50 protein-coding genes (1 of these 50 only partly in view) are annotated in these 53,545 nt (G+C 39.5%); 23 read left to right on the top strand and 27 right to left on the bottom strand.

Features of this window, described 5'->3' with window-relative positions:
• Positions 1-102: 102 nt before the first annotated feature.
• The 4 genes from MMO38_RS07925 to MMO38_RS07910 all read right to left on the bottom strand — a co-directional run bounded on the left by MMO38_RS07925 (position 103) and on the right by MMO38_RS07910 (position 4,404).
• The gene (locus MMO38_RS07925; RefSeq protein ID WP_241323180.1) at positions 103-1,548 is read right to left on the bottom strand and encodes a hypothetical protein; all 1,446 of its coding nucleotides are present in this window, start codon (positions 1,546-1,548) and stop codon (positions 103-105) included.
• Positions 1,549-1,683: 135 nt separating this feature from the next.
• Positions 1,684-2,307, bottom strand: a complete 624-nt coding sequence (locus MMO38_RS07920; RefSeq protein ID WP_241323179.1) for a sterol desaturase family protein — start codon at positions 2,305-2,307, stop codon at positions 1,684-1,686.
• Between the two features lie 95 nt (positions 2,308-2,402).
• Entirely contained in the window at positions 2,403-3,404 is a 1,002-nt protein-coding gene (locus MMO38_RS07915) for an AraC family transcriptional regulator (RefSeq protein WP_004670593.1), read from the bottom strand.
• A 115-nt stretch (positions 3,405-3,519) separates the two neighbouring features.
• Complete coding sequence (locus MMO38_RS07910; protein ID WP_004670594.1) at positions 3,520-4,404, bottom strand: DUF4198 domain-containing protein; 885 nt, start codon at positions 4,402-4,404, stop codon at positions 3,520-3,522.
• Between the two features lie 100 nt (positions 4,405-4,504).
• Here MMO38_RS07910 and MMO38_RS07905 point away from each other — a divergent pair, with 100 nt between their 5' ends.
• Genes MMO38_RS07905 through MMO38_RS07895 form a run of 3 tightly spaced genes read left to right on the top strand, consistent with a single transcriptional unit; the run spans position 4,505 to position 8,187 of the window.
• The gene (locus tag MMO38_RS07905) at positions 4,505-6,076 is read left to right on the top strand and encodes a DUF2271 domain-containing protein (RefSeq protein WP_241323178.1); all 1,572 of its coding nucleotides are present in this window, start codon (positions 4,505-4,507) and stop codon (positions 6,074-6,076) included.
• A gap of 34 nt (positions 6,077-6,110) precedes the next feature.
• Complete coding sequence (locus MMO38_RS07900; protein ID WP_004670596.1) at positions 6,111-6,701, top strand: PepSY-associated TM helix domain-containing protein; 591 nt, start codon at positions 6,111-6,113, stop codon at positions 6,699-6,701.
• A gap of 10 nt (positions 6,702-6,711) precedes the next feature.
• Positions 6,712-8,187 carry a sulfite reductase subunit alpha gene (locus tag MMO38_RS07895; protein WP_241323177.1) on the top strand — a complete coding sequence of 492 codons (1,476 nt, stop codon included), beginning with the start codon at positions 6,712-6,714 and terminating at the stop codon, positions 8,185-8,187.
• 17 nt (positions 8,188-8,204) lie between these two features.
• Here the strand turns inward: MMO38_RS07895 and MMO38_RS07890 are convergent, their stop codons facing one another.
• Entirely contained in the window at positions 8,205-8,426 is a 222-nt protein-coding gene (locus MMO38_RS07890) for a DUF6500 family protein (RefSeq protein ID WP_005197569.1), read from the bottom strand.
• Between the two features lie 218 nt (positions 8,427-8,644).
• Positions 8,645-10,705, bottom strand: coding sequence for a TonB-dependent receptor (locus tag MMO38_RS07885; protein ID WP_241323176.1), 2,061 nt, complete (start codon positions 10,703-10,705; stop codon positions 8,645-8,647).
• Positions 10,706-11,072: 367 nt separating this feature from the next.
• On the opposite strand from MMO38_RS07885, the gene MMO38_RS07880 reads away from it, so the two are divergent.
• The 4 genes from MMO38_RS07880 (at position 11,073) to MMO38_RS07865 (ending at position 16,553) form a co-directional block, all read left to right on the top strand.
• Positions 11,073-13,271, top strand: coding sequence for a TonB-dependent siderophore receptor (locus MMO38_RS07880; protein ID WP_241323175.1), 2,199 nt, complete (start codon positions 11,073-11,075; stop codon positions 13,269-13,271).
• Positions 13,272-13,598: 327 nt separating this feature from the next.
• Entirely contained in the window at positions 13,599-13,784 is a 186-nt protein-coding gene (locus tag MMO38_RS07875) for a hypothetical protein (protein ID WP_004670602.1), read from the top strand.
• A 325-nt stretch (positions 13,785-14,109) separates the two neighbouring features.
• On the top strand, positions 14,110-15,429 hold the full coding sequence (locus MMO38_RS07870) for an NCS2 family permease (RefSeq protein WP_004670603.1): 1,320 nt from the start codon (positions 14,110-14,112) through the stop codon (positions 15,427-15,429).
• Positions 15,430-15,554: 125 nt separating this feature from the next.
• A complete protein-coding gene (locus tag MMO38_RS07865) occupies positions 15,555-16,553 on the top strand; it encodes an adenosine deaminase (RefSeq protein ID WP_241323174.1) in 999 nt (332 codons plus the stop codon).
• Between the two features lie 41 nt (positions 16,554-16,594).
• Here MMO38_RS07865 and MMO38_RS07860 read toward each other — a convergent pair whose 3' ends face one another.
• Entirely contained in the window at positions 16,595-17,149 is a 555-nt protein-coding gene (locus tag MMO38_RS07860) for a cytochrome b (RefSeq protein ID WP_241323173.1), read from the bottom strand.
• Positions 17,150-17,370: 221 nt separating this feature from the next.
• Here MMO38_RS07860 and MMO38_RS07855 point away from each other — a divergent pair, with 221 nt between their 5' ends.
• Together MMO38_RS07855 and rnhB are read left to right on the top strand one after the other, a co-directional pair.
• Positions 17,371-17,751 carry a hypothetical protein gene (locus MMO38_RS07855; protein WP_241323172.1) on the top strand — a complete coding sequence of 127 codons (381 nt, stop codon included), beginning with the start codon at positions 17,371-17,373 and terminating at the stop codon, positions 17,749-17,751.
• A gap of 40 nt (positions 17,752-17,791) precedes the next feature.
• Positions 17,792-18,361, top strand: a complete 570-nt coding sequence (gene rnhB, locus MMO38_RS07850; protein ID WP_005197556.1) for a ribonuclease HII — start codon at positions 17,792-17,794, stop codon at positions 18,359-18,361.
• A gap of 76 nt (positions 18,362-18,437) precedes the next feature.
• On the opposite strand, the gene csrA is transcribed toward rnhB, so the two are convergent.
• The 3 genes from csrA to alaS form a co-directional block, all read right to left on the bottom strand.
• Positions 18,438-18,707: a carbon storage regulator CsrA gene (gene csrA, locus MMO38_RS07845; protein ID WP_005197554.1), complete on the bottom strand. Its 270-nt coding sequence runs from the start codon at positions 18,705-18,707 to the stop codon at positions 18,438-18,440.
• Between the two features lie 236 nt (positions 18,708-18,943).
• The gene (locus MMO38_RS07840; protein ID WP_004670609.1) at positions 18,944-20,224 is read right to left on the bottom strand and encodes an aspartate kinase; all 1,281 of its coding nucleotides are present in this window, start codon (positions 20,222-20,224) and stop codon (positions 18,944-18,946) included.
• 63 nt (positions 20,225-20,287) lie between these two features.
• Positions 20,288-22,975 carry an alanine--tRNA ligase gene (gene alaS / locus MMO38_RS07835; protein WP_241323171.1) on the bottom strand — a complete coding sequence of 896 codons (2,688 nt, stop codon included), beginning with the start codon at positions 22,973-22,975 and terminating at the stop codon, positions 20,288-20,290.
• Between the two features lie 223 nt (positions 22,976-23,198).
• Here alaS and MMO38_RS07830 point away from each other — a divergent pair, with 223 nt between their 5' ends.
• From MMO38_RS07830 to MMO38_RS07805, 6 genes are all read left to right on the top strand, one after another.
• Complete coding sequence (locus tag MMO38_RS07830; protein WP_241323170.1) at positions 23,199-24,221, top strand: glyceraldehyde-3-phosphate dehydrogenase; 1,023 nt, start codon at positions 23,199-23,201, stop codon at positions 24,219-24,221.
• A gap of 41 nt (positions 24,222-24,262) precedes the next feature.
• Positions 24,263-24,577 (top strand): hypothetical protein, encoded by a 315-nt coding sequence (locus MMO38_RS07825; protein ID WP_241323169.1) that lies wholly within the window; start codon positions 24,263-24,265, stop codon positions 24,575-24,577.
• 81 nt (positions 24,578-24,658) lie between these two features.
• Positions 24,659-25,027 carry a hypothetical protein gene (locus MMO38_RS07820; protein WP_241323168.1) on the top strand — a complete coding sequence of 123 codons (369 nt, stop codon included), beginning with the start codon at positions 24,659-24,661 and terminating at the stop codon, positions 25,025-25,027.
• Between the two features lie 353 nt (positions 25,028-25,380).
• Entirely contained in the window at positions 25,381-26,547 is a 1,167-nt protein-coding gene (locus MMO38_RS07815; protein ID WP_241323167.1) for an ATP phosphoribosyltransferase regulatory subunit, read from the top strand.
• A gap of 56 nt (positions 26,548-26,603) precedes the next feature.
• The gene (locus MMO38_RS07810) at positions 26,604-27,923 is read left to right on the top strand and encodes an adenylosuccinate synthase (RefSeq protein ID WP_241323166.1); all 1,320 of its coding nucleotides are present in this window, start codon (positions 26,604-26,606) and stop codon (positions 27,921-27,923) included.
• A gap of 81 nt (positions 27,924-28,004) precedes the next feature.
• The gene (locus MMO38_RS07805; protein ID WP_241323165.1) at positions 28,005-28,310 is read left to right on the top strand and encodes a putative quinol monooxygenase; all 306 of its coding nucleotides are present in this window, start codon (positions 28,005-28,007) and stop codon (positions 28,308-28,310) included.
• A gap of 427 nt (positions 28,311-28,737) precedes the next feature.
• Here MMO38_RS07805 and MMO38_RS07800 read toward each other — a convergent pair whose 3' ends face one another.
• Positions 28,738-29,733, bottom strand: coding sequence for a WYL domain-containing protein (locus tag MMO38_RS07800; RefSeq protein WP_004670621.1), 996 nt, complete (start codon positions 29,731-29,733; stop codon positions 28,738-28,740).
• 216 nt (positions 29,734-29,949) lie between these two features.
• Here MMO38_RS07800 and MMO38_RS07795 point away from each other — a divergent pair, with 216 nt between their 5' ends.
• The 4 genes from MMO38_RS07795 to MMO38_RS07780 all read left to right on the top strand — a co-directional run bounded on the left by MMO38_RS07795 (position 29,950) and on the right by MMO38_RS07780 (position 33,724).
• Positions 29,950-31,500 carry a circularly permuted type 2 ATP-grasp protein gene (locus tag MMO38_RS07795; protein WP_004670622.1) on the top strand — a complete coding sequence of 517 codons (1,551 nt, stop codon included), beginning with the start codon at positions 29,950-29,952 and terminating at the stop codon, positions 31,498-31,500.
• A 94-nt stretch (positions 31,501-31,594) separates the two neighbouring features.
• Positions 31,595-32,197, top strand: a complete 603-nt coding sequence (locus tag MMO38_RS07790; protein WP_241323164.1) for an alpha-E domain-containing protein — start codon at positions 31,595-31,597, stop codon at positions 32,195-32,197.
• A complete protein-coding gene (locus MMO38_RS07785) occupies positions 32,194-32,973 on the top strand; it encodes a transglutaminase family protein (RefSeq protein ID WP_241323163.1) in 780 nt (259 codons plus the stop codon). The genes MMO38_RS07790 and MMO38_RS07785 overlap by 4 nt, the downstream gene beginning before the upstream one ends.
• A 16-nt stretch (positions 32,974-32,989) precedes the next feature.
• Complete coding sequence (locus MMO38_RS07780) at positions 32,990-33,724, top strand: proteasome-type protease (protein ID WP_004670625.1); 735 nt, start codon at positions 32,990-32,992, stop codon at positions 33,722-33,724.
• A gap of 57 nt (positions 33,725-33,781) precedes the next feature.
• Here the strand turns inward: MMO38_RS07780 and MMO38_RS07775 are convergent, their stop codons facing one another.
• The 4 genes from MMO38_RS07775 to MMO38_RS07760 form a co-directional block, all read right to left on the bottom strand.
• The gene (locus MMO38_RS07775; RefSeq protein ID WP_241323162.1) at positions 33,782-34,249 is read right to left on the bottom strand and encodes a DoxX family protein; all 468 of its coding nucleotides are present in this window, start codon (positions 34,247-34,249) and stop codon (positions 33,782-33,784) included.
• A 69-nt stretch (positions 34,250-34,318) separates the two neighbouring features.
• Complete coding sequence (gene alr / locus MMO38_RS07770; RefSeq protein WP_241323161.1) at positions 34,319-35,392, bottom strand: alanine racemase; 1,074 nt, start codon at positions 35,390-35,392, stop codon at positions 34,319-34,321.
• A 58-nt stretch (positions 35,393-35,450) separates the two neighbouring features.
• Positions 35,451-36,896 carry a replicative DNA helicase gene (dnaB, locus tag MMO38_RS07765; protein ID WP_241323160.1) on the bottom strand — a complete coding sequence of 482 codons (1,446 nt, stop codon included), beginning with the start codon at positions 36,894-36,896 and terminating at the stop codon, positions 35,451-35,453.
• 119 nt (positions 36,897-37,015) lie between these two features.
• Positions 37,016-37,351: a helix-turn-helix domain-containing protein gene (locus tag MMO38_RS07760; RefSeq protein WP_241323159.1), complete on the bottom strand. Its 336-nt coding sequence runs from the start codon at positions 37,349-37,351 to the stop codon at positions 37,016-37,018.
• A gap of 134 nt (positions 37,352-37,485) precedes the next feature.
• Between MMO38_RS07760 and MMO38_RS07755 the strand changes: the two genes are divergently transcribed.
• On the top strand, positions 37,486-38,040 hold the full coding sequence (locus MMO38_RS07755) for an NAD(P)H-dependent oxidoreductase (protein WP_241323158.1): 555 nt from the start codon (positions 37,486-37,488) through the stop codon (positions 38,038-38,040).
• 86 nt (positions 38,041-38,126) lie between these two features.
• On the opposite strand, the gene rplI is transcribed toward MMO38_RS07755, so the two are convergent.
• The 10 genes from rplI to ppsA form a co-directional block, all read right to left on the bottom strand.
• A complete protein-coding gene (rplI, locus tag MMO38_RS07750; RefSeq protein WP_004670630.1) occupies positions 38,127-38,573 on the bottom strand; it encodes a 50S ribosomal protein L9 in 447 nt (148 codons plus the stop codon).
• Between the two features lie 12 nt (positions 38,574-38,585).
• Positions 38,586-38,813 (bottom strand): 30S ribosomal protein S18, encoded by a 228-nt coding sequence (rpsR, locus tag MMO38_RS07745; protein ID WP_004648825.1) that lies wholly within the window; start codon positions 38,811-38,813, stop codon positions 38,586-38,588.
• 11 nt (positions 38,814-38,824) lie between these two features.
• Positions 38,825-39,208, bottom strand: coding sequence for a 30S ribosomal protein S6 (rpsF, locus tag MMO38_RS07740; protein WP_004670631.1), 384 nt, complete (start codon positions 39,206-39,208; stop codon positions 38,825-38,827).
• Between the two features lie 203 nt (positions 39,209-39,411).
• On the bottom strand, positions 39,412-40,290 hold the full coding sequence (cyoE, locus tag MMO38_RS07735; protein WP_241323157.1) for a heme o synthase: 879 nt from the start codon (positions 40,288-40,290) through the stop codon (positions 39,412-39,414).
• Positions 40,291-40,300: 10 nt separating this feature from the next.
• On the bottom strand, positions 40,301-40,630 hold the full coding sequence (locus MMO38_RS07730; protein WP_004670633.1) for a cytochrome o ubiquinol oxidase subunit IV: 330 nt from the start codon (positions 40,628-40,630) through the stop codon (positions 40,301-40,303).
• On the bottom strand, positions 40,630-41,250 hold the full coding sequence (gene cyoC / locus MMO38_RS07725; RefSeq protein WP_004670634.1) for a cytochrome o ubiquinol oxidase subunit III: 621 nt from the start codon (positions 41,248-41,250) through the stop codon (positions 40,630-40,632). Before cyoC ends, MMO38_RS07730 begins: the two co-directional genes overlap by 1 nt.
• A gap of 4 nt (positions 41,251-41,254) precedes the next feature.
• Complete coding sequence (gene cyoB, locus MMO38_RS07720) at positions 41,255-43,237, bottom strand: cytochrome o ubiquinol oxidase subunit I (RefSeq protein WP_241323156.1); 1,983 nt, start codon at positions 43,235-43,237, stop codon at positions 41,255-41,257.
• A gap of 3 nt (positions 43,238-43,240) precedes the next feature.
• Positions 43,241-44,284 carry a ubiquinol oxidase subunit II gene (gene cyoA / locus MMO38_RS07715; RefSeq protein ID WP_005197514.1) on the bottom strand — a complete coding sequence of 348 codons (1,044 nt, stop codon included), beginning with the start codon at positions 44,282-44,284 and terminating at the stop codon, positions 43,241-43,243.
• Positions 44,285-44,583: 299 nt separating this feature from the next.
• Positions 44,584-45,360, bottom strand: a complete 777-nt coding sequence (locus MMO38_RS07710; RefSeq protein ID WP_241323155.1) for an RDD family protein — start codon at positions 45,358-45,360, stop codon at positions 44,584-44,586.
• Positions 45,361-45,426: 66 nt separating this feature from the next.
• Positions 45,427-47,805, bottom strand: coding sequence for a phosphoenolpyruvate synthase (ppsA, locus tag MMO38_RS07705; RefSeq protein ID WP_004670638.1), 2,379 nt, complete (start codon positions 47,803-47,805; stop codon positions 45,427-45,429).
• Positions 47,806-47,963: 158 nt separating this feature from the next.
• Between ppsA and MMO38_RS07700 the strand changes: the two genes are divergently transcribed.
• Together MMO38_RS07700 and MMO38_RS07695 are read left to right on the top strand one after the other, a co-directional pair.
• Positions 47,964-48,800 carry a pyruvate, water dikinase regulatory protein gene (locus MMO38_RS07700; protein ID WP_004670639.1) on the top strand — a complete coding sequence of 279 codons (837 nt, stop codon included), beginning with the start codon at positions 47,964-47,966 and terminating at the stop codon, positions 48,798-48,800.
• Between the two features lie 336 nt (positions 48,801-49,136).
• On the top strand, positions 49,137-51,188 hold the full coding sequence (locus tag MMO38_RS07695) for a bifunctional diguanylate cyclase/phosphodiesterase (RefSeq protein WP_241323154.1): 2,052 nt from the start codon (positions 49,137-49,139) through the stop codon (positions 51,186-51,188).
• Positions 51,189-51,252: 64 nt separating this feature from the next.
• Here the strand turns inward: MMO38_RS07695 and MMO38_RS07690 are convergent, their stop codons facing one another.
• Both MMO38_RS07690 and MMO38_RS07685 read right to left on the bottom strand, forming a co-directional pair.
• Positions 51,253-52,254: an LLM class flavin-dependent oxidoreductase gene (locus tag MMO38_RS07690; RefSeq protein WP_241323185.1), complete on the bottom strand. Its 1,002-nt coding sequence runs from the start codon at positions 52,252-52,254 to the stop codon at positions 51,253-51,255.
• A 140-nt stretch (positions 52,255-52,394) separates the two neighbouring features.
• A complete protein-coding gene (locus MMO38_RS07685; RefSeq protein ID WP_241323153.1) occupies positions 52,395-52,883 on the bottom strand; it encodes a glycine zipper 2TM domain-containing protein in 489 nt (162 codons plus the stop codon).
• 250 nt (positions 52,884-53,133) lie between these two features.
• On the opposite strand from MMO38_RS07685, the gene MMO38_RS07680 reads away from it, so the two are divergent.
• Positions 53,134-53,545, top strand: partial view of a 16S rRNA pseudouridine(516) synthase gene (locus MMO38_RS07680; RefSeq protein ID WP_241323152.1) — the 5' portion only. The gene runs 302 nt beyond the window's last position; 412 of the gene's 714 nt are visible here — the first part of the coding sequence; its start codon is at positions 53,134-53,136; the stop codon falls past the right edge of the window.

Here is a 53,545-nt window from a genome sequence, read left to right as displayed (position 1 = left end):
AACATGGTGGCTGAAGGCATAGGTTGTGTGGTAACTCCCTAATGGTTTTCAGCCACCTTTTTTTCAAGCTAATTTCTTATCCGCGATTCAGGTTAATATAAATTAACGCCCTGCAAAATCAAATACACCATTTAAAATAATGTTTTTATTCACTTCATCAGCAAGAGTTCCTTTAAGTGTTAGCATCGTATTTTTAAAGGTTACTTGGTTGTTTTTTGGGTCATAGCTTACCCCTTGGCATGATTGAGTTGCATTACATTCATAATTGTATTGTATTTCCTCTAACAATAATCCTGTACTAGGATTGGGATTATTTCTTGTTGCTTTGAAATCAATTTTCTTAATTTTATTATCAATGATGCTGACATCGATCGTATAATTTCCGAATTTTTGTATATTATGATTGCTAACGTCGAAATACAAAGCGGGCTGGACGGAGTGTAGAGTATCCTCATTTTTTAAAACAGGTGTTATTTGAAGTTGAGTGAATGGTTTGTTAACTTTTAATGAGCCATCAAGTTGTAAATTGGTCTTAGCGCATTCAGATGGAACAGGCATATTGGGAAATAATGGTGCATTATTTTCATAGCTATATACTGCTTGGTTAAATGCTAAAGTAATATCATTAGAATTTTCAGTCGGCTGAATAGATCCGAGTTCTTTAACTGGGAGTGTTAGAAGCGAAGACATACACGCACCAGAGAAGCCATACAATACTTCAGTTTGCAGTGAAGACGCTATAGCGAGATTGTCTTTAAGGTAGGTCGTAAACTCACCTAATTTTAAATCCGCATCAATTCCGTTATCAGTATGTGAACTAAAAAAGAGTGCACTTGTTTCTGGATCATAAATTGCTCCCATTAAAGAAATAGCTTGCTGGTTTGCAGAAATATTCAATTGGCTGGTTTTTCTTATATTTTGCAAAGTTTGTGGAGGAGTTGAGAGGGAACCAGAAAGTTTTCCGTTTAAAGAAATATCGCTTTTTTCAATTGCGGATTGATTATCTTTATTGATTGGAGAAAGACTTGTAATATTTGGGGTTGATAGTTTTGTATTAACGAAATTGATTTCACTATAGCCCGTTTTTTCATCAAATTTAATATCAATATTCTTACAAGAGTCAAAAGCAAAGGATTCTGAGCAAGCAAAAAGATTTGGTTTCGATAGGTTTTGAATTTTCTCATTGAGATAGTTCTCACCAATAGAAATGTTCAATATTTTCTTTAGAATTGGGTCGTAATTAACATGTAGAGTATTGGCTATATCATTTTTATCGAAATTAAAACTAAATATAATTGAAGCAGTACCTTTGTCAAAATGATGCGTAACTGAGTAAGCATTCATATCTTCATCTTGATTGCTACTTCTTCCTACAATTTGAATGATTGGATCTGAATCTTTTTGGAGTGTTAGATTACTTTCAAATGTTGTTGTAAAAGCTGCTGGGTGAGTTGTATTGTTTGCTTTATGCTCGCTATCACTTCCCCCACAAGCTGAAAGTAGTAGTGATGTAGCTAAAAGAGCGGCATAGGATTTTGCATTTAACATTTTAATATTCTACATAGGATTATTTTTAGAGTTGAATAATAACTATTAGTGATGGTGTTTTGAAGTATTTAATGGAATTAGTTTAATAAAAAGCCTAATCAATAATTAGGCTTTTGTTTTTGAATAAATGCAAACTTATAAAGCCACCTCAATTCCCCGACGTAAATTTAATTGGTCGAGTTTAGAATTTTCATCAATTTTCGCATAGGCTTTAGGGAGTATACGGCGTGCTGCTTTATTCACCCTTTTCTCTAACCAAATAGGCATTTTCATCGCAAGAGGATTCGTTTCTGTGGTTGAAGCATCGGTCATCACGCGTGTTCCCATGATGTAATCAAACCAAGGTCGCGTGACACACCAGTTTGCATTTTGATTACTGGTCATGTGGTGGTCATAGTGCCAAGGAATACGCTTTTTTGCATATTCTGGGTCTAAATGTGATTTTGCATGAACTTTCCAGTAGTTCCAAATCCCATAATATAAGCCTGCTGTAAAAAATGGTGCAACGGGAAGAAAGACTGTTGCAGCAGCAGTTAAACCATATAATGCTGTTTTTTCATTATAAATCTCAGCATTTTTAAACATCGATTCTGCATAGCCTTCATCATGAAAGCCATTTAAACGAGCACGTTTGTGATGTGCAATATGAGTAAAGAAGGGGCTATTTCTGTTCTTGCTTGGAAATTCATGTAGCCATACCTTATGAAAATACCATTCCATCCCATTCGCAACAAAAACACCTACTGGAAAACCGATCATATTCGCTTACCTCATAAAACATGATCAGATTTTAGAAACATAGCGCTGATTTTTTTTGACTGAACGGGCAGTTATAATCTGCCGATTAAATCAACTTATTGTTGTTTTCGTAGTCGATAGGCTGTTGGTGTTTCACCAGTCCAACGTTTAAAAGCTCTTGAGAATGCAGATGGTTCAGAGAATCCAGTAAGATATACGATTTGATCAATAGATTCTTGGGTCTGAGAGAGTAAGCGCCGAGCAAGTCGTTCACGATATTGCGCAATTACTTTTTCATAAGTTGTATTCAAAAGTTGCAAATCCGCTCTTAAACTGCGGGCGCTGCGGTTTAATCTTCTCGCAACAATGTTCTGATCAAACTCACTCGATTCCAATAATCCGCTGGCCAAGATCTTTTCTATCTCATCAATAAGTTGATGTTTGTGTAAAAGCTCAAGTTGTGAGGCGGCATGGTGTTCATGGATTTTTAATAACTCAGGTTCATAAGCAGGCGAATGATGGTCTAATAATTTCGCATCAAAGAAAATACAGCCTTCAGTTTGCCCAAGTCTGACATTACACCCCCATATTTTTTTATATTCATCTAGCTTGGCACCTTCATCGTAAGGAAGCCAAATTTCAGAAGGTGTAAAAGCATCTTCACTTATATATTTGAAGAACGTAAGCAAAATTCCTATCGCACATTCTAAATAGTGTCTAACTGGATGGTTTAGACCTGAAATGATCGCAATCTCATTGTCATGGTATTCGAGTTTAAAAGACAGCGCATCAGTGAGTAATGCTTGATAGCGAATAGTGCGTTGTAATCCTTCACCAAAGGTTGGACTACTGAGAAAAAGATATTCAATCACTTGTCCACGGAAGGGTGGAACATGGCTACCAACATGTAAGCCAATATCCTGATCTTGGCTAAAATGTTCCGCAGCGCGCCAAAATCGTTGTTGAGTAGCGTTATCACGACGGACGAATTTATCAGGCGGTTGGTCAGGTAAGTGAACACTGGCAAAGATAGCGGCCGCATCAAGGTTCATCTTGTGCATGGTTTGATAAACCATCCATAGAAAGATGCCTGCATCACTGGTTTTTCGAGAAAGCATATAAACAAAGTAAATATAAGTTTTAAAATAATATACGCTGTTCTTTTTAGGATAGAAATGGAAAAGATCTAATAAAAGAAAGGGCACTTACAATTACAGTAAGTACCCGATGTGCTTATTCAGTTACTTCTACAGTCACGCTATAAGTATAGCTTTCAGCGATTGGTTGTTTGGTATTGTCACTATTTGCTTCAGGATAAACGCCAGTAATTAAATAAATACCAGCTTGCTCCAATTTAACTTCTAATTCGCCTTTTGTATTGGTTTTGACATGTGGAAGTTCACGTCTTTCATTTGCGGTGTAATTGCTCGCACCTTTGAAAATATCAAATTCAACATTCGGTACAGGTTTACCATTCATTAACACGACTGCTTTTAATGCTTCGCCTGCATAAAGTTCATTTGGATGCGTGATAAATTTAAGCTCAAAGCCTTTATTGCTCACAGTAGGAATAGGACTTGGTTTGCCCTTGGTCACGAAACTTTCAGCAATATAATGATTGATTGTTTGTGCTGTTTTAGCTTTTGCTGGAACTTTGTCTTCAGTAATGAAACGAGGTGGCTGTTGAGTCGCTGGTGCTGCTGGTTTTTGCTCATTATTGGCGGTTGTTGGTGTTGGCATATTATTCATAGGACGTGGCGGACGTACACGTAACCAACGACCATCAATCAATGCGTATTTACTTGGGTTGCCTGTCGCATTTTGTGTGCGAATACGATAAGTTCCTTCGCCATCAAGACTAAATTCAGCGATATTAAATGTTTTGAGTTCTGCCGCTGCATTGACTTGCTGATTGCGACCATTCGGTGTTGTTATTTGATAACTGGTTTTAAAATTACGGCTAGGAACAAAGAATTTTTCTATGGTTATACCGCTTTGGAAGCTGACGTTATCAGATTTACTATCGAATACTTCTGGTAATACAAAAGGGCTAGCTGTATGAGCATGGCTTAAAATAGGTAATACAGACAATAACGAAATGGTCAGTAAATGACGCATCATATACCTCAGCTTACAAATTAATAAAAGATTGTAACAATCTACTTGATAACGAGTATCAATTGCAATATTATTTTTACTAAATTTTGGAGTTAAAGTTATGTCATCAGGTGCTGTATTACTTCGTCCAATCAATTTGGTTTTTCGTTTATCTCCACTGATGGCCGCGATGGCAATAATGGCTTCTCCAGTACAGGCGACTATCCCAACAGTTGATTCAGCAATCGCACCACCGAGCATCGCTAAAGATGCACAAGCTGCAAGCTATCAGTTTCACCAAGATCATGTTTTAGGAACGTCATTGGATGTGATCGTGACGACATCGGAACAAGCTGATGCTGAGAAAGCTTTGCAAGCCATTCAAGCAGAAATTGCTCGACTCGATCAAATTTTATCGGTGTGGCGTGATGATAGTGAAATTAGCCAATTAAATCGTGAGCAAACTATTTCTGCTTCATCCGAACTTTATGATGTGATTGCTGCTTGTGAGCAATGGCGTAGTGCAACCTGTGGTGGTTTTGATGCACGCTTAGGGCAGTTGATCCAACTTTGGGAGCAGAGTAATGATGTACAGCGTCTCGATCTCGATACGCAAGAAACCTTGCTACAGCAACTTAAAACACAAAGTATCGAATTAAATTCACAAACCAAGCAAATCACAACGAGTTCAGCGATCAAAATCGTTCCAGATGCTTATGCCAAAGGTTATGTGATCGACCGCGCTTTAATTGCGGCAAAGAAAGCAGTGCCACACTTACAAGGTATCTTGATTGATATTGGTGGAGATATGCGTGTTTGGGGACAATCGCCAAACCAAACAGGTTGGAAAATTGGTATACAAGACCCAAATGAACATTTTGATAATGCAGCACCCGCGCAAATTCTAAATATTAAAGATCAAGCGGTCGCGTTTAGTGGTCAAGGCTATCGCCAACTTGCGGGACAGTCTCACTTAGTCAATCCGCAAACAGGTATGCCCGTGCAGCAGGTCGAACAATGTGTTGTTGTCGGACAGTGTGCAGCGGATGCAGATGCCTTAGCTACGGCATTGACGGCAATGACCCCACTTGACGGCATGCAGTTGATTGAGCAGTTGGTCGGTTATGAGGCACAGCTTGTAACGCGTGATGGTACACATTATCAAAGTACAGGTTGGTCATCTTTGTTAGATGCAAATCAACCAGCAGTGATGCGTCATGTTGCTTCAAGCGGTGAGGCGACTGCTTGGCCAAAAGGTTATCAAGCGCAGTTAGAGGTGAATATTCCTAAGCTCGCGGTTGAGAAATATCGAGCGCCTTATGTTTCGATTTGGGTGACAGATACCGACAAAAAGTTGGTTCGTACGCTTGCAGTATGGGGCAATGATGAAAAATGGATCAACTCCAATTATGTGTGGTGGCGTCGTTATGGTCGTCAAATGACAAATCTTGATGCAGTCGCAAAACCATCACGTCAACCAGGACAATATCGTTTGGCTTGGGATGGTAAAGATGAACAAGGAAAAGTGGTGAAGGCTGGACAATATGTGATTCACATCGAAACTTCACGCGAACATGGTGATCGTTCTTATCAAACTTTTGAATTGGATGTTGCACCAAAAGCAGTGAACAAAACACTACCAGCTCAAACTGAAATTGGTACGCTTAAACTGAATTTCCAACGTGGTGCTTAAATCTATTCACCACTAAATCAATGGGGCTTGTCTCTTGTATCAACGCCGTGATTTTTACCGCCATGCACGTTATGTGCATGGTTGGCTCTCCGCATTTGCCTTTATTGCGCTTATTTTCTTCTCCGTTACGGGTTTGTTATTAAATCATCCAGAGTGGTTTAAACCAGCACAACAGGAACAAAGTAACACCATTATTTTACCTGAACAGTTAATGCGGACGGTTGCGGAGCAAGAAAACCCAACGCAAACGCTTTTGGATTATTTACGCCAACAACAGTCTTTGGTTGGGAGATATCAAAGCAGTGAAATATTAGACGGAGAAGTGATGATTCGTCTCGATAGCCCTGCGGGTTCGACTGATATTTGGGTGCTATTGGATACTGCCGAAGCAGAAATCACGATGAAGCCAGCATCTACTGTTTCATTGTTAAATGATTTACATCGCGGTAAGAATGTAGGCGCGGGTTGGAGCTGGTTAATTGACATCAGTGCGGTGATCATCGTGTTGTTGTCATTGGCTGGATATATCCTGTTTTTAACCTTAAAAACCCGATTATTGACACATCTGACGCTTACAGCGGTGAGTTTAGCACTGATTACCCTCCTGATCTGGTCAGCGGTTTAAGGGGCGCAATATGACTCAGCCATTATTTTTGGTGATTTGTGCATTACTGTTTTTATTACTAGTGCATATATTTATTATCATTTATTTATTTTGGCGGCAGTTTAGCCAACGTATTGATACTGACATCAATGCACAACAATATTTGGTGGTTTATGCCAGTCAAACTGGACAAGCTGAGGCTTGGGCAAAACATACCGCTGAACAATTAAAAATCATTCATGAAGAAAAAGTTGAGTTGCTGGATATCCAACAACTCAACTATCAACACTTGCAACAGCCGAGTACGATATTGTGGGTGGTGAGCACTTATGGCGAGGGTGATGCACCAGATACTGCACAAAATTTTGTGCATAAAATTCTGAATCAGTCCTTAGATCTATCGCATTTGTCTTTTGCAGTTTTGGCATTTGGAGATAAACGCTATTCGAATTTTTGTCAGTTTGGGCAGAGAATTGAACAATGGCTATTGCAGCATAATGCACAAGCATTATTTCCTACCGTATTGGTAGATCAACTCAATAGCGATGATCTAGAACAATGGTTAATTGGTTTAGAGCAACTCACCTCAACCACATTCACCACGATAGCACTTGATAAAGAAATGCTTGCCTTTAAATTTGCCCATCGGCAATGTCTAAATACAGGAACTGTTGGTGAAGCAATTTATAAAGTTCAATTGATTGCTGATCGGGATATATCTTGGTCATCGGGTGATATTTTGGAAATCCAATGTGAAAATGACATTACCGAGATTCAACATTTTTTAGACACTCATCGGCAGGAACACTCAGATGATTTGGTCGCCAAACTAGGAAGATTAAATTTAAGAAAACCTCCTACGCGAATAGGCCTCTCGTTGCTAGAGTGGATTGCACAATTCGAAGTATTGCCCAAGCGTGAGTATTCAATTGCAAGTTTGCCTGAACAAGGTTTAGTTGAATTGGTGGTGAGACAACAACAAACTGAAACAGGTTTGGGCTTAGGTTCGGGTTGGTTAACGGTTGGACTGGAACAAAATCAACCTGTTCACGCATCGATACGAAATAACCCAAGTTTTCATTTACAGCAGGATGACAAGCCCATAATTTTGATTGGCAATGGTACGGGTATCGCTGGTTTAGTTGCGCATTTGCGTCAAAGAGAACACTGGGGTTACAAGAAAAACTGGCTCATTTTTGGTGAAAGACAACAGCAATTTGATCATTTATATCAGACGGAGATTGCGTACTGGCAGCAGCATGGTTACTTGCCACACGTGGATTACGCCTTTTCGCGTGATCAGACAGAAAAAATCTATGTGCAAGATCGTTTAAGGCAACAATCATCTCGTTTACAAGAGTGGATAGCACAGGGAGCGCTGATCTACGTCTGCGGTAGTTTAAAAGGGATGGCAAGCGGTGTAGATCAAGTGCTCGAAGAACTTCTGGGTACTGAGCAGTTGCAACAACTTAAACGGGAACAGCGTTATTTGCGTGATGTTTATTAAAGATTATCCTTTAGACTTTAAGGCGTTTGCTCAGAGATCAGCGCTTTGATTTTTGTGGCTTTCTCAAAATGATCTAATTTATGTTCCATAATCCACCAATGCGCTGCTTCCATCAAGCGTTCAGGGTCATCATTTTTATTGGCGAAAAAAGCATAGAAAGATAGCCCAACATTACTGCCTTTTTTCTCAATTTTTTCATCACAAATTTTCAGGATTCGCGTTTTAAGTTCAGCTCTCATTTTTTCTCTTTGGTCTGTTAATGCATTAAATTTCAACTGTATTTGTACATAATAACAGTCATGCTGCAAACGATCATTCAGCTAGTGTCTATTTTTCATAAGATAAACACACATCCTATCTATTTCTTCAATATAAGTAGGAGGAAAAAAGCCAACGACAAAAGTCATTGGCTTTTTATGAGACGATGTTCGGTTTATGTCAACAGACCCTAGGAATATTAAAACTTCTTTTCGAGCGTGAATTGATAGCTAGGAACACTCTCATTGGTTCTAGCTTGATAGAGACGACCATCAGATTGATGAGTTAAACGTTCTTTAGCATCTGTGCTGAGTACGTTATTTAGGTTTAAACTGGCTGCCCAACCCTCTGTAAAGCGTTTGGTTGCACTGAGATTCAGGCTAAAACGTTGATTGGTGGTTCGATCATAAGGTTGACCATCTAAAGCGCGTGTAAATTCTGGTGTGTAGCTGATATTGAAGCTGCTTGAAACTTGCCAAGGTTTGAAACTATGCGATAAACCTGCGCTGGCGTTGTATGGTGCCACATCACTGACGAGACGCTCTTTGTGTTGCCCATCTTCAATTTTGGCGCGGATGGTGGAGATTTGCCCGTTGAGCATAAGTGCATGACCTGCTTCAGTTTGTTTTAGGGCATAACGAGCAGAAAGCTCAGCACCATAGGTGGTGGCCTCATCTTGGTTTTGTGGACGCTCGACATAGCGAGTATTTTCCAGCGCAATGACTTTTTCGATATAGTCTTTAATTTGACGATGGTACGCCGTTAAGCTCACACCGCCACTGGCAGAATCATAAGCAAGCGTTGATTCAACGGCGCGTACTTTTTCTGCTTTGAGATTTGGATTGCCACCACGATCAGGGTTGTTTAATGAGCCTGCATCACTATCTGTCGAAACAGTGACGGTAGGAATCAAACGGTCTGATTTGGGGCTACGGAAAGCCTGACTTAAATTGGTTTGAATTGACCACTGATCATTGAGGCTCAAGCGATAAGCAATTACAGGACTTAAATGTTGATCTTGATAATCAACCAAACCTGAACGATTTAACCATTCTTGCCTTGCGCCTAAGGTAATCGTTTGACGATCAGTCAGCCGCCAGCTTCCTTCGCCATAAACTGCATAACGTTGTTCATCTAGGCTTGGGCTGACATTGCTATCGAGTTCATTAAAACGTGAATCCAAGCCAAATTTGATTTGACGATTTGCATCCAGTTTTCTTAAGCCATCATAAGCCAGACCATATTCATGTATGGTTTCATCCGTATAAATGCGGCTTTGAGTGGAGCGAGTTAGCTGAGTTTCTGTTTGGCGTTCTACTGAGAAGCGGATTTTATCACTGAACTCTTTATCTTTACGTTCATAGCGGGTATTTAGGCGGATACTGTCATTTTTATCATCTTGGGTTTGATTTGCTGAGTATCCTTGCATTTTGATGTTGCGATAAAATAACTCGGCAATGATTTTTTGTTGGTCATCGAGATCATATTGTAGACGAGGCGAAAACATTTGCATGCTGCGATTTATCGTACGTAGGTTTTCACGAGTTCCTGTTTCAGATTCGATTTTTGAAACTGAAGTATTATCGATCCACATTTGATTGGCAGAGAAACTATAAGACCACTGGTTTTCACGACCATCTGCTTGGATATTGATCTGCTTTCGTTCAGATTCTTGCTGACCACTGTCGCGCAGACCATAACCTAGCTTGACCGTACCATTTAAGCGCGTATTCAGAGGCTCTTTTAAAATAATATTAATGACCGCTGAAGAAGCGACTGAAGATTGAGCCACACTTGGTTGCTTTATAACCTCGATACGCTCAATCATTTCAGGCGTAATCGTGTCAATAACTGACATACCACCACGTGGTCCGCCTTGTACAGGTTCACCATTAATCAAAAATGTTGGCGCACCACCCCCACGAAAACGCATACCAGAAGCACCACCGCCACCGCGAGGACCGTGTCCTGTTGGGAGTTGAAAGCCCGCTGCTCGACGTAAAGCATCCATCACAGATTGATCGCCATATTGGAGCATTTCTTCACGACTGATAATGGTTTTGGGAACTGCATTTATATCATCGTCATGTTGTTTTTGGGGATCTACAGTAGCGTTGATGCGCAGGGTTGGCAGTACTTGAGTTGCTGCTTCAACGGGAGTCGCAGAGGGATCAACAGCATTTGCAAAAAGTGGGGAACTCATGCCAATTAGTGCAGAACTGAGAACACTCAATTTTCCATAATCGCGTGGATGCTTCATTTTCAATACCCCAAAGAAGAACAGATCAAATTGTTTTGTGTAGCTTAATGTAAGATTGTGTAGAAAAATGGAATTTATATCTGATAAAGCACAGATTTAAGAAATATTTGTATGACTGTCTAAATAAAACAATCGTCCTTTATTTGCATCGAATAATACATGTCTTTCATGAATCCCTTTTGTTGCTTCTGCTGTGGGAAATACATAAAACCATGTAAAGAATGATGAAAGCAGTTTAATAAATCATCGATATAGCGAAAATTAATACGAAAGTTGGTGAAAATGAGAATTATTTTTATTAAAATTGTATCGTTTTTTTAATCTTTATTTTTTTAATTTTTCGTCTGAACTGTTTTTTGGAATTTTTATGAAATCTTCACATTTAGGCTTGTATCAAAAGCCTATTTTTAAGTTTACTTTGCTCAGTATGATGATGCTGCAAGTGCAATATGCAATTGCAAATGAACAAACTGCGGTGATGCCGACCATTAAAATTGAGGCGATGAGTGAGCTTGATCCGATCAAAAGCTATATTGATTATGATCAGGCAAGTGTGACGCGTAATGGGTTAAAGAAGAAAGATATTCCTCAAACCATTGATACGATCGATGTGCAAAAATATAAAATCTATGGTGCAAATGATTTAAGCGTGATGCTACAAGGTACGCCAGGTGTATCAACGACATATGATACGCGTGGTGACGGTATTATGATTCGTGGATTCAGTGCTGATACCAGTGATATCTACCGGAATGGTGTACGCGAAGGGGGGCAAGTTCGTCGTAGTACTGCCAATGTAGAACGTATTGAGATTCTAAAAGGTCCAGCTTCTGTGTTGTATGGGCGTGGAGCAGGTGGCGGTGTAGTAAATATGGTGACTAAGTTCGCCAATTTTGACTCTAAAAGTTCTGTAGGTATCTTTGGCGGTTCTTATGACAATATTGGGGGTACCTTAGATATCAATCAAGTGGTGAATGATAATTGGGCGGTACGTTTAGTTGGTGAAAAATCTGATACCAATAGCTTCCGTTTGGGTATTGGCACAAAACAATCTATGTTTTCACCCAGTGTGACTTATCGCAGTGATGATGAGAAGTTGTTATGGACTACAGAGTATACCTATGACAAATTAGATCGTATTCCTGATCGTGGTCCATCATTTTCGGTATTAAGTCGTTTCCCTGAAAATATTTTAAGAGAAACAGGCTTTGCAACAGCATCAGATTTTATCGTTGATGAATTACAAACGGTACGTACCGATCTAAAATATGAATTTGCACCAGATTGGAAATTTCATTGGGCATTGAGCTATCGTCAAGCTAATCAAGATTTCGATAATTTCTTTGGTGGAAGTTATTGTACTGATGACACGAAAGGGTGCAAACCTGGCTATATCAAGCAATCATATGCTTGGCAAGAAACCATGAATAAGACCACGACAAATACCTTTGATATTACGGGCAAGTTTAATACGGGTAAATTAGAACATCAGGTAATGGTGGGGGCTGATTGGTCACATGAAGATCGTGAACCGAAGTTAGGTAATTATTCAAGCGGAGATAAGGCAGGATTATATTATCAATTAATTAATCCTTATAACGTTAAGGATTATCAAACTTCTTTCAATCGTAATAATGGTCGACCAAATGCAACATCCTATACTCATCAAAACAATGATAGTTTGGCATTTTTTGTACAGGATCTTATCTCGTTAACACCGACATTAAAGATGATGCTGGGCGCACGATATGACCAATATGAAGTAAAAACTCGCGATACTTTAATTGGTTCAAAAACATATGGGCAGTCAGTCACAATGGATGCTGAAACCTTTAGCCCGAATGTAGGTTTTGTTTGGCAACCAGTAGATAATCAGAGTTTTTATACCTCTTATAGTAAAAGCTTTGCACCGTTTGGTGGCAGTGCAGGGGTTTCACCATTTACTAATGGTACCGTTGATTTGAGGACGGTGAATGCTGAACCGCAATATAATGAGCAATACGAAATTGGTGTAAAAAGTGATTGGTTTAATGATCGCTTGAATACTCAGTTTTCTGTATTTGATATCCGTAAGAAAAATATTCGTTATAAGCCCGATCCAGATAATCGCCCTTTTGATTATGTAGTCGGCGGTGAACATCAGTCAAAAGGAGCTGAATTTAGCTTTATTGGTCGTGTACTGGATAATGTGTTTATTCGCGGTGGCTATGGATATACAGATGCAAAAGTGAAAGATGATAAAGATCCAAAATCTGCTAACACTGGTCACTACTTAGCAAACACAGCTAAAAATACTGGTAATTTATTCATTCGTTATCTACCTGTTGAAAATATTTATACGGAAGTTGGTGCAACTTATAATGGTTCTCTTTACACGAATATTTCCAATAACCCAGATACCAAGCTTGATGGCTGGACGCGTTTAGATGCTGCGGTTGGTTACAAAGGTGAGCATTGGGGTGCAACTTTAGCTGTGAGTAATCTTACAGATAAAGTGTATTGGAGATCGAACACAATGCCGGGAACACCTCGCAACTTCTTGGTGCGTTTAAATTACCAGTTCTAATAAGTTAATTTAATGCTATTAAAGAGCGGTTTTGCTTAAGCAAAGCTGCTCTTTTTAATATGTAACAGCGTATAAGTAGGGGAAGACATCGGGTATTGTTCACTCAAATTGAAGTGTTAAAGAATTTCAACTATATGTTGTTGAAAAGACTAAATATATAAATTACACATTAAGTTTCTTATTTTTAAAAGCATAATGATAAACTCTAAAAAAAATATGGTGAATTACATTGTAATTACATTTATTTCGCCATTTATCCTTAAAAAAGTAGAATATTTCACATTCTTTGCTAATCTTAAAGAAAACGGTGAAGCAGAGATAATAATAATGAAGATCGTACTTATACTATTACTTATATTTTCTATCGGTATCTTGGGCTATTCAACGCATGTAGATGCCCAAACGAAAAAACGCCAAGAGCTTATGAAAGTTGTTCATGATGCTGAGCATAGTTTGAATGAAATTCAGCATAGCCCACATACAAATTTACCCACACTGAAACAGAGTCATTGATGTCTGAATATCATGATGCTTAGACGGTCCAATTTGATGCATTTCAGCTTGTGATCAAATATTTTTTTAATTTTCGATTCGCAAGTTTTCGATAGAATCTGTTAAAATATTTACCATTAAATAAAAAGCTGCATATTTGTTATGCAGCTTTTTATATTTTTAATTGCGGAATTCGATTTATCCAAGTTTTAGATGTAACACGTATCAAGCTGGCATATAGATTGCTTTTAGCTTTGTATACCTTTTGGTTTAAATTCAAAAAATATTTGAAACACAAAGGTATAGATTTCATCTCCTACGATCCTAGATTTTAACAGGTGCTATTATGGCAATGCCTAATGCTTCGGCTGGTTTGTTAGAACGCTTATTTAAACTAAGTGAAAACAAAACCAACTTTAGAACAGAAGTTCTAGCAGGTGTAACTACATTTTTGACCATGTGTTACATCATTATTGTAAATCCAATGATTCTTTCTGAAACAGGAATGGATCATGGTGCCGTATTTGTTGCTACCTGTTTGGCTGCTGCAATTGGCTGTTTAGTGATGGGGTTGATTGCAAACTATCCAATTGCGCTCGCACCTGGTATGGGGTTGAATGCTTATTTTACCTATTCTGTTTGTTTAGGTATGGGCGTTCCTTGGGAAACTGCTTTAGCAGCGGTGTTTATTTCGGGGATTGTATTCTTAGCAATTAGCTTTATGAAGATTCGGGAAGCGATTGTGAACGCGATCCCGATGTCATTGAAGTTAGCGATTGGTGGCGGTATTGGTTTATTCCTTGCCTTAATTGCGCTAAAAAATGCAGGTATCATTGTTGATAATCCAGCAACTTTGGTGGCTTTAGGTGATATTAAACAACCCTCTGTATTGTTGGCTTTATTTGGCTTTTTAATGATTGTGGTATTACACCAGTTCAAAATTCGTGGTGCGATCATTATCAGTATTTTAGTGATCACTGCGATAGCCACTGCTTTGGGCCTAAATGAATTTAAAGGTGTTGTTGGTCAAGTTCCATCTCTAGCGCCGACATTCATGCAAATGGACTTTGAAGGCTTGTTTACTGCCAGCATGATCGGCGTTATTTTCGTATTTTTTATTGTCGATTTATTTGATAGTACGGGAACTTTGGTGGGGGTTTCTCATCGCGCTGGTTTATTGAAAGATGGTAAGTTACCGCGTTTGAAAAAGGCATTGTTTGCTGATTCTTCTGCAATTGTTGCAGGTGCAGCATTAGGGACATCTTCAACTACCCCTTATATCGAATCTGCTTCTGGCGTTGCTGCGGGTGGTCGTACAGGTTTAACGGCTGTCGTGGTTGCGGTATTATTTGTTGGATGTTTATTTCTAGCACCGCTTGCGCAATCTGTACCAGGTTTTGCGACCGCACCTGCATTGTTATTTATTGGCGTATTAATGATTCAGGGTATCACTCATATCGATTGGGATGATATTACTGAGGCTGTTCCAGCATTTTTAACCATCGTATTTATGCCATTTACCTATTCAATCGCGGATGGGATTGCAATGGGCTTTATCAGTTATGCGTTGGTGAAACTACTTACGGGCAAGGCGAAAACAGTACCTTATATGGTTTGGATTATCGCTGCGCTTTGGGTATTTAAGTTTGCGGTGTTTGGCGGTTAAGCTGAGTATTTTTTTACATTCTCTTTTTGAGCTGTTTTCATTACAGCTCATCCTTCAAAGAGAATCATAAAAAAGGGGTGTACCCATTTTGGCAACACCCTTTTTTCTTTAGACGTGGAGTTAATATGAATCAAGTCGAGCTGATTCGTGCTTTACCCAAAGCCGAGTTGCATGTGCATATTGAAGGGACTTTTGAACCAGAACTGATGTTTGCAATTGCACAGCGTAATCAGATTCAGATTCCTTATCAATCAGTTGAGGAAGTGAAGCAAGCTTATAACTTCCATAATCTTCAATCTTTTCTAGATATTTATTATGCAGGCGCAAATGTGCTTGTGCATGAACAAGACTTTTATGATCTTGCTTGGGCATATTTTGAGAAATGTGCTGAAGATCGTGTGGTGCATACAGAAATGTTTTTTGATCCGCAAACACATACTGAGCGTGGTGTAGAGTTTGCTACCGTCATTGCTGGCTTAAAACGTGCGTGTAAAGATGCCAAAGAGAAGCTTGGGATTAGTTCACAGTTAATCATGTGTTTCTTGCGTCATCTAAGTGAAGAGAAAGCTTTTGAGACACTTGAGCAAGCATTACCCTTCAAAGATGACATTATCGCAATTGGACTAGATTCAAGTGAAGTCGGGCATCCGCCAGCAAAATTTGAGCGTGTATTCGCTAAAGCGCGCGAAGCAGGTTTCTTGATTGTTGCACATGCAGGTGAGGAAGGTCCGCCAGAATATATCTGGGAAGCTTTGGACTTGCTCAAAGTGAACCGTATTGATCATGGGGTGCGCTCTGAAGAAGACGAGCAACTCATGGCACGCTTAATTGCTGAGAAGATGCCTTTAACGGTTTGCCCACTCAGTAATTTAAAATTGTGTGTGGTCAATGATATGAAAGAACACAATATCCGCCGTTTATTGCAAAAGGGCGTACATGTGACCGTGAACTCGGATGATCCTTCGTATTTCGGTGGTTACATGAATGATAATTTCTTTGCCATTCAACAGGCTTTAGATTTAAGCCATGATGAATTAAAACAACTTGCCATCAACTCTTTCGAGGCTTCATTTATTTCTGATGAAGATAAGCAAAAGTGGATCAGTGAAGTAAAGAAAATATAAGTTAAAAAAACCGCGTAATGCGGTTTTTTTATGATCAAAATTTATTTCGGACGACGTATCATACTCAGTAATACATTATCTTTATCAATAAAATGATGTTTAATCGCTGCTAAGGCATGCCCAACAATCAGTAAGCCCGCAAACCAAGATATGTAAATATGTAAGGGTTTAACGATTGCCAGAAGCTCTGGATTATCTTGTACTAAGCGTGGTATCTCAAATAAATATAAAACTGGAGCTGGATGTCCAGCGCTCCAACTAAACAAACAACCGGTAATCGGTAAAGCCAAAAGCATTAAGTAAAGTAAGAAATGTCCAACATGGGCCAACCTTTTCATCGTCGGTGACATGGTGTTTGGTAATTGTGGAACGGGATGGGTGTAGCGCCAAAAAATACGAATGACAACTAAGAAGATAATTGTAGTTGCAATATTCTTATGCAGTGTAATCACGCTTCCTTTAAAACTACCATCAACGTCATAGCTGAGAAAATTACCACTATAAAAGCCGATAAGCCAAGCGATAATAAAAATAGCAGCCATGAGCCAATGCAAAACTTGTGCTGTGCGTGTGTAGTATTGTGCTGAGGTTGACATCGCAACATCCTAGCTGTGATATATGAGTGATTTGATTTTAAATATCGCTATTTATTCCGCATACAGTGTATCTGTAACAGAGCGTATTATGCTTGGAACGGTCAAGCTAAAATGGATAAAGTATAACTGTTATATTATGTAAAGATAACTTTGAGTCATATCATAAAGTTTGGCATTTAGGCACAATACGCCTGCCAAAAATTTAGATACAGGTTAAAAATATGAAAAAGTTGGTATTGGTTATTGCTCCCGTTGTTTTAGCATTTGCAGGATGTGCTGCGACAGATACAAATAATACAGCGACGACTTCGCAGCAGCTTGGTGTGGCAGCACTCAAAGTTGCTGTAAATGCAAAATGTTTAAATGAAATCAATAATGTTGCAGCATGGAAGACAGCAACACGTTTTATGACCACAGAACAGCGTAATGACATCCAAACCAATGTGTGTGGCTGTGTCAGTGAAAAAGCGCCAGAGAGTGTTACTACTTTTGAGTTGGCAACGGCTGCAATTGATCCATCAGCACGAGCAACGATTGTAAATAAAGTAGTCTCTGAAACTGTGAACGCATGTGTGAATGAAGCTTTAAAGCAAGCTAAATAATAGATCAGGCTGAGTCATCAGCCTTTTTGAGAGTTTAAATATGTTTGTTGCTGGTGTCGATGAAGCTGGGCGCGGACCTTTGGTAGGTTCTGTCGTTGCTGCTGCTGTGATTTTAGATCCGAATAACCCGATTGAGGGTTTAAATGACTCTAAAAAATTGACTGAAAAAAAGCGTGAAAAGCTTTTTTTAGAGATTCAGGAAAAGGCGATTGCATGGTCGATCGCTGAAGCAAACCATCTTGAAATTGATGAGTTTAATATTTTACAAGCCACTTTTTTGGCGATGCGTCGAGCAGTTGAAACATTAGAGACGCAACCTATAAAAGTTATTGTGGATGGCAATCAAATTCCGAAAGGAATCACAATTCCATGTGAAGCCATCGTGGGTGGAGATGCCAGTCATGCTGAAATCAGCGCCGCAAGTATTTTAGCGAAAGTCACCCGTGATCGGCAAATGCATCTCTTAGATCAGCAATATCCTGATTATGGTTTTGCCAAGCATAAAGGCTATCCAACCAAAGCGCATTTTGAAGCAATTGCTGCGCATGGTGTTATTGAGCAACATCGCCGTAGTTATGGGCCTGTGAAAAAAGCCTTGGGTCTAGCATGAATTAAAAACAGGTCGTTTAAAGAAATTAAAGCGACTCAGATGAGTCGCTTTAATTTTATGAGAAGAGTTTTTCATATCAACGATTAAAATTATTATGTTGAGTGAAATCGGTAGCATTTTCTTCTTCATAAGAAGGATGTTGATAGTCTTGATCAAGATGTTGTAAATGCTCATGCATGGCACGTTCATGTTGGATACGTTGGTAAATTTCCTCACGATGCACAGAAACTTCTTTTGGAGCATTTACACCAATACGCACCTGATTGCCTTTTACGCCAAGCACAGTAACACTGACTTGATCCCCAATCATTAATGTTTCTCCGACACGACGGGTCAGAATCAGCATGTTTATCTCCTTGCTAAACGCTTAAAACTTGCGACAGGGAATTCATTATTTGAAAGCACAGCCTAATATACAGAAAATTCTAACAAAAATATGTAAAAAAATTTATTTCGTAAGTTTTGTGAGAACTTTCTTAAAAACCTCAAGGCTAATATAACAGAGCCACTATAAAAAAAACTATAGTGGCTCTGTTTTTTTTACTATTTACATGAAAGTAAATATGTTTAACTAGCTATTAATTAAGCACGTACACTACTTTCGCCGTGTTCGCGGTCTAAACCAAAAGCTGTATGTAAACAACGAACTGCTAACTCAAGGTAGTTTTCTTCAATGATGACAGAAACTTTAATTTCTGATGTAGAAATCATGAGAATATTAATGCTTTCTTCAGCCAATGCTGTGAACATTTTGCTCGCAACGCCAGCGTGAGAGCGCATACCGACACCAACGATAGATACTTTAACAATATCATCACGTGTTACAACTTCACATCCTTCAATGCTACTCGCTGTTTGATCTAAAATCGCTTTTGCTTTCGCTAGATCATTGCGGTTCACGGTAAACGTAAAATCAGTTGTTCCATCTTCTTCTACATTTTGGATAATCATATCCACTTCGATATTGGCATTACTGATCGGCGATAAGATTTTAGACGCAATACCTGGTTCGTCAGGAACACCCAAAATCGTTAATTTTGCTTCGTCACGGTTAAATGCAATACCTGCGATGATTGGTTGTTCCATATCGTCTTCTGCCTCAGTGGTAATTAGTGTGCCTACATTTTGTTTGAATTCTTCATCAAAAATACCATCATCATCATTGTCAAAACTAGATAATACACGCAATGGAACTTGATATTTACCTGCGAATTCAACAGAGCGAATTTGTAAAACTTTTGAGCCTAAAGATGCCATTTCCAGCATTTCTTCAAAAGAAATACGATCAATTTTCTTTGCTTTAGGTGCAACACGCGGGTCAGTGGTATAAACACCATCGACATCCGTGTAAATCTGACATTCATCTGCTTTTAATGCAGCAGCAAGCGCGACACCAGAAGTATCTGAACCACCGCGACCTAAAGTTGTGGTATTGCCTTTGGCATCGAAGCCCTGAAAGCCCGCAACAACCAATACACGACCAGCGTCTAAATCTTCGGTCATGATATCTGTGTCAATTGATTCGATACGTGCTTTGGTAAATGCGCTGTCAGTTTTAATACCAACTTGACGACCAGTATATGATTTAGCGTCTACACCAATTGAATTCAGTGCCATAGCTAACATGGAAATCGTTACTTGTTCACCCGTTGACACCATTTGATCTAGTTCACGTGGGTCAGGGGTGCTAGTAATGGCCTTTGCAAGCGCAAGTAAGCGGTTAGTTTCACCACTCATTGCAGACACAACCACAACCACTTTGTGACCGTGATCATGCCAACGCTTGACACGACGAGCAACATTTAAAATGCGCTCAGGAGTACCCATCGAAGTACCGCCATATTTTTGAACGATTAAAGCCATAGTTATTCCATATAAGCCATGACCCTGAATGGCATCAGGGTCAGTTACACAAAAGTGAAGTTCTTATTGCTCAAGCCAAGCAGGCAGTGCTGCAATCACTTGATCAAACTTCTCGTTTAGTGGCGCGCCACCTTGTGCTAAGTCAGGTTTACCACCACCTTTACCACCCAGCTCTTGAGCCAAGTGTTTGATGATGTCACCTGCTTTTAGATGTGCAGCATGTTGTTTAGCGACAGAGGCGATTAAACTCACTTTATCACCCTCAACGCCAGCTAAAATAATGACTGCATCTTCCAATTTTGATTTTACGCTGTCATGCAAATTGCGTAATGATTTTGCATCCAAACCTTTTACCGTGGTAATCAGTGTTTGACGACCTGCAATTTCTTTCACTTGATCAAGCAAATCAGCAGCTTGGAAGCTTGCTAATTTTTGATTTAATTGCTCGATTTGCTTTTGCAAAGCTGAAGCAGTTTCAGCAATTGCTTCAACTTTTTCTACAGTTTGATCTTTTTGTGCTTTTAACAAGCTATTGATCGTTTGAATATCAGCATCTGCTTTCTGAATAACGTCAAGTGCTTGAGTACCAGTTACAGCTTCAATACGACGAATGCCTGCTGCAACACCGCCTTCAGATGTGATTTTGAATAAACCAATATCACCTGTGCGCTTCACGTGGATACCACCACAAAGTTCGATTGAGAAATTCTTTTCATCAATCACAGAACCCATTGAAAGTACACGAACTTCGTCACCATACTTTTCACCAAAAAGCATCATTGCACCTTTTGATTTGGCAGATTCAATATCCAGAAGTTCAGTGCTTACTGGTGTGTTGGCAATCACCTCAGCATTGACCAAACGCTCAATCTGTTGCAATTGTTCAAATGAAACAGGCTGATCATTGGCAAAGTCAAAACGTAAAATGTCGCTGGCAACCAGAGAACCTTTTTGCTGTACGTGTGAACCTAAGATCTGACGTAAAGCAGCATGTAACAAGTGCGTTGCAGAGTGGTTACGCGCAGTCGCATCACGAATATCTGCTTTAACTGTTGCTTCAACATTCTGAGTTGCTTTGAGGCTACCTACAGTCACGATACCTTGATGCACAAATGCACCACCAGATTTCTTGGTATCTTGGACTTCGAAGATGCCCGTATCGTTTTTGAAAATACCCGTGTCACCGATTTGACCGCCGCTTTCCGCATAGAAAGGGGTTTGGTTTAAAACGATCAGTGCTTCATCGCCTTCGTTGATTTCATCAACTTGAACGCCATCTTTGTAGATTGCCACAATCTGACCTTGACCCTGAGTTGCATCATAGCCATCAAATTGTGTTTCACCTTCAACTTTAACAATGCTGTTATAGTCAACTGCGAATTTGCCAGCATCACGCGCACGTTGGCGTTGTGCTGCCATCTCTACTTCAAAACCTGCTTCATCAATCGTCAGGTCACGCTCACGCGCAATATCAGCGGTTAAGTCAGTCGGGAAACCATAGGTATCATAAAGTTTAAATACAGTTTCACCCGCAATCACATTACCTTTAAGTTGAACAAGTTCAGCTTCTAATAACTTCAAACCTTGCTCAAGTGTTTTCGCAAATTGTTCTTCTTCACGGATCAATGTCGCTTCGATCGCGTCTTTACGAGCAGCAAGTTCAGGATAAGCTTCGCCCATGGCTTCAATGAGCGGTTGCAACATTTTGTAGAAGAATGTACCTGTAGCGCCTAACTTGTTGCCGTGGCGGACTGCACGACGAATAATACGACGGAGTACATAACCACGACCTTCATTTGAAGGGTTTACGCCATCAGCAATCAAGAAGCAGCAAGAACGAGCATGATCAGCTACGACTTTCAGTGAAGCAGGGTATTCAACTTTTGTCCCTTTCTCATTTGCTTCAGCTTCGATGGCAGTGGTATCGAAACCAATAATATCTGCAGCGGCTTTTAATAAGTGTTGGAACAGGTCAATTTCATAGTTTGAGTTGACGTGTTGTAGTACAGCCGAAATACGCTCCAAGCCCATACCTGTATCGACAGAAGGTGCTGGAAGAGGGTGCATCACACCATCCGCAGTGCGGTTGAACTGCATGAATACGTTGTTCCAGATTTCGATGAAACGGTCGCCATCTTCTTCAGGTGTACCCGGTAAACCGCCCCAAATATGATCGCCATGATCATAGAAAATTTCTGAACAAGGACCACAAGGGCCGGTATCACCCATTGCCCAGAAGTTATCTGAAGAAAATTTTGCGCCCTTATCACCAATACGGATAATACGTTCAGGAGCTAAGCCAATTTCTTTATTCCAAATATCAAAGGCTTCATCATCAGTATGATAAACAGTCACATATAAACGATCTTTAGGCAACGCTAACCATTGTTCACTGGTTAAGAAATCCCAAGCAAACTTCAATGCATCGCGTTTGAAATAATCACCAAAAGAGAAGTTACCTAACATTTCAAAGAAGGTATGGTGACGTGCGGTGTAACCGACATTATCAAGGTCGTTATGCTTGCCGCCAGCGCGTACACATTTTTGTGACGAAACTGCACGGATATAATCGCGCTTTTCTAAACCTAAGAAACAGTCTTTAAACTGGTTCATACCAGCATTGGTAAATAGCAAAGTTGGGTCGTTGGCGGGAACAAGTGAACTCGAAGCGACACGTGTATGCCCTTGCGATTCAAAGTAACGCAAAAATGCTTCACGGATTTCAGCGGATGTCATAAAACGAGTACTCACAACCAAGCGTCCATAATTTTGAAAGTGCTAAATTATAACGGAAATTACCTGTGCAACCAACGATTTTACAAGCAATATCATATAAAACTGTGATTAAGCTAAAAATCTATATTCAACAACGCTGTTCATGTTTTACCATAGACAAGTCTGATGACACTTTATACATAAAGTATTCACAGATATTGATACACAAAGATGATGTTTTTATGAATAAGGGTTCTACATGCAACGTATCGCGATTAATGGATTTGGAAGAATTGGTCGGAATGTATTACGTGCATGGTTTGAAAACCCTAAGCATTTTCAATTTGAAATCGTTGCAATTAACGATATTGCAGATGTACAAACCTTAGTTCATTTATTTAAATATGACACCACGCATGGAAGATTTGCGGGTCAGGTCGAAATTCAGATTGAAAATGAACAGATTTTTCTAAATATTCAATCCAACCAACGTCAGCTAAAACTACAAGTCTTTAAACAGGCACAGCCAGAATTGCTGCCGTGGACGAATCTAGAAATAGATGTGGTGCTTGAGTGTACGGGTTTGTTCCGTTCCAGAGTGGATGCAACGCGTCACATAGAGGCGGGGGCAAAACGAGTCATTATTGGGGCTGCTCCATTTGATTCTGTAGATGCTGCAATTGTCTATGGCGTCAATCATGCCGAAGTCAAAGCCACCGACCAAATTATTTCCAGTGTGTCTTGTACCACTCAAGCGCTCGTGCCATTGGTCAAAATTATCGATGATGCATTTGGCATTGAAACTGCATTAATGACTGAAATCCATGCTGTGACAGCAGATCAATCAGTACTTGATCATGCACATCGGGATTTACGCCGTGCGCGTGCAGCGGGACAAAATATTATCCCAACAACTTCTAGTGCATTGGGCGCACTCAAACGAGTCATGCCAAAAATGGAAAATCGAATCGATGGCTATTCGATCCGTGTACCGACGATTAATGTGGCAGCAATTGATTTAACCTTTGTTTCACACGCGCCGATTACTGTGCACAAAGTCAATGAAGTATTAAAAAAAGCAGCACAATTTGATTATGCACAGATTATGCAAGTCACGGATGAAGACCTTGTATCAAGTGACTTTAACCATTCACCATACTCCTTAATTGTTGATTTGACTCAGACAATAGTTGTCGGTCATCAAGCGAAAGTTTTTGCGTGGTATGATAATGAATGGGGCTATGCAAATCGTTTACTTGATTTATGTGAATCATTTGTGTGAATGATTTAGTTTAAATTTTATAAATTAACTTGGGGATTTAAATGACATTCATATTGATGTGGGGATTTATTGCGCTTTTATTATTAGCGGTTATTTTTTTATTCTGGTTTCAGTTTAAAAATAAACCAGAGCCAAATTGTGATGCTCAAATTTTACATGTAGAAAAAAAGGTTTTGCATTTAGAGCTACATCTTAAAAAGAGTTTAGAAATCATGCAGGACTTAGCTAAAAAAATGCATACTCAGCAAGAAGTGCTCGATAAAATGATCTCCAATGTTGCTGCACTGGAAAAGCAAAATGTTGAGTTGGTGAATGTTTTGGAAATGATGATTAAAACTGGGAATAAGAATTCTTGATACTAAGTTACTTATCGATCGACTAATTTGAATATTAAAAGCGATTAAGTTATAACCCGAAAGTTAGAAAAGAGCATAGTGATGGATTGGACTCCTATGGAAGAAGTCGAAATATTAGATACTATTAATGAATCTTATTCTCGAATGACTTTAGAGCAGCGAAGGCTTTGGGAAGTAATAAAACTATACCCTCAAAAGTGGAGCCAAGAACCGTATGGTGATATTGGTAATGGTTTTTGGGTGGTCGCGATTATTGGTAATACAGTTATCTGGTTTAATGATATTGAAGATGGTTTTAATCGTTCATCTTTTTTTGAGTTTGGGAAAATAAATGAGTATTACTGCAATCAAGATGATCTTGAATGGCAAATACAAAACGTTTTAAACCAAATTCGAGATGGGTGTGATGCTGCGGGCTATTGTAGTGGACCAAAATCTTTCATTAAGTAAATTTATCATCTGTTTTCCCAAAATGATCAGTATCCACATTTAAATAGAAATCTTATTTATTTTCTTTGACTCGTCCTTTTGTGAATTGGTCGTTCAGGTATTGGGCAGTTCTTTGGACAGCGAACTTGGGTTTTTGAGCCAAATCAATAGCAATAATCTATTGAAAATATTGGTTAATTATATAAAATCTGTTTGTTTTTTAGAGAGTGGAGTAAGCAGTTTTTATTCAAATTCTCAGGTGCATCGCATAAATCTTCATGCTACACTACGCTGAATCGGGCATTCACCCGATTTTTTTATGTGGCTGCTTTTTGTGTGGATGCTTCCACGGTGAACAGATTTTAGGTTTGAACATGACCATTTCAGAGACATGGTTGCTCCCTGACGGGGTAGCAGATGTATTACCCGAACAAGCGCAAGTGGTTGAAACTCTGCGCCGAGAAGCTTTAGATTTCCTCGCAGTTCGAGGTTATCAATTAGTCTATACGCCATTTATTGAACACATCGAATCGTTGTCCTCACTTTCCGAATCCAATCAAGATTTAGATTTAGTTACTTTCAAAGTGATTGATCAACTATCTGGTCGTTTGCTTGGAATTCGTGCGGATATGACACCGCAAGTTGCGCGTATTGATGCACATGTTCTTCCCGTTGAAGGTGTTGCACGTTATTGCTATGCAGGCACAGTGTTACATACAAAAGCACAGAACTTTAATGCAACGCGCACACCTTTACAGTTAGGTGCGGAGTTGTATGGTCATGACAGCATCGAAGCTGATGTTGAAATGATTGATGTGATGTTAGGTTTAATCGAACATGCGCATACCTTAGAGGGTGTTCATTTAGATTTAGGGCATGTTGGTTTATTCCGCAGCTTGGTCAAACGAGCAGGATTAAATAAAAATACCGAAAACCAACTGTCAGATTTATATCAACGTAAAGCATTGCCTGAGTTAGAGGAATTTACCCAAGACTTAGCAATGGGCGCTGATTTTTATGCATTAGGTCGTTATGCAAGTGATCTTGATGCATTACAAACGCATTTAAGCCAAGATATTTTGAATGATGTTGATTTTAGAAATGCATTTGATGCATTAAAAACAACATTTGCGCAAATTCAATCACAATGGTCTAACCTAAATATTGGGATCGATGTGATTGAGTTGCGTAGTTATCACTATCATACAGGTTTAATGTATGCCATTTATGCACCTAATCGTGCTGCGCCACTTGCACAAGGTGGACGATATGATGGCATCGGTGAACATTTTGGACGTGCACGTCCAGCAACAGGATTTAGTTGTGACCTATATGCTTTAGGCGCTACCCAGTTTGTGGAAATAGAAACTGTAGTTGCCCCTAAAGGTCATGACCGTGACTTATTAAAAGCAATTGCGGATGCGCGAAGCCAAGGTCTACGTGTGGTGCAATTGTTAGGTAATGATGATTTAAGCTCGGTGCCTTATGCGACCCATCAAATGGTGTCTCAAAACGGGCAATGGGTGATTGAAAAAATTTAATTGCTAAGCTCACAGCTTGGTTTCCAATTTTAACAGCATGATGTAATGAGGCTATTATGGGCAAAAATGTTGTGGTACTTGGTACCCAATGGGGCGACGAAGGCAAAGGTAAAATCGTCGACCTGCTCACAGATCAAGCGGCTGCGGTCGTACGCTATCAAGGTGGACACAATGCGGGTCATACGCTTGTGGTCGGTGGTAAGAAGACTGTATTACACCTCATTCCATCAGGTATCTTACGTGAAAACGTATTATGCTTAATTGGGAATGGTGTGGTTCTATCTCCTGAAGCATTAATCAAAGAAATGGCAATTTTGGAAGCAGAAGGCGTACCTGTTAAAGATCGTCTCCGTATTTCTCCAAACTGTCCATTAATTTTGCCAAACCACATTGCACTTGACCAAGCACGTGAGAAAAAACGTGGAAATGCCAAAATTGGTACAACAGGTCGTGGTATCGGTCCAGCTTATGAAGATAAAGTTGCTCGCCGTGCTGTGCGTGTAGCAGATTTGATTCGTGGTGGTGCGTTACTTGAAGAAAAACTTCAGGAAATGCTAGAACTTCATAACTTCCAACTTTCTCAATTCTATGGCGTTGAAGAAGTGAAGTTTGAAGATGTACTTGCTCTTTGTAATGAATGGCGTGAAGTACTAGCTCCATTGGTCATCGATGTGACTAAAGTGTTACATGATTACCGCAAAGAAGGTAAGGCGATCATGTTTGAGGGTGCACAAGGTTCATTACTTGACATCGATCATGGTACTTATCCATATGTAACCAGTTCAAATACAACTGCTGGTGGTGTGAGCTCTGGTTCAGGTATGGGACCACTTCATTTAGATTATGTATTAGGTATTACCAAAGCTTATACAACTCGTGTTGGTGCTGGCCCATTCCCAACTGAGTTGCACTATGATGCAGTGACAGATCAAGGTGATGCGATTGGCCGTCATTTAGGAACAGTAGGTCACGAGTTTGGCGCGTCTACTGGTCGTCAGCGTCGTTGTGGTTGGTTTGATGCTGAGATTTTGCGTCGTTCAGTTGAAGTAAACTCTTTATCTGGTATCTGCTTAACGAAGTTAGATGTTTTAGATGGTTTAGAAGAAATCAAAATCTGCGTGGGTTATGAAGATGTAGATTCTGGCTGTGCGGGTTCATCAGATGCGATTTCATTTGAAAGCCTAAAGCCAATCTATGAAACCATGCCAGGTTGGAGTGAGTCTACCGTTGGCTTGACTCAAATTGATCAACTGCCTGCAAATGCATTGGCTTATGTACGTCGTATTGAAACGTTAATTGGTTGCCCAATTGATATCGTTTCAACGGGTCCTGACCGTGCAGAAACAATCGTTTTACGTCATCCATTTTCAGCATAAGCTGAGTCGATGATAAAAAAGCTCTCAAATTTATTTTGAGAGCTTTTTTTATGGAAAACTTTTGCATAAGGGGGAGGTTGTATGACATTAAAATTAATTGCCGAAGATTTTATTCAGCCAGATAAAATTGAAATTGTTTTACCACTTTATCAAGAGCTTGTTGAGAAAACAAAAGCTGAAGCTGGGTGTTTAGCTTATGATCTTTATCATGATATAAAGCAGAAAGGGCACTTTGTTTTTATTGAAGAATGGGTTGATCGAGCTGCTTTAGATCTGCATATTCAGTCAGAGCATTTTCAAAGACTTGTAGCTAAGATAGATCAATATCAAGTTCATGTAGGACGTTTCACTCATTTGCATGGTTTTGAAACATTATTGCAAGAATAGTTTTTGTGTATTTAATATCTATTTATAGAACCAGCGATAATGGATATCTTTCATCATGGTTTAGCCGCCTTGTATTTCTCCTAACGAGAGAAGAAAAAGGATTTATTTAAAAAGTTTAATAGCAAAAAATCAGCTTTTGAATCCCATCTTTATTATTTCACAAGTAGAAAAATCCTCGTTATATTATTTTTACATTCAAAACAAAGAGGGTTTTAATAATGACCATGAAAACGATTCGCTACAATGGATATGAATTAGCATGCCGATGTTAATTGATATCTCAGTGATGGAAGTGGCACAAACCAATTCTGATCGCATGGGGGAAAGAATTGGTTTGATTGTTTTAATAGAACAAAATTGAACTTATTTCTAAATAAAAAATTCTAAAAAGTTTGAGAGAACCAAGTGGTTCTCTTTTTTAGTTGGATTATTCTTCCTTCACCGCATTATAAACAACAGCAGGTTCAATATTTAATAACTTTTTACCAAAACTTCTTAACCACCACACCAGTTGCGAGGTAAAAGGGACAGTGGCACAAACCACAACGATATTTTCCTCTAGAGGCTGAATGACCTGATCTTTGCTTAGCTGACTCTCATAGAAACTTTGAGCGGTACTTTCAGTCATGGTGAGTTTCAGTTCAACGAGCTCAGTTGCTTTACTATAATCAACCCGGAAACCCAGCGCACCAGAATCAATATAGCTATCAATATCGAAATTTACAGGATGTAGTGCGCGGCTATCTAATACTGTAGCTGCTTTAAAACGGTGCAAAGCAAAAGTTTGTACATCGGTTTTGTCATTCCGTGTACAGATCAAATAAATCACAGCACCTTTTTGGACCAAAGCTAAAGGATTAAGAATATAGCTCTTATCTTCACCTTGATTGATTCTTGCTCGATAAATGCACTCAATTTGCTTGTCTTGTAGTAGCCCTTCGTAAATTGCTTGTTGCGCGTGCTTATCCACCATAGGTGGAATTAATGGTTGATTGGCAGGGACAATACGAACGCGGTTGATCCATTGTCTAACGTTGTTTTGAGTGGAGAGACTGCGTTTAGCCAGATCAAACCAAGGTGTCATCTCCTCAAGTAAGCTTGGTGGAAGCAAGTGACGTAAATGCTCTTCTACCATCATAAAGGTCACGGCTTGTGAGCTGGTCATATGTGGCAAGCTTTGGATAGGGGCATCTGAACGCCAGCGCCATCCTTGGGGTACGGTTTTATTGCTTTCAATCGGGAAGCGTTGTGCGATTTGATTTAAATCGCGTTGAATCGTACGGAGGCTGATTTCAATCCCTTCGCGCTCTAAGATTTCTTGTAATTCACGGGTGCCCATCCATTTTCCTGTGGAGAGACGAGATAAAATTTGCCATTGGCGATAAAGGCTGTTTGAGGTTTCTTTTTCTTGTATGGATGACATAAGCTGGGTACGTAATTTAATGATCTAAAGCAGACACAATAAAAAAACTATATCTATTTAGCAAGCCCATCATATTTAGATTACGTATTTACGACTGAAATGTACCCAAACTTGTTTAAATATTTTAAATCTGATCAAAAAAGAAGCTTTTTATATGAATGGCACTGAAATTGCTTATTTGATTTATGAATAAATAAACGATGAAGCGAGGTTTATATGTCAGAACAAGAACACAACCTAGATATCAGCACAGACTATTACGCTCCAGATCAAGTAGCGACAGTCTCGGTACATTCATCTACATTTACTCAACAGCTCAATGTCAAAAAAAATCTATTTGAGCAACTAAAGTCACAATTTTTTAATGAGATGTTAGACGATGAAAGTTTTAATGGTGAAGCATCAAGAAAAATTGAGCAATGGTTGAGCCTGCATAGTCTTGATGACTTAAAAGCACTCGGTGCTGAGGCAAAACAACATTTTTTATATCAAGGTATTACCTTTAATGTTTATGCCGATCAAGAAGGGGTAGAGCGAACCATTCCTTATGATTTGATCCCGCGTGTCATTGAAAAAAAACAGTGGGAAAAGATCGCAGCAGGATGTACGCAACGAGTCAAAGCGTTGAACTACTTTCTAGATGATATTTATCACGGACAAAATATTTTAAAAGAGGGTTTGATCCCTGCACAGCAAGTGATGACACATGAGGCTTTCCAACCGCATATGTTAAAGCATGCTTTAAAAGGTAAGGTTTATTCACAAATCAGTGGTATTGATATTGTTCGAGATGGTCGAGGCGATTTTTTTGTTCTTGAGGACAATTTAAGAACACCTTCTGGTGTGTCTTATATGATCGAGAGTCGTAAAATTAGTCAAAAGCTGATGCCAGATTTGTGCCTAAGTAATAATTTACAAGGCATCGAGCACTTTCCAAGCGTATTACGAGAAATTTTAGAAGAAAATGCATATGTTGATCATCCCTTAATCGTTGTTTTAACGCCGGGTCGGTTTAATTGTGCCTATTATGAACATGCTTTTTTAGCGCGTGAAATGGATGTTCCATTGGTCACCAGTCGAGATTTATTTGTAGAGGACGATAAAGTTTATGTCAAAACGATTCGTGGCCGCCAACAAGTTGATGTGATTTATCGTCGGGTGGATGATGAGTTTTTAGATCCATTGATTTTTAGACCCGATAGTTGTTTAGGTGTTGCTGGCCTTATGGCGGCATATTTACAACATAATGTCGTGATTGCCAATGCACCGGGAACAGGTGTGGCAGATGACAAGTCTATCTATCCTTATGTGGATCAGATGATTCAATTCTATTTAGGTGAAACGCCAATTTTAAATAATGTTCCGACTTATCAATGTCGTGATGCTGAGCAGCTTGATTATGTGTTAAGCAATCTAGAAAAATTGGTGGTAAAAGAGGCGCAAGGTTCAGGCGGCTATGGCATGTTAATCGGTCCTCAGGCAAATGAACAACAAATTGAGGCATTCAGAGAAAAAATTATTGAAGCGCCACATTTATATATTGCGCAAACAACCTTGGCACTATCCGTTGCACCTACACTGACATCTGATGGTGTGGCAGAACGACATATTGATTTACGTCCCTTTGTACTAAGCTCACCTTATCGTACTGAAATTGTTCCTGGTGGTTTAACTCGTGTCGCCATGCAAGCAGGTTCGTTGGTTGTTAATTCTTCTCAAGGTGGAGGAATCAAAGATACATGGGTGGTTGAAACATTACCTTCTTAAAGGTCTTCCTAGCAGCGCTATAGTCTAAAACACAGAACTGCATTTTATCGGGATGTGTTCTAGATGATTTTAAAATATATAAGGGAGGACATGTATGGTTTTACTTCGCTCAAATGCCCAACATATTTATTGGTTGGGTCGTTATTTATTTAGAATTGATCATGTTGTGCGTCAGTTGCCATTAGCTAATGATCAGCAAGCAGCGGCATTTGCTCAAGCGCTTTATTTGCAGATTGATGATGCTGAAAGTTTAAATCAGTTTATGTTGGATCGAAAGCAGCCTTATTCATTGTTGAGTCAGCTTGAGATTGCGCGAGATAATATTCAGGAGTTAAGAGGGCTATTATCGGCTCAAGCTTATGCGGAACTCAATCATCTCATTAAAAATGCACCATCTGATGCTTTAGCAATTGGTGATATAGTGAAGCAATGTTGTGCAATTTTAGAAACAGAGCAAGAGGAAATTTGCTTATTCCTATATATTGGACAGAACGTAGAACGAATCGATACCTACTTCCGTTTTCAGCATAATATTAATCATGTACTTAATACGGTCGAACCCATCATTGAACGGTTGTTTCATTTAGGTTGGGACGATTTAAAGCCGAGTTGGGAGATATTGAAAGATCAGCCTTATTTAAATCAGTTTTATGCATTTACTTATACGCTGGAAAATCAATTTGAGGTAAGTTCATGAAGCTAATGGTGAATCACCAAACTCATTATCGTTATACCGAGACTGCACGAAACAGTGTGCAGTCTATAAAAATGATGCCCCAAAGTTCTCAGCATCAAATTGTTGAGACTTGGCATGTGAGTGTGCCAGGACAATACACATGCAAGCGGGATGCTTTTAATAATTTATGGATTACAGCGACTCAACGTCATGATTATCGTTATTTAACAATTATGGCACAGGGGATAGTTGATTTATTGGATACTGAACTCGGTTGTTTTGAAAGTGATATTTCCCCAATGCTTTTTCAGCAGCGTACCGCAATAACCTGTTGTGATTTAGCCATGTCGGACTTTGCTCATTCAGTGGTTAAAGTTAAAGATCGTCAACATTTGATCCTTTTATCAGAGAAAATTTTACAGCAAATTTCTTATCAACCACAAAGTACATCAGTCACAACCTCTGCAATAGATGCATTTTATGCAGGTCAAGGTGTCTGCCAAGACCATGCACATGTATTGATTGCGATGTGTCGCGTACTACAATTACCTGCACGGTATGTTTCGGGATATTTATACGATCGAAATCAACCACACCTTGCCAGTCATGCATGGGCAGAGGTTTTTTTAGATAATCAATGGTATTGTTTCGATGTAAGTAATCAAATATTTACACCTCAGAATCATATCTACGTTGCAGTTGGACGTGATTATCTAGATGTTGCACCAATTCGTGGTGTGCGTGAACAAGGTGGCGTTGAAAGTATGATGTCTACTGTTCAGGTATTGGCTTGTTGAATGTAAAGAGAGAAAGATGACCTATTGTTGTGCATTAAGATTAGAGCAAGGTTTAGTGTTGATTAGCGATACTCGAACCAATGCAGGGGTCGATCATATTTCTGTATTTCGTAAATTGCATACCTTTGGTGTCGAGGGCGAGCGTTTTATTGCACTGCAAACAGCAGGCAATTTGGCAACCACTCAAGCGGTCGTTGGGCACTTGCAAAATACTTTAACTTTAAACCAAGAGCCAAACCTGTATACGGTAAATACCATGTTTGAGGTTGCTGAACTGGTTGGTAAAACCTTGCGTCGTGTTTTAGAAGATATTACGAGCAATACACATGAGCAAATGAATTATTCATGCAGTATTTTGGTGAGTGGTCAAATTTTGGGTGAAGATATACAGCTCTATAATGTCTATCCTGAAGGTAATTTTATTCGCGCAACCACAGATACACCATATTTTCAAATTGGTGAAAGCAAATATGGCAAACCCATTTTAGATCGCGCATTACACTATACGATGCCTTTAAGCGAAGGTTTACGCTGTTCATTAATTTCTTTTGACTCAACCTTACGTTCAAATGTTTCTGTTGGTTTGCCTTTAGATGCTTTGGTTTATCATAAGGATAGTTTTAAAAGCCCTGCTGCCAAGCGTATCAATGAAGAAGATCCTTATTTCACCCAGATCAGTAAACAGTGGTCTGAAACCTTGCGCCGTGGTTTGCAAGAGTTACCTGAACCAACAAATGATTATGGTTTATAAAGATCTGAAAGTACCAGTTCACCTGAATAAACATTTATTTTGTGTAGTATTTTTAGCTTAAGACGCAAATTTTTTGTTTAGGATATGATCCAAGGACATAAATCGAGATTTAGATGTAATCAGGATCGCTAAGATCAGCATATATAGAAAATCGTGAATATAAAAAAACCAACTGAGCCAGCTGATGGAATCTAGATTGGGCGGAATCGTGTGAATTCCAACCGTGTAGAGTGCAGTAAGGCAAATGATAAATAAGAGAATACTGCCGATTTGTGTAAATAATCCAATAATTAGCAAGAAGCCTGCTAACATTTCCGTAGCTGAAACAAAGCTGCTCATCATCTCAGGAAATGGAATGCCTGCATCAATAATGGTTTCTAGCATAATTAATTTATTTTTCTCAACGAAAAGTTTATTGAAACCCGTTGTGAAAAAGAAAATGCCAAGTGAAATTCGCGCCAGAAAGAGAGCAAATTGCTGTAACGGCATTTTATAGAGTGGATTATCGTAAATAAATTTCAACATGCTTTTTTCGTTTAAATCGTCAAAATCGTATTAAAGATAAAACGAAAAAAGAGCACAAGGAGTATTTGGTTACGGGTTTTTCCGTCGAGATGGTCTTTGTGTTAAACGACACAGTAGTTCGTATCCAATGGTGCCATTGGCATCTGCAACATCATCGACTAAGCGATGCTTACCCCAAAGTTCAACTCGGGTGCCTATTTCAGCCTCAATGTCAGTTACATCGATTGCAAGCATATCCATACTGACACGCCCGACAACTGGAACAAGTTTTTGATTAATCGCAACAAAGTTTGGTTTTAGATAAGTACGCGGATATCCATCGCCATAACCAACAGAAACGATGGCAATTTTCATATTTTTTGTCGCAGTGAAACTAGAGCCATAGCCGACATGCTCACCTTGTTGAATATGATTTAATGCAATGATTTCCGCACTAAAGGTCATGACAGGTTTTAAATCAAGTTTATGAACATCTTGATCTGCAAATGGCGTTGCACCATAAAGCATGATTCCTGGACGGACAAAATCGAAATGTAATTCAGGGTATTTAAAAATCGCGGCGGAATTACAACAAGAAGCCATGATCGGTTCACAAGTCTGTTTGACTTGTAAGAACTGAGCTATTTGTTGTTCGTTTAAAGCGTGGTCTGCATCCGCATTTGCAAAATGCATAGCTAAAATGCAGCTAAAACCTTCAGCTTTTAAACGTTGAATGACAGCAATGATTTCTGTGATTTTGAAGCCTAAACGGTTCATACCACTATTTAATTTGACCCATACTTTTAAGCCGAGTGCGTTATACGCATTTTTATGTGCTATCAACCATTCAACTTGTTGAGCGTGATGAACCATACATTCAAGTTGATATTGAATCACATGCGTCATTTCATCTTCAGAAAAAACGCCTTCAATTAACGTAATGGGTTGAGTGTATCCAAGTTGCCTGATTTCAATTGCTTCTTCTAAGCAGGCGACACCAAAAGCATCTGTGCGATCTAAGGCGGCTAAGCAGTCTTTGATTCCATGTCCGTAAGCATTGGCTTTAACCATGCTTACAATTTTTGAATGTGGAGCAAGTTGTTTGACACGGTTTAAATTATATTGCAGCGCAGAACTGTCAATATAAACTGTTGCTTGGCGCACCCTGATTTCTCCTTTGGGACGACTTGGAAAGTATATAAAGCAGGTATTAAATTAAGTATTATTCATCGTTATCATATTGAGCATAGAACTCAGGTGAAAGATTACTGAAACGCGTGTATTGACCTTCAAACGCTAAGCGGACAGAACCAATCGGGCCATTACGCTGTTTCCCGATAATAATCTCAGCAGTACCTGCCTCTTTAGATTCTTTGTTATAGACTTCATCACGGTAAATAAACATGATTAAGTCAGCATCCTGCTCGATGGCACCAGATTCACGCAAGTCAGACATAACAGGGCGTTTGTTTGGTCGGTTCTCCAAACTACGGTTAAGCTGAGACAGTGCGATCACAGGACATTGCATTTCTTTTGCCAATGCCTTCAGGCTTCGAGAAATTTCAGAAATCTCGCCGACACGGTTATCTCCCATGCCCGGGACTTTCATCAACTGTAAATAGTCGACCATGATACAGCCAATTTTGCCATCATGCATTTTGGCGATACGCCGTGCACGTGCTCTTAGTTCAGTTGGTGGCAAGGCAGAGGAGTCATCAATATACAATTGCATTTGTTGTAACTGCAAAATTGTACCTGTGACTTTGGTCCATTCATCTGCATCAAGATTACCTGATCGTAAATGCCCTTGATGGACTTTACCCATTGCGGAAATCAAACGCATAGCGATCGAGTCTGCTGGCATCTCCATAGAAAAAACCAGAGCAGGCAATCGATTATATTGTAAAACACTTTCAACCAAGTTCATGGCAAATGTGGTTTTACCCATCGATGGACGCGCTGCAACAATGATTAAATCTCCAGCTTGCATCCCTGAGGTTTTATTATCCAGTTCTAAGAAGCCTGTAGTTAAACCTGTGATACTTCCTTCTAATTTAGAAAGTTCATCGAGTTTCATGATTACATCGGCTGTCACTGAACTAATCGATTTAGGACCTGAATCTTTTTTATTATTGTTATGTTGTTCTGCCAATGAAAAGATTTGAGTTTCAGCAAGATCAAGGATTTCACTGACAGGACGACCTTTGGTATCGTAAGCATTTTGCAGAATATCTGTACTTACTTTGATCATTGTACGTAGGGTCGAAAACTCTTTGATCTTGCTGGCATAGGTTTCAAGGTTATAAAAACTTGAAGGCGAGTCTGCCATCAATTGCATTAAATACTCTTCACCACCAATTGCATCGAGTAGATTTTGTTTGAGCAACCAATCATTGACTAAAACGGCATCATAAGGCGAGTTTTCTTGTGCCAGTTTCTCAATCGCACGATAGATGTATTTATGGCGCGTTGCATAAAAATCATTTTCTTTGAGTAAGTCACTGACTTGTTCGAATGATTCAGCAACCGTCATCAATGCGGCTAATACCGCTTGCTCAATGGCAAGGTTATGGGGTGGGGTACGGAATTCCTTTAGTTGACCTGAGTCACTCATTTTACTCTCTGTCTTTGGAGTGTTTTTCGTAAAATTGGCATTCGCCTGTGACATAACAAGACCTAATAAAAAGATGAAACAGTAACAACTGACTATCTTAATCCAAATGAATCACATCGAGGGAACTTAATTTGGAAAAATTGTTTAATTGATGAAAAAGTGAAGTTTAGATTCTAGAGTCGATTGGAAGCTCCCCATTGACACATCATGTCTAACAGAGGAATCAAGGAAAGTCCTCGCTCTGACAGGCTATATTCAACTTTAGGTGGAATTTGTGGATATTCATTACGAATAATAAGCTGATCTCTTTCCATTTCTTTCAAGGTAAGACTTAAAGTCTTGAATGAAATATTGCCAATCGAGCGTTTTAACTCATTAAAGCGCATGATGGACTTATGTTGATAAAGCCAATACATAATAATCATTTTATATTTGCCACTGATCAGTGAAAGCGTATATCCAAAATCAGTTTGCTCTAAGTCGATATGTGGGGGTGCGCAAATTTCCATAATTTTCTTCTGACACTAACTTTTGGTCTAGTATATAACTATAATTACCGTACTTAAATTATTTGTAGCGTAGATTTATAATCAATTTCATACCTTTTACTGAACGATTCATAAGTTTGATGGAGTTTGTTGGAATGAAAAAAACGCTAGTGATTATTGCTCACCCTGATATTGATAATTCCGTCATTAATAAACGTTGGATTGAAGAGTTACAACAATATCCAGATGAGTTCACTGTACATGAGCTTTATAAAAGTTACCCCGATGGTCGTATTGATGTAATAAAAGAACAAGCATTGGTTGAAGCCCATCAAGATTTGGTCTTCCAATTCCCGATATATTGGTTTAACTGCCCTCCATTATTAAAACAATGGTTGGATGATGTGCTCACCTATGGCTGGGCTTATGGATCTACAGGTAATCAGTTAAAAGATAAAAAAATAACGCTCGCTGTGTCAGCAGGTATTAAAGAGAAAGACTATTCAGGAGGTGGGCGATACCAGTTCAGCCTCAAAGAACTGTGTGCGCCTTTTGAGCTTACAGCGCGTTATGTGAAGGCTGACTATCAAGCCATGTATGCGTTTTATGGAATGGACACTAATCCAGAGGAAGGAGAGGTTCAGCCTACCCAAAATGATATTGAACAAAGTGCAGTAAATTATGTGAAATATTTATTGGAGATGCGCTAATTGTATTTTTAATCATTAACTTTGTAATTACATGATGATTAGGCAAAAAAAAGAGCATGTAAAACATGCTCTTTTTTTTGCAGAAATTACTCAGATACGATAGTAACGAGAACTTCAGCAACAACATCATGATGCAATTGAATTGCGACGTTGAATTCACCAGTGTGACGAAGCGCACCGTTTGGTAAACGAACTTCTGCACGGTCTACAACTAGACCAGCATTCGTTAAAGCATCAGCAATATCACGAGTACCGATAGAACCGAAAAGTTTACCTTCATCACCAGCTTTAGCAGTGATAACGATATTAACTTCGTTCAATTGTTCAGCACGTGCATTTGCAGAAGCTAAAATGTCAGCTTCTTGTTTCTCAAGTTCAGCACGACGTGCTTCAAAAGCAGAAGTATTTGCTTCAGTAGCAGCTACTGCTTTACCTTGAGGAATCAAGAAGTTACGACCGTAACCAGCTTTAACTGATACTTTGTCGCCTAATTTACCAAGATTTTTAATGCGTTGTAATAAGATAACGTCCACAGCTCACCTCACTTACTTATGGTTGTCAGTGTACGGAATCAAAGACAAATAGCGAGCTTGTTTAATAGCTAATGCTAATTGACGTTGATAACGAGCTTTAGTACCTGTAATACGGCTAGGAACAATCTTGCCGTTTTCAGTAATGTACTGTTTTAAAGTGTCGATATCTTTATAGTCGATGTACGCAACTTTCTCAGCTGTAAAGCGGCAGAACTTGCGACGACGGTAAAAACGTGCCATTGAGGTTCTCCTTATTCAGCTTCTTGAGTGACGTGTTGTGCTTCTTCACGTTGAGCTTTACGCGCACGTTTTTCTTCAGCACTTTTCGCAAGTAAAGATTCTTCAGTAATTGCGTGTTCACGACGAATAATGATGTTACGAATAATTGCATCGTTATAACGGAACAATTCTTCTAATTCATCAAGAGTCGTTTGACCACATTCAACATTCATAAGAATGTAGTGCGCTTTATGAATTTTGTTAATCGGGTAAGCCAATTGACGGCGGCCCCAATCTTCTAAACGGTGAATTTGACCTTCAGCTTCTTTGATCTGAGAGATATAGCGTTCTACCATACCTACAACTTGATCGCTTTGATCTGGGTGTACTAAAAGTACGATTTCGTAATGACGCATTGTCAGCTCCTTACGGTTTAAACAGCCCCTAACAACAATGTTAGAAGCAAGGAGTCATAACTTAAAAAGTTAAGTCGCAAATTGCGAAGCTGCGATTTTAGACAGGTTTAGTTGAAATCGCAAGCGATATTCGCCGTTTGGCGTGAAGTAAGCCAGTAAAGCCTAGATATGCGAATAAAAAGATAGAGATCAGCTCTATCTTTTTAAAAAATTGGGAGGAAAGGTGCAGGGCTGTTGAAAGTAAAACTAAAACTTAAACTAATCACAGTGATTAAAATCACTGAAAATAGGAAGAAGCGTTTTGCCCAAAGCTGATCGTTCTCAGCTTTAAACCCTAAAATACCAATGTAGAACCAGTACGCGCAAAGTGCATTACAGATCACCAGAAAAATAACATCGGTGTATCCATAGACGTACAGCGCATTCATCGCCAGTGTAAATAAAACCACATAAATAAGTGATTCTATTTTCGTTCGAAGAATAGAACGGGCTACAGGTAAAATAGGAACTCCTGCGTTTTTGTAATCGTCAAAGCGATAGATTGCGATTGCCCATGAGTGTGGCATTTGCCATAAAGCATATGCAACAAAAATCAAAAGGGCAGCCATATCGAATTGATGACTAACAGCCGTATAACCAATAACAGGAGGACTCGCCCCAGAAATACTACCAATCACGGTTTGATGGATTGTGGTACGTTTCGTCCACAAACTATAAAAACCGACATAGACCACAAAACCAATAACTGCGAATAAAAAAGCATAAGCATTGACATAAAACCATAGAATGCTAAAGCCAATCAGACCAAGTACCAATGCATAAAGTAATGCAATCGGAGAGGAGATTGTTTTTTTAACAAGTGCACGGTTCATGGTGCGTTGCATTTTTTGATCGATGTCTTGATCAATTACATTATTTACAACACAACCAGAAGCAACCACGAATGTTGTTCCGATTAAGGTCAATAATAATAAGAAGAGGTCTATAGAGCCTTGGGCGGCTAGAAAAAAGCCGCCCAAGGTGGTAATGAAATTACCGAAGAGAATTCCTGGCTTAGTCAGGAATAAGTATTTTTTCAACATGTCAATCAGTTTAGATCATCATGTTGTAATGTAGATAATTCATAATCCACACAGAACCGACTAGAAGTACAGCGATACATAAAATTGTGTAGATAAATGCAATAAGGTTCCAACGTTGATCAGATGATGTATTCATGTGTAAGAAGTACACAAGTTGTACAAGTACCTGAGCTACGGCAGTGATTGCAATTACTGTAACTAAAACGCCACGACTGAAACCGCCAGCCATCACCATCCCGAAAGGGATGATGGTGAGTAGGACAGAAAGGATAAAACCAACCGTGTATTGTTTTACATTACCGTGTGATGCGCCAGCAGCATTATGATCATGACTACTCATTAGAGAACTCCCAGTAAGTAAACTACGCTGAATACACAGATCCAAACGATGTCAAGGAAGTGCCAGAACAAGCTTAAGCAAGCAAGACGACGTGTATTCGGTAGTGTCAAACCGTTCTTCTTGATCTGATACATGAGTACGATCATCCACACTAAACCAGAGGTTACGTGGATACCGTGTGTACCAACCAAAGTAAAGAACGCTGATAAGAATGCACTCTTAGTTGGGCCATAACCTTCATGAACAAGGTGATGGAATTCATAGATTTCCATCCCAATGAACGTTGCACCAAAAATAAAAGTAATGATTAACCATAAAAGAACTTGGTTAACATTCTTTTTATAAGATGCAAGTACTGCAAATCCAAATGTCACAGAAGAAATAAGGAGTGCAAAGGTTTCAGCTAATACGAATCCTAAAGAATCATGGAATAAGTCGTATGCACTAGGTGTACCAGGTGGAATATGACTGCTTAATACAGCAAATGCGATGAAGAGTGATCCGAAAAGGATCAAGTCACTCATCAAATATGTCCAGAAACCAAAGACCGTTATATCTGTATCATCATGTTCGTGATGACCGTCGTGTCCGTGGTTATCGTGATGAAGTACTTCAGCCATATCCTTAGTCCTTCTTCAAGTGTTTTTCAAGTAACGCATAGCGTTCATTCTCAATACGTTCTACTTCAGCAGCAGGAACATAGTAATCCACATTCTTTGTGAATGAGCTTATGATGAAGCTGATAATAGCAGCGACGAATGAAACGACAGCAAGCCACCAAATATGCCAGATGAGAGCAAAACCAAGAACGGTAATGAACATCGCAATAACGAAACCAGCAGCACGATTTGTCGGCATGTGGATATCTTCATATTTGGTATTGCGAGCGTATGCTACACCATTTTCTTTGTCTGTCCAGAAGCGATCGATACCATCAGCAGCAGGAACATGCGCAAAGTTATAAAATGGAGCTGGAGACGAAGTTGCCCATTCTAACGTACGGCTATCCCATGGGTCGCCAGTGTAGTCCATATTGTCTTTGCGTTGTAAGAAGCCAACGATGATTTGCATTAAGAAACATGCAATACCGATTGCAATCAAAACAGCACCAAACAATGCGATCGCTAAGTATGGATCCCATTCAGGGTTGTCATATGTATTCAAACGACGTGTCATACCCATGAAACCAAGGATATAAAGTGGCATGAATGCAAAATAGAAACCGATGAACCAGAACCAGAATGAGGCTTTACCCCATGCTTCATTGAGCTTCCAACCAAACATTTTCGGCCAGTAGAAGATGATGCCGGCAAACATACCAAACACCACACCACCGATAATCACGTTATGGAAGTGAGCAATCAAGAATAATGAGTTATGTACAAGGAAGTCCGCAGGTGGAACAGCCATAAGTACGCCAGTCAAACCACCGATACCAAAAGTCACAAGGAAGCCAAGCGTCCATAACATTGGTGTCGTGAATGTGATACGACCTTTATACATGGTGAATAACCAAGAGAAGATCTTCACACCTGTAGGAATCGCAATAACCATGGTCATGATACCGAAGAACGCATTGACGTTCGCACCAGCACCCATGGTAAAGAAGTGGTGAAGCCATACAACAAACGCAAGTACAGTAATCGCGATGGTTGCATACACCATAGACTTATAACCGAACAACGCTTTACGAGAGAAGGTTGCTACGATTTCTGAGTATAAACCAAAGGCTGGTAATACTAAGATGTATACTTCAGGGTGACCCCATGTCCAAATCAAGTTCACATAAAGCATTGGACTACCGCCAAGCTCATTTGTGAAGAAGTGGAAACCGAAGTAACGATCTAGCGTAAGCATTGCAAGTGTACCTGTTAATACAGGGAACGAAGCAATGATCAATACAGCCGTACAAAGTGAAGTCCAAGTGAAGATCGGCATGTCCATCAGTTTCATGCCTGGCGCGCGCATTTTAATGATGGTAACAAAGAAGTTAACACCTGTTAAAAGCGTACCGAGACCAGAAACCTGAAGTGCCCAAATATAATAATCAACACCAACACCAGGAGAATACTCAATACCTGATAGAGGAGGATAAGCCATCCAACCTGTTGCTGCGAACTCACCAAGCGCAAGAGATGCCATCATCAAACCAGCAGCACCAGCGAATAACCAGAAGCTCAAAGAGTTTAATAATGGGAAAGCCACGTCACGTGCACCAATTTGCAGTGGAACGGCGATGTTCATCATACCTACAACAAGACCCATTGCTACGAAGAAGATCATGATTACGCCATGCGCAGTGAAAATCTGATCGTAGTGTTCTGGGTGTAAATAACCTTCACCGCCACCTTTAGCGAGGAAAAGCTGTAAACGCATCATGATTGCATCAGCAAAACCACGCAGAAGCATGACCACTGATACGAGGATATACATGATACCAATTTTTTTATGGTCTACAGAGGTGAACCATTCGTTCCACAAGTAGCCCCATTTTTTGAAATAAGTAATACCTGCAAGAAGTGCGATACCACCTAAAACCATTAATGCAATAGTCACCAACACGATTGGATCGTGTGGAATTGCATCCAACCCTAACTTTCCAAACATGTCTTATTCCTCTGTAGAAGCTGTCGCATGTTCAACATCAGTGGTGTGGTCAGCAGAAGATGCTGAGTGATCTGCACCATGATAGTTGCTCATGTATTGATTGATTACAGATTCGAACAATTTAGGCTCAACCGAAGAGTAATAAGTCACTGGATGTGGGGCAGTAGGATATGATTTCATTTCCTCAGCCGCTTGTTTCTCTTCTGGTGTTTTTGCTTTGGCGATTAGAACTTCGATCTGATGTTTAGAACGGTTACCATCACGTAAAGTTGCTAATTCAGCTTGGTCAAGTGTACCTTTTTGAATTGCTTCAGCATTGATACTTGTACCATTACCCGCTTTTACCGCTTCTACCCACTGTGCAAATTCTGCGTCACTAACACCATGCGCCATGAAACGCATTTGTGAAAAGCCATAACCAGAATAGTTCGCAGAAATACCACGGAAGATACCTGGCTCATCTGCCAATAAGTGAAGATGAGTTTGCATACCTGCCATCGCATAAATTTGACCGCCTAACTGTGGAATGAAGAATGAGTTCATTGTGAAGTTAGAGGTGATTTTAAAGCTGAGTGGCGTTTTTACTGGGAAGCGTATTTCATTTACCGTACCAATATTTTGCTCAGGATAGATAAATACCCATTTGAACTGTTCAGCAATTGCTTGAATCGTTAATGGTGCTTTATCTGATTCTAATGGACGGTAAGGGTCATACTTGTGGGAACCCCACCAAGTTAACCAAGCTAAAATACCAATAATAATGACTGGAACACCCCAAACAACGATCTCAATTGTCGTAGAGTGTGCCCAAGTAGGTTTATAGTCTGCATCTTTATTTGACGCGCGATATTTCCAACCAAACCATAATGCCATAATGATTGATGGGATGACCACCAATAGCATTAGATAGATCGCAGTCATCATCAGGCTACCTTGACCCTGACCAACTGGACCTTTACTGTTTAGAAGTACCATATCACCACCGCACCCAGTTAAGAGCACAGCAAGCGTTGATAAAGACAATACAGCTAAAATCGTTTGTCTCATTTTACAACCTCGGTGAAGAGTCCCATTCCCTAATTAAATTATGGGATAGCGAATAAAGTGTCGCATGTTTGCTAAGAATTTCTTTTAATAAATGCTTAACAAACATGCGACACCGCTACGTTGTTGGGCATTATGCCTCATATTGAAAAACTAAGCTACTGATAAAGTGGTGTGAAATGCTTGTTTTAAAACCCGATTTATTTTGTAGGGATTGTTATTTCGCGATATGCTTTTTCTATAAATATCAGCTTAATATAAAGAAAAGAGGATTTAATCCTCTTTTCTTTATTGATTTGTAATTATTGCTTAATCACTTTGGTTTTTGCGAATTTATCGTGTAATGTTTGGCGGTTTTTGCCAAGTGCAAATGCATAGTCAATGATTGTGATAATCGGGACTAACAGGAAGTTTAAAATAATAAATAAAACGCTACGCAACCAAAACGAGCGGATTAAACTCACCTGATCGTTGCTTTCGACATCAACAATTTTAATTCGAGCAAGTTTTTTGCCGATACTTTGACCAGATTTGGCAATAAAATAAGCTTGAATCATGAGCATAACCAAGATATAGATCATGATGCTCTGCCATGCTTCAACGGGAATGAGTTGAAACAATTGTTGTTGCAGTTCGGCGGCTTTCGATGAAGCAAACTCAGTTGCTTGCATTTGTTGTTGCAGTTCAGAAAGCTGCTGAAGTTGTTCATCGTTGAAATAAAATGATGGAATAGCTAGAGTTGGTAGCCACAACATGAGATCAACCGCTTTGGCTAATGCACGAGAGCCAATAGATGCTAGTTCGACATTGCTTTCTTGCGTAGATGCTTTAGCTTGATACTGTTGAGTAGGAGATACTGTTTCAGTTTGAATTGGCGATGGAAATGGAGTCGATGTATGACCGATTGGTTCATACACAAGTTTTCCTTGGGTTAATTCACCAAGCGTTTTCCATTCTGCCATCCCTTCATGCCATGCAAGATCAGTAAGAAGAACTTGTTGACTAGCAAGCATTTGGTTGATTTGTTCTAAGGTATAGGGACCAGCTTGCTGATTATTACGAGCCAAGTAAATTTGCATATATTCTAAATCTCTATCACAAATGATGAAAAAAGACCCCACCAGTGGGGTCTTTTACAATAGTGGTTAAGCTTGCTTAATTTTTTCTTCAGCCAAGAAGAACCAAGTATCAAGCACTGAATCAGGGTTAAGTGAAACAGACTCAATGCCTTGTTCCATGAGCCATTTTGCAAGATCAGGGTGGTCGGAAGGACCTTGACCACAAATACCCACGTATTTTCCTGCTTTACGACAAGCATGAATCGCCATAGAAAGTAAGGCTTTTACTGCTGGATCACGTTCATCAAATAAATGCGATACAATGCCAGAGTCACGGTCTAGACCTAATGTTAATTGGGTTAAGTCGTTTGAACCGATTGAGAAACCATCGAAGTGTTCAAGGAATTGTTCAGCCAATAAAGCATTGGTTGGTAATTCACACATCATGATGACTTTCAAGCCATTCTCACCACGTTTCAAACCATTTTGCGCAAGCAGTTCGATGACACGTTTTGCTTCAGAAACAGTACGAACGAATGGAATCATGATTTGAACGTTGGTTAAGCCCATTTCATCACGTACTTTTTTCAAGGCACGGCATTCAAGCTCAAAACAATCGCGGAAGTTGTCGGAAACATAACGACTTGCACCACGGAAGCCCAACATTGGGTTTTCTTCTTCTGGTTCGTATAACTTACCACCGATTAAGTTTGCATATTCATTTGATTTGAAGTCAGACATACGAACGATGACTGGCTTTCCTGCAAACGCAGCAGCAAGTGTTGAAATACCTTCAACTAACTTCTCAACATAAAACTCGATAGGCGAGGTGTAACCGGCAGTACGTGTTAGAACAGCAGCACGTGTTTCACGTGGTAAGCTTTCAATGTTGAGTAATGCTTTTGGATGCACACCGATCATACGGTTGATGATGAACTCAAGACGAGCAAGCCCAATACCTTCGTTTGGAATTTGAGCAAAGTCAAACGCTCGGTCAGGGTTACCGACGTTCATCATGATCTTGAACGGAAGTTGAGGCATTGAGTGAATCGAGTTGCGTTGAACTTCGAAGTCTAATGCGCCTTCATAGATAAAGCCTGTATCGCCTTCAGCACAAGAAACGGTGACTTCCTGACCATCAGTAAGAACTTCTGTTGCATTTCCACAACCTACAATTGCAGGAACACCGAGTTCACGGGCAATAATTGCTGCGTGACAAGTACGGCCACCACGATTGGTTACAATCGCTGCAGCACGTTTCATGACAGGTTCCCAATCTGGATCGGTCATATCAGAGACAAGGACATCACCGTCTTGAACTTTGTCCATTTCTTTAATCGATGTAACCACACGAACTTTACCAGAACCAATACGCTGACCGATTGAACGACCTTCACAAATCACTGTGCCGCGTTGTTTGAGTAGATAACGTTCCATTGTGCCGACATTTTGACGACTTTTTACTGTTTCTGGACGTGCTTGAACAATATAGATTTGACCATCATCGCCATCTTTAGCCCATTCGATGTCCATTGGCGAACCATAATGTTCTTCAATGATCAGCGCTTGTTTAGCTAACTCATGTAATTCATGATCATTTAACGCAAATTGTTGACGTTCTGGTTTTTCGACATCAACAACAACAACAGATTTACCCGCAGAACCTTCTTCACCATAAATCATTTTTTGGTGTTTAGAACCGAGGTTGCGGCGTAAAACAGAGTGTTTGCCATTATTTAATAGCGGTTTAGATAAATAGAACTCGTCAGGGTTAACTGCACCTTGCACGACCATTTCACCCAAACCATATGATGCGGTAATAAACACGACATCACGGAAACCTGATTCTGTGTCTAGGGTAAACATAACACCAGCAGCACCAGTTTCAGAGCGAACCATACGTTGTACGCCAGCAGAAAGGGCAACGACACTATGCTCAAAACCTTGGTGTACACGATAAGCGATTGCGCGGTCATTATACAGGGAAGCAAAAACTTCTTTAATCGCAATAAGAACGTTATCAATACCGCGAATATTTAAGAAAGTTTCTTGTTGACCTGCAAATGAAGCGTCTGGTAGATCTTCAGCAGTAGCAGATGAACGTACAGCAACAGCGATGTCTGGATTACCGTTTGAAAGTGCAGCAAAAGCGTCACGAATTTCTTGTTCTAGTGCGGAAGTGAGCGGAGTATCAACAATCCATTTACGGATTTTTGCACCAGTTTCGACAAGTGCATTTACATCATCAACATTGAGTTGAGCCAATTCAGCCTGAATTCGAGCGTTTAAACCGCTTTGATCTAAGAACTCACGATAGGCAGCAGCAGTCGTTGCAAAACCCCCTGGTACCGATACACCAGCATTGGATAAATGGCTGATCATTTCACCTAGAGATGAGTTTTTCCCACCTACGAGTTCTACATCGTGTTTCCCTAGTTTTTCCAGACCGATTACGCGCGCTTCCAAAGTATTTACTCCACTTTTTTTGCAGGATGAATGACCATCATTGGTATGAAATTATACGAAAGTGCTTAGAATTAGTATTTTACTAAGCGACAGTCATGTTAGATGAGTTTACTATAAAGATTATAGAGCACTAAGACAAATGTTTAAGGAGAATTTTGATGCCCGAAAGTAAACAAATTAAACGGAGCGTATTTTTTATTTCAGATGGGACAGCAATCACCGCAGAAACCCTTGGACATTCACTACTTGCGCAATTTCCAAACGTAGATTTTGACATTCATATTATGCCTTATATCACCACTGAAGAAGCGGCAATGAATGTGGTTGTAGAAATCAATGCATGTCAAAAACGTGATGGCTCTTTACCGTTGGTTTTTGATACTTTGGTTGATCCAAATGCCCGTGAAATTATCAATACTGCTAAAGCCGTAAATTTGGATGTATTTGAAGGCTTAATTAGTAAACTTGAACAAGAGCTAGGTATTCCACCAACGACATTGGTTGGACAAACGCATGCAGTAACAGATTCAGAGTCATATAAGGCGCGTATTGATGCGGTGCATTTTGCACTGGACAATGATGATGGTGCGCGAACACGTCATTATGATAAAGCTGATTTAATTTTAGTGGGTGTTTCACGCTCTGGCAAAACCCCAACCTCAATTTATTTGTCGTTACAATTCGGGATTCGTGTTGCAAACTACCCTTTAACTGAAGAAGATCTGGACGACAACCGTCTACCAACGGTCTTAAAAGCACATAAAAATAAGCTCTTTGGTTTAATGATTGATGCTGAGCGTTTAGTTGCTATCCGAAGTGAACGTAAGGCGAATAGTCGTTATGCAAGTTTTAGTCAGTGTCAAATGGAATTACGTGCGATTGAAGGCATCTATATTTCAGAAGGGATTAAATACTTAAATGTCACTGAAATGTCGATTGAAGAAATCTCAACGCGTATTTTGCAGTCGACAGGTTTAAAACGTCGTATTGGTTAATCAAATAGGGCTGCCTAAACACTGCTGGATAGGTGGCCTTTGATTGAAATTTTCTTCTAAATTATGATGCTAAGTTTGTAATAAATATTTAATTAAAAATAAACAATTGATGTTGAATGATAAAATCTAATTAATAAAAATGCCGCTATGATGTTAAATTACACACGTTTATGATAAAATATTGTGATACAAATCTCACTTTTGCTATAATTGATGGTATGTGGTTTTATTGCAACTGAACATCTTGAAATAAAGAATTCTGTTTGAACGTAAAGCCAGTAAAGTTATTTAAAAGCATGTGAATTCTTGGCTTTAACTTTTCAATCAAACCATCAAATGAACGAAGTCCAGCAAAACGTTTTCAATAGTATACCGAGTCTAGTCTGGTTGCTTTCAGATCAGGGTGACGCTTATTTTTTTAATAGCGTCAGCCAAGAATATATCGGTTTAAATGAATTAGAGAAGTTCAAAAAAAATTGGATGGATTTAATCCATTCAGACGATATTTCGGTTTTTCAAAGCGAATGGCTACAAGCATTCTCATATAAAACCCCTTTTCACGTTGAGTGCCGATTGAAACATCGATCAGGTGCATATCGATGGTTTTTATTGTCTGCAAAACTTGTAGCAGACAACTCTGGTGATCATGCATATTGGTTTATTAATAGTGTCGATATTCATGAAACCAAACAATATCAACAAAATCTAGTGCAATGTATTAATGCGCAAACCAACATGCTTGATAATAGCGTGGATTGCATCAAACTCTTAGATGTAGATGGTTGTTTACTGCATGTAAATAGAACTGGATGTATTGCCTTAAATATTCCCGAAAGCAATCATCGATTTGGGATGAAGTGGACAGAGCTTTTAGCGCCTGAAGTACGATCAAAGGCAAATTATGCATTAAAGACGGCACTTAAAGGTAAAACCGCTCGTTTTCGTGGCATGAGTGGTCACGGAGAAGATAAGCAATATTGGGACAATTTACTCACGCCGATATTAAATGATAACGGTCAAGTTGTGCAGATTCTTTGTCTGTCTCGTGATGTAACTGCTCAAAGACAAACAGAAATTCAACTGCGCATTTCGAGTGAATTGGATGAATTGACAGGATTGTACAATCGTCGTTTCTTTAAACTACAACTTAAACGCGCATTGCAAAGACATAAAAAGAGTGAAAAGTTTCTTGGTTTGATGTTGTTAGATTTAGATTATTTTAAACACGTCAATGATACGCTTGGGCACGCCGCAGGAGATCACTTACTGCGTGTTTTATCGAAGCGAATAGAAAACAATTTACCCGAAAATACTTTTGTGGCGCGTTTAGGCGGTGATGAGTTTGCTATTTTAGTCAATGGAATCGATGCTGAGTTTGATCTTGAAAAAGTTGCAATTGAAGTTAGTCGACAGTTAGATGCACCAATCACCTATGCGGGTAATTTAATTAATGGCAGCATGAGTATTGGCTGTGCGATTTACCCACGCGACGCCAAAGATTCCTTGAATTTAATGAAATGTGCAGATACTGCATTAAATGATTTAAAAGCCACAGGGCGTGGTGGTTTCCGTATGTTTAATCAACAGATGCAGGTTGCTGCGCAAAATATCGCCATTCAATTAACTGAAGCGCGTCATATTATTCGTGATGATCTTATGGTTCCGTTCTATCAACCTAAGGTGCGTTTATCTGATGGCAAGGTCGTTGGATTTGAGGCATTGTTACGTTGGCAAACGGATGATAAACGTATTCATTCACCTATTAATATTGAACAAGCTTTTCAGGATTATGTGTTAGCTACACGAATTAGTGATGCGATACAGAATAAAGTTTTTAACAATATTGCCATGTGGATTGAGCAAGGGCTGGCTGTTGTTCCTGTCTCGATTAATGTAGCGCCTGTTGAATTTCTTAAAGATAATTATGCTGAGCGCTTATTGTATCGTTTGAACCTGTATAAAATTCCGCATCATTTGGTCGAGATAGAAATCACAGAGCACATTTTGGATGATCGTGGTTCTGACTATGTGATTCGGGCATTGAATTTGCTCAAACAGCAGGGCGTTAAGATTGCACTTGATGACTTTGGAACAGGGCATTCATCACTCACAAGATTAAGGGATTATCCTGTAGATTGTTTGAAAATTGATTGCGATTTTATTCGTCAGATGAATAGTGATGAGGCGATTTTAGCAATCGTGCAAGCAATTATTGCCTTAGGGCCAAAGTTATCTTTGGATATCGTTGCTGAGGGCATTGAAAATGCTGAGCAATTAGAATTGTTGAAACAATTTGGCTGCTCAATCGGGCAAGGTTATTTATTTAGCCGAGCAGTGAATATGCAACAAGCGACCCACATGCTGAAACGTGAAATGCACCTCTATTGATTTACTGAAGAAGCGAAAACAACAAGGCTTAAATTGAATAAGCCTTGTGGATGGAGCCGAGATCTTAATTATTCTTAATATCCATCAATAGACTAAAGTTGTCTAAACGTTTTTGTGTGTCATAAATATCACAAGTGAAAATAAACTCATCTACATCATACTGAGCAGCGATTTTATTTAAGCCAGCTTTAACGGTAGCTCGAGAACCAATTTGAGCCATTGCATAAAAGTTTTGAATCGCCAGTTGCTCAGCACCAGTTGCGAGACCTTGTGTAGAATCAATCGGTGGCTTGAGTTTTAAGCTGTGACCACGAATCAGGTTTAAAATACGCTGATATGAACTGGTTGCCAAATATTGTGCGTCTTCATCTGTTGCCGCGACGACAGTGGGAACACCCATCGAAATATAAGGTTTCTCCAAAAATTCTGAAGCTTGGAAATTCTCGCGATAGATTTCGATGGCTTGACCTAACATTCTTGGCGCAAAGTGCGAAGCAAATGAATAGGGAAGTCCGAGCTTTGCCGCGAGCTGTGCGCTAAACAGACTTGAACCCAATAACCAAACTGGTACATGCGTATTTTGCCCAGGCGTGGCAATAATTCTTTGGTTGGGTTGAGGTGCTTTAAAGTATTGTAAGATTTCCATCACATCTTGAGGAAATTGATCTTCTGTTTCTTTACGTCCACGACGTAATGCACGCATAGTCAGTGGATCTGTTCCAGGTGCACGCCCCAATCCAAGTTCAAAACGATTTGGGTAAAGCGTCGCTAATGTCCCAAACTGTTCCGCCACAACCAATGGTGCATGATTGGGGAGCATGATGCCACCTGAGCCTAAACGAATATGCTGAGTATTCGCTGCGATAAAACCGAGTAGCACTGTGGTTGCAGAACTGGCGATACCATCCATATTGTGGTGTTCTGCTAACCAAAATCGTTCATAGCCTAAATTTTCAGCATGTTGAGCGAGTTCAAGTGCATGGCGCAGTGAGAACTCAATACTTTGATCGTCTCGAACGGGCGCTAACTCTAAAATAGAAAACTTAATATCTTGCAATGATTTCATCATCGATTCTCATAACTATATATCGATATAATACGATATATACTTGAGTCTGTATATCTATTTTTTTCGATATAATGTTTCGAACCTATACAATAAAAAAAGCACCCGAAGGTGCTAAAGAGGTAACGCATATGCTTTTTTTAACGGTTTTTGTACCAACCGCGATGTAGTCCATTGTCGTGACGAGCGTTTTTACGTGAATTATAATGACGACGATCATCATAACGACGGTTGTCATAAGCACGACGATTATCGGCATCACGATCTTGTCCAACTTTATTGCCTAAGGCTGCACCACCAGCCGCACCGACTGCTGCGCCAATATATCCACCATTGGTACCACCCATGTTATTACCAACAGTATAGCCACCGACACCACCTAAACCGCCACCAATTGCAGCTTCAGTACGATTACGTTTATTGCTAGATGCTGCAGCTCCACCAGCGCCACCGATTGCAGACCCAATCATTGCACCAGTATGCCCGCCGAGCTCTTTACCAACTGCTGTACCAACCACACTGCCTAAAGCCGATGTTGCAGCAACGCGTGTTGTATTATTTGCATGAGCAACAGACAGCATAGAAGAGGTTGCTAATAGAATGCTACATAACCAAATATTCGATTTCATGGTGAAACTCCTTGTCCTTTATTTGTGGGACAATATTCTTGATAACTTGAGATAAATGTAACAAGACTTTCGAGTAGAAATATGGAGTGCAACCTCTAGATTGATAGAGTTTAACGAGGGTTTTGTAGGGGTTGTATTACATATGAAGAAATTGTGAATAAAATATAAAGATAAAGAATGATGAGAAAGCAAACAACAGCAGCAGACACAATCAAGTACAATAGGCTGAGTTTTGATTTAGGGTTTGGTTATGCTGTTGGAAAAAATATTGCAATCTCAAGGTTTTGGTTCACGTAAGTATTGCCAACAGTTGATTAAAAATGGTGCTGTATGCATTGAAAACCAAGTATGTGATAATCCAAAACAGAACTTTAATCTTGACCAGCTCCATTTTCAGGTTTTTGGTGAAGACTATTTATATCGAGAACATGTTTATCTTGCGTTAAACAAACCGCAAGATTATGAGTGTTCACATCAAGCAACCCATCATAAAAGTGTATTTAGTTTATTGCCTGAGATACTTATCCACCGCGGTATTCAGTGTGTAGGGCGTTTAGATCAAGATACAACGGGGCTTTTATTGTTGACAGATGATGGTCAGTATTTACAGTCGCTTACTCATCCGCGTAAACATGTACCTAAGGTCTATCATGTGACTACAG

Source organism: Acinetobacter sp. NIPH 1852, from assembly GCF_022549455.1.
Taxonomy (GTDB): Bacteria; Pseudomonadota; Gammaproteobacteria; order Pseudomonadales; family Moraxellaceae; genus Acinetobacter.
This window is presented reverse-complemented; position numbering and strand designations above follow the sequence as displayed.

Bases quoted from the DNA above. Each gene is read 5' to 3' on its own strand.
- MMO38_RS07685 (WP_241323153.1), bottom strand. From the start codon at position 52,883: ATGAAATCGAATATTTGGTTATGTAGCATTCTATTAGCAACCTCTTCT.
- MMO38_RS07815 (WP_241323167.1), top strand. From the start codon at position 25,381: ATGACCATTTCAGAGACATGGTTGCTCCCTGACGGGGTAGCAGATGTA.
- MMO38_RS07785 (WP_241323163.1), top strand. From the start codon at position 32,194: ATGAAGCTAATGGTGAATCACCAAACTCATTATCGTTATACCGAGACT.
- cyoA (WP_005197514.1), bottom strand. From the start codon at position 44,284: ATGAGACAAACGATTTTAGCTGTATTGTCTTTATCAACGCTTGCTGTG.
- MMO38_RS07760 (WP_241323159.1), bottom strand. From the start codon at position 37,351: ATGGAAATTTGCGCACCCCCACATATCGACTTAGAGCAAACTGATTTT.
- dnaB (WP_241323160.1), bottom strand. From the start codon at position 36,896: ATGTCACAGGCGAATGCCAATTTTACGAAAAACACTCCAAAGACAGAG.
- MMO38_RS07825 (WP_241323169.1), top strand. From the start codon at position 24,263: ATGACATTCATATTGATGTGGGGATTTATTGCGCTTTTATTATTAGCG.
- MMO38_RS07855 (WP_241323172.1), top strand. From the start codon at position 17,371: ATGAAAAAGTTGGTATTGGTTATTGCTCCCGTTGTTTTAGCATTTGCA.
- rnhB (WP_005197556.1), top strand. From the start codon at position 17,792: ATGTTTGTTGCTGGTGTCGATGAAGCTGGGCGCGGACCTTTGGTAGGT.
- MMO38_RS07905 (WP_241323178.1), top strand. From the start codon at position 4,505: ATGTCATCAGGTGCTGTATTACTTCGTCCAATCAATTTGGTTTTTCGT.
- MMO38_RS07730 (WP_004670633.1), bottom strand. From the start codon at position 40,630: ATGAGTAGTCATGATCATAATGCTGCTGGCGCATCACACGGTAATGTA.
- MMO38_RS07880 (WP_241323175.1), top strand. From the start codon at position 11,073: ATGAAATCTTCACATTTAGGCTTGTATCAAAAGCCTATTTTTAAGTTT.
- MMO38_RS07755 (WP_241323158.1), top strand. From the start codon at position 37,486: ATGAAAAAAACGCTAGTGATTATTGCTCACCCTGATATTGATAATTCC.
- MMO38_RS07780 (WP_004670625.1), top strand. From the start codon at position 32,990: ATGACCTATTGTTGTGCATTAAGATTAGAGCAAGGTTTAGTGTTGATT.
- MMO38_RS07775 (WP_241323162.1), bottom strand. From the start codon at position 34,249: ATGTTGAAATTTATTTACGATAATCCACTCTATAAAATGCCGTTACAG.
- MMO38_RS07885 (WP_241323176.1), bottom strand. From the start codon at position 10,705: ATGAAGCATCCACGCGATTATGGAAAATTGAGTGTTCTCAGTTCTGCA.
- cyoC (WP_004670634.1), bottom strand. From the start codon at position 41,250: ATGGCTGAAGTACTTCATCACGATAACCACGGACACGACGGTCATCAC.
- MMO38_RS07840 (WP_004670609.1), bottom strand. From the start codon at position 20,224: ATGGCTTTAATCGTTCAAAAATATGGCGGTACTTCGATGGGTACTCCT.
- MMO38_RS07860 (WP_241323173.1), bottom strand. From the start codon at position 17,149: ATGTCAACCTCAGCACAATACTACACACGCACAGCACAAGTTTTGCAT.
- MMO38_RS07695 (WP_241323154.1), top strand. From the start codon at position 49,137: ATGAACGAAGTCCAGCAAAACGTTTTCAATAGTATACCGAGTCTAGTC.
- MMO38_RS07870 (WP_004670603.1), top strand. From the start codon at position 14,110: ATGGCAATGCCTAATGCTTCGGCTGGTTTGTTAGAACGCTTATTTAAA.
- MMO38_RS07875 (WP_004670602.1), top strand. From the start codon at position 13,599: ATGAAGATCGTACTTATACTATTACTTATATTTTCTATCGGTATCTTG.
- MMO38_RS07895 (WP_241323177.1), top strand. From the start codon at position 6,712: ATGACTCAGCCATTATTTTTGGTGATTTGTGCATTACTGTTTTTATTA.
- MMO38_RS07795 (WP_004670622.1), top strand. From the start codon at position 29,950: ATGTCAGAACAAGAACACAACCTAGATATCAGCACAGACTATTACGCT.
- MMO38_RS07915 (WP_004670593.1), bottom strand. From the start codon at position 3,404: ATGCTTTCTCGAAAAACCAGTGATGCAGGCATCTTTCTATGGATGGTT.
- rpsR (WP_004648825.1), bottom strand. From the start codon at position 38,813: ATGGCACGTTTTTACCGTCGTCGCAAGTTCTGCCGCTTTACAGCTGAG.
- rpsF (WP_004670631.1), bottom strand. From the start codon at position 39,208: ATGCGTCATTACGAAATCGTACTTTTAGTACACCCAGATCAAAGCGAT.
- csrA (WP_005197554.1), bottom strand. From the start codon at position 18,707: ATGCTGATTCTGACCCGTCGTGTCGGAGAAACATTAATGATTGGGGAT.
- MMO38_RS07700 (WP_004670639.1), top strand. From the start codon at position 47,964: ATGCCCGAAAGTAAACAAATTAAACGGAGCGTATTTTTTATTTCAGAT.
- MMO38_RS07865 (WP_241323174.1), top strand. From the start codon at position 15,555: ATGAATCAAGTCGAGCTGATTCGTGCTTTACCCAAAGCCGAGTTGCAT.
- MMO38_RS07910 (WP_004670594.1), bottom strand. From the start codon at position 4,404: ATGCGTCATTTACTGACCATTTCGTTATTGTCTGTATTACCTATTTTA.
- MMO38_RS07800 (WP_004670621.1), bottom strand. From the start codon at position 29,733: ATGTCATCCATACAAGAAAAAGAAACCTCAAACAGCCTTTATCGCCAA.
- MMO38_RS07790 (WP_241323164.1), top strand. From the start codon at position 31,595: ATGGTTTTACTTCGCTCAAATGCCCAACATATTTATTGGTTGGGTCGT.
- MMO38_RS07820 (WP_241323168.1), top strand. From the start codon at position 24,659: ATGGATTGGACTCCTATGGAAGAAGTCGAAATATTAGATACTATTAAT.
- MMO38_RS07925 (WP_241323180.1), bottom strand. From the start codon at position 1,548: ATGTTAAATGCAAAATCCTATGCCGCTCTTTTAGCTACATCACTACTA.
- MMO38_RS07805 (WP_241323165.1), top strand. From the start codon at position 28,005: ATGACATTAAAATTAATTGCCGAAGATTTTATTCAGCCAGATAAAATT.
- MMO38_RS07920 (WP_241323179.1), bottom strand. From the start codon at position 2,307: ATGATCGGTTTTCCAGTAGGTGTTTTTGTTGCGAATGGGATGGAATGG.
- cyoE (WP_241323157.1), bottom strand. From the start codon at position 40,290: ATGTTGAAAAAATACTTATTCCTGACTAAGCCAGGAATTCTCTTCGGT.
- MMO38_RS07890 (WP_005197569.1), bottom strand. From the start codon at position 8,426: ATGAGAGCTGAACTTAAAACGCGAATCCTGAAAATTTGTGATGAAAAA.
- MMO38_RS07690 (WP_241323185.1), bottom strand. From the start codon at position 52,254: ATGAAATCATTGCAAGATATTAAGTTTTCTATTTTAGAGTTAGCGCCC.
- MMO38_RS07810 (WP_241323166.1), top strand. From the start codon at position 26,604: ATGGGCAAAAATGTTGTGGTACTTGGTACCCAATGGGGCGACGAAGGC.
- cyoB (WP_241323156.1), bottom strand. From the start codon at position 43,237: ATGTTTGGAAAGTTAGGGTTGGATGCAATTCCACACGATCCAATCGTG.
- MMO38_RS07710 (WP_241323155.1), bottom strand. From the start codon at position 45,360: ATGCAAATTTACTTGGCTCGTAATAATCAGCAAGCTGGTCCCTATACC.
- MMO38_RS07830 (WP_241323170.1), top strand. From the start codon at position 23,199: ATGCAACGTATCGCGATTAATGGATTTGGAAGAATTGGTCGGAATGTA.